This window comes from Massilia sp. TWP1-3-3, from assembly GCF_049897805.1.
Taxonomy (GTDB): domain Bacteria; phylum Pseudomonadota; class Gammaproteobacteria; order Burkholderiales; family Burkholderiaceae_D; genus Telluria_A.
The window spans coordinates 1-41,230 of sequence record NZ_JAFCWX010000040.1 but is presented as its reverse complement, the minus strand read 5'-3'; the positions used below and the strand labels follow the sequence as shown (position 1 = coordinate 41,230).

General features: G+C 61.2%; 19 protein-coding genes and 1 pseudogene. 9 read left to right on the top strand and 11 right to left on the bottom strand.

The window, feature by feature from the left end:
- Positions 1 to 122 precede the first annotated feature (122 nt).
- The 9 genes from ACP7D4_RS25315 to ACP7D4_RS25275 form a co-directional block, all read right to left on the bottom strand.
- Positions 123 to 896: a hypothetical protein gene (locus ACP7D4_RS25315; RefSeq protein WP_426212037.1), complete on the bottom strand. Its 774-nt coding sequence runs from the start codon at positions 894 to 896 to the stop codon at positions 123 to 125.
- 410 nt (positions 897 to 1,306) lie between these two features.
- The gene (locus tag ACP7D4_RS25310; RefSeq protein ID WP_426212034.1) at positions 1,307 to 1,762 is read right to left on the bottom strand and encodes a hypothetical protein; all 456 of its coding nucleotides are present in this window, start codon (positions 1,760 to 1,762) and stop codon (positions 1,307 to 1,309) included.
- Between the two features lie 8 nt (positions 1,763 to 1,770).
- Positions 1,771 to 2,112, bottom strand: a complete 342-nt coding sequence (locus ACP7D4_RS25305; RefSeq protein WP_426212038.1) for a hypothetical protein — start codon at positions 2,110 to 2,112, stop codon at positions 1,771 to 1,773.
- A gap of 74 nt (positions 2,113 to 2,186) precedes the next feature.
- The gene (locus ACP7D4_RS25300) at positions 2,187 to 2,702 is read right to left on the bottom strand and encodes a hypothetical protein (protein ID WP_426212033.1); all 516 of its coding nucleotides are present in this window, start codon (positions 2,700 to 2,702) and stop codon (positions 2,187 to 2,189) included.
- On the bottom strand, positions 2,690 to 13,135 hold the full coding sequence (locus ACP7D4_RS25295; RefSeq protein ID WP_426212032.1) for an RHS repeat-associated core domain-containing protein: 10,446 nt from the start codon (positions 13,133 to 13,135) through the stop codon (positions 2,690 to 2,692). Before ACP7D4_RS25295 ends, ACP7D4_RS25300 begins: the two co-directional genes overlap by 13 nt.
- A gap of 92 nt (positions 13,136 to 13,227) precedes the next feature.
- On the bottom strand, positions 13,228 to 14,091 hold the full coding sequence (locus ACP7D4_RS25290; RefSeq protein ID WP_426212031.1) for a choice-of-anchor A family protein: 864 nt from the start codon (positions 14,089 to 14,091) through the stop codon (positions 13,228 to 13,230).
- Positions 14,092 to 14,105: 14 nt separating this feature from the next.
- Positions 14,106 to 29,222 carry a CARDB domain-containing protein gene (locus ACP7D4_RS25285; protein WP_426212030.1) on the bottom strand — a complete coding sequence of 5,039 codons (15,117 nt, stop codon included), beginning with the start codon at positions 29,220 to 29,222 and terminating at the stop codon, positions 14,106 to 14,108.
- A 189-nt stretch (positions 29,223 to 29,411) separates the two neighbouring features.
- On the bottom strand, positions 29,412 to 33,326 hold the full coding sequence (locus ACP7D4_RS25280) for a CARDB domain-containing protein (RefSeq protein WP_426212029.1): 3,915 nt from the start codon (positions 33,324 to 33,326) through the stop codon (positions 29,412 to 29,414).
- A 66-nt stretch (positions 33,327 to 33,392) separates the two neighbouring features.
- Positions 33,393 to 33,896 carry a hypothetical protein gene (locus ACP7D4_RS25275; protein WP_426212027.1) on the bottom strand — a complete coding sequence of 168 codons (504 nt, stop codon included), beginning with the start codon at positions 33,894 to 33,896 and terminating at the stop codon, positions 33,393 to 33,395.
- A gap of 324 nt (positions 33,897 to 34,220) precedes the next feature.
- On the opposite strand from ACP7D4_RS25275, the pseudogene ACP7D4_RS25270 reads away from it, so the two are divergent.
- The 5 genes and pseudogenes from ACP7D4_RS25270 (at position 34,221) to ACP7D4_RS25250 (ending at position 37,688) form a co-directional block, all read left to right on the top strand.
- Positions 34,221 to 35,478: pseudogene (locus ACP7D4_RS25270) on the top strand (IS1380 family transposase).
- A 109-nt stretch (positions 35,479 to 35,587) separates the two neighbouring features.
- Positions 35,588 to 35,902 carry an IS66 family insertion sequence element accessory protein TnpA gene (gene tnpA / locus ACP7D4_RS25265; protein WP_426212025.1) on the top strand — a complete coding sequence of 105 codons (315 nt, stop codon included), beginning with the start codon at positions 35,588 to 35,590 and terminating at the stop codon, positions 35,900 to 35,902.
- Positions 35,902 to 36,279, top strand: coding sequence for an IS66 family insertion sequence element accessory protein TnpB (gene tnpB / locus ACP7D4_RS25260; RefSeq protein WP_426212023.1), 378 nt, complete (start codon positions 35,902 to 35,904; stop codon positions 36,277 to 36,279). Before tnpA ends, tnpB begins: the two co-directional genes overlap by 1 nt.
- Positions 36,276 to 36,743 (top strand): transposase domain-containing protein, encoded by a 468-nt coding sequence (locus ACP7D4_RS25255; RefSeq protein ID WP_426212021.1) that lies wholly within the window; start codon positions 36,276 to 36,278, stop codon positions 36,741 to 36,743. The genes tnpB and ACP7D4_RS25255 overlap by 4 nt, the downstream gene beginning before the upstream one ends.
- 15 nt (positions 36,744 to 36,758) lie before the next feature.
- The gene (locus ACP7D4_RS25250; RefSeq protein WP_426212020.1) at positions 36,759 to 37,688 is read left to right on the top strand and encodes an IS66 family transposase; all 930 of its coding nucleotides are present in this window, start codon (positions 36,759 to 36,761) and stop codon (positions 37,686 to 37,688) included.
- Positions 37,689 to 37,922: 234 nt separating this feature from the next.
- Here ACP7D4_RS25250 and ACP7D4_RS25245 read toward each other — a convergent pair whose 3' ends face one another.
- Positions 37,923 to 38,948 carry a hypothetical protein gene (locus ACP7D4_RS25245; RefSeq protein ID WP_426212018.1) on the bottom strand — a complete coding sequence of 342 codons (1,026 nt, stop codon included), beginning with the start codon at positions 38,946 to 38,948 and terminating at the stop codon, positions 37,923 to 37,925.
- Positions 38,949 to 39,249: 301 nt separating this feature from the next.
- On the opposite strand from ACP7D4_RS25245, the gene ACP7D4_RS25240 reads away from it, so the two are divergent.
- The 4 genes from ACP7D4_RS25240 (at position 39,250) to ACP7D4_RS25225 (ending at position 40,891) form a co-directional block, all read left to right on the top strand.
- Complete coding sequence (locus tag ACP7D4_RS25240; RefSeq protein ID WP_426212017.1) at positions 39,250 to 39,486, top strand: helix-turn-helix domain-containing protein; 237 nt, start codon at positions 39,250 to 39,252, stop codon at positions 39,484 to 39,486.
- Positions 39,487 to 39,789: 303 nt separating this feature from the next.
- Positions 39,790 to 40,053 carry a hypothetical protein gene (locus ACP7D4_RS25235; RefSeq protein ID WP_426212016.1) on the top strand — a complete coding sequence of 88 codons (264 nt, stop codon included), beginning with the start codon at positions 39,790 to 39,792 and terminating at the stop codon, positions 40,051 to 40,053.
- Positions 40,054 to 40,182, top strand: a complete 129-nt coding sequence (locus tag ACP7D4_RS25230) for a hypothetical protein (RefSeq protein ID WP_426212014.1) — start codon at positions 40,054 to 40,056, stop codon at positions 40,180 to 40,182. It begins immediately after the preceding gene.
- Positions 40,183 to 40,732: 550 nt separating this feature from the next.
- Positions 40,733 to 40,891: a DNA-binding protein gene (locus tag ACP7D4_RS25225; protein ID WP_426212012.1), complete on the top strand. Its 159-nt coding sequence runs from the start codon at positions 40,733 to 40,735 to the stop codon at positions 40,889 to 40,891.
- A gap of 57 nt (positions 40,892 to 40,948) precedes the next feature.
- Here ACP7D4_RS25225 and ACP7D4_RS25220 read toward each other — a convergent pair.
- The coding region (locus ACP7D4_RS25220; RefSeq protein ID WP_426212011.1) for a hypothetical protein at positions 40,949 to 41,230 on the bottom strand (282 nt) is incomplete at its 5' end.

The window sequence follows — 41,230 nt, the reverse complement described above, 5'->3', positions numbered from 1 at the left end:
GAGGGCGAGGCTAGATTATGAATCGCCGCTCGTCGTTTATACTCAGCACATAGCCTTGCTGCAACATCCGACTGACACTGTTAATTAACCCAGTGTTGCGCTTGGTATTTGAAACCGCCAAGCTACGTGATTAGAACATCGCCAGCTGCTAGCTTGTTTCGAAGATCATCCAATCCATCCGGCTCCACTTCCCACAACCAGAGTTGCCCGTCGTCAGCCAGGCGCAAAGAAGAGTGCTTATCTTCGCGAATCACATCTGTCAACGATTGAGAAACCGAAACTCGTGCATTCAATTGCGTATTATTAAGAACGTTTACAGGATATACATCTCGAATTTTTATAAGTCGCGCCTCCGGTAATGAAGCATACCACTTATTTAAACGAGTTTGATCTTCGACGGTGAGTTCACCCGCATCCAAACCCAAAACGTGAAATTCTGGCTTTTTTTGAACAGGTTGAGAAACAGCGTATCCGAAATCCCAGCGCTGTAGGGCAATGCATGACATCAGGATGCTATTAAAGTCATCTGAAGAAAACTCTAAGAAGCGCTCTTCGATGGCCAAGCAAAACAACGTTTCCCCGATCTCCTCCACATAGCTTAATGAGGCGGAAGCATAACTATCGTAACCAGGCTCTGCGCTCCCGGCTGGATTTGCAACCAACGACATCACATGAATATCGCTGAATCCGGATTTCAGCGCCTTAGCGTGCGTCCTGGCACCGAATTTCGTCAAATTGCCATTATACCCAGTGCCTTCCGCAGCAAAATAGGTTGGCGCGATACCGATGCGAATAAAGATGTTTGTGATCAAATCATAGAATGCTTTAAATCCATCGGCGCCAGGAGATGGTGCTGTGTAACAATAAAGCCCTATTGCGAATGCTTTGTCAGACATAAAATTTTCTTGTGGTTATTTCGGTGAACGCGTAGGGACGACTACTTTTGGCGGCAGCGGGATAAAACCTTTAGCCCTTAACTGCGCGTCCAAGGCCGCATTCCTACTCCTTAAAATTGCCGGATTATCCGTAGCAGATTGCACCTCGACGCGCGCTACACGACGATCATTATAAATCGCTGTTACGTCTGGTCTGCGATTGGGGGCGATAGTTTTTGGATTGAGCTCAAGGGCACGGTTATAGCCATGATCTAAATGGACGCTAGCTACGTTAGGGTCTTTGGCAAACGCAATGGCTTCGCGGTACGTGCGGACTTGATGAGCACCATTGTTCCCAGTCCGCTGCGCCTTACCGTCAATCTTGGATTTCCAGGACTTATCAACAGGATTAACTGCACTATTTGCCCCTACTATGGCATTGCAGAAAAGTGGCTTCGCCACTCATCAAGCAGTCCTTTAGACAGTGTTACATCAACAACGCCATCCTCGATCGTACCGACATACCGACCATCCAATTCAAACTCGAATTCCAATCCCTTATCTAGAGAAAGTCGCTTAACTGAGTCGACAATATGTTCGACTTCTTTCAAATGAAGTTCGTCTATATCTCGGGGTAAATCGTTTGGTGGCAATGCAGAATATATCTCATGCACGCCCCCCACAGTTTCGTCTGGGACATCGACTTCTCGTGTCCCAACGTCTTCCACAGTATCAATAAATTTTGGCGCCCCAATGACCCAACCTCTTGAGACGACCATATCCAAGAGCATCTTTTTAACTAGAGCGCGAATCTCATCGTCAACATCTTGGGCAACATAGAATATTAATTTTTGCTTAGGATGGTCGTCTGGAATCTGAATAGTCATAATAATCCTCAAGGTTTTGGTGGATAGAATGGCAATGCCGATCCAGGACCGCCAACGTTGTATCTAAAACCGCCGGGCATATGAGCGTTCAAATGGCGAGTGGCAGCGAGCGGCACCGTCAGCGGTGTGCTTCCGATATGATGCATTGAAATTTTTTCTCCCATTAACCCGGCATCCTCTGGGAAGATACTCACCCATGCATTATCAACCTTGGGCGTTCTGCCCTTGGCTATCGCGGACAAATTTGCATCACTTAGAATTTCGCCGTACCCCAGATCGCTCCAATGGTCCCTTAGTGAGCGCCAGTCGGCTGCATTCGTCCGCGTCACACCGGAACGTGTTGTATTCAGTGGCCTAGTAGCTGCGGCTTCTAATGCGAGTTCTCCGACACTCGCGTTAGAAATGTTATCTGCCCCATGTATTTCTAATATTTGTAAAGAATAGCGTACGGCGGTTCGTGATCATCATCGGTCGCGCCACGAAAATAAAACGTGTACCTTTCGGTTTCAATTGTGCGATGAACAAAAAGACCATCAGACGCAATTCTGTACGATGCCGACTCTTGGCAAACGTTGGGCCGCATGTCCTTTAACCAATTCAAAATAGGCCCATATTCCGGGAGCACTTCGTCAGGCAAAAACCCAGCTGGCGACGTCAATAATGAACCAGAATCCTCTTCAATATTCATGGCAGCCACCCTCATCATTGCGCAATCATCCGGCGCAAAAAATATGCCTGACAAAAATGGCCCCTCGGTATTGGCCCCTCCACCGCCAAATTTTGTTAAATAGAGATATATTCCACCACCGATACGATATAGTGACTTCCCCAAAAATGCAGCCGCGTCAATTTGTTCCACCACATTAGAAAGTGGTGTCAATTTCTTTAGTGACACCAAAGAATTAAATTCCATAAAATCACCCTTTTTTATTGTGGCCATTTAAACACTTTACCAACAACGCGACCGTTATTCAATGCATCAATCGCCATATCCTTAGCCGGCCCTGGTGGCATATTCCTTACTGAGTTTTCGACTTGCGGCATCCATTTATCCAATTTTTCCGCTGGAATAGATTTGGGGTACGACGAATTGTTTGGTGCCCGATATTTTGCATCCCAGACGTGGATGGTGCCATCTCCAGCCGTATCAAGCGTTACATAGTCCGCCCTACCGGGAACAGATGTTTTTCCAGGCGCTTGTATTCCAACATGCCCAAGACCATTCGTTGCTTTGTCGTAGCCTTGAAATTCTCCGATCGCCCCGTTTAACTCAGAATAAGGACTGCGTCCAGAATTTACCTTGGCGATCACCTGCGACCGAGACGTCGCGCCCTTAGGTGTTGTGGCTGTATTTGCCCCGCCCGGCAATTCAGCTGTTTCTACGCTTGGGCTCCTATTACCTTCAAGAACTAGCCGGCTACTAGTAGGCGGTGGTTCGACAAGCGGCGTCGGAGGAGCGAGATTAATTATGGGCCCTGTAGTGGCTCGTGGCTTCAGCCCACCAAAAATATTATCTTCAACTTCGGGCGAGTACTTCCCGATCTTGCCCTCGACGATTTCAGAAGCTTTGCGTGCCGCAGCTCCTGCTGCAGTGGCAATCTTATTCTTGATCGATTCAGGAACTTTCGAACTTAACCAGCGCGCACTTGGTGCCACTGCCTTAGACAAGAATACGCCGCCCGTAGCTCCAAATGCCGCTCCGGTAGCCTGATCAGATGCAAATTCACTTCCCGTCGACCCCTTGCCCCCAACAGTCAAAGCGTTGAATCCGGCACCTCCTAACGCGCCTGCAACTGCAACGCCACCCGTGCCGGGAACAGCCCGCCCAACATCGATCGACGCACCTATTTCAAGGCCACCAACAATATTCTGCCCCCATACGCCCATATGTTCGCTGAAACTATGAACTTCTCCGTCCTTCACATCGTTGATCATCCCACCGGCCATCTGGCCAAAACCCCAGAAAAAGCCAGCAATGCCACCTACCGCTGTGGCGCTGTGTCCGTCTGAATCCACATAGACCGCCGGGTTGCCATACGCATACAGATAGTGATGCAACGACAGCGGCGTCTGCCAATTCCCCTCAAACGGATCTTCAGTAATAAACCGCCCCAGCTCCGGATCGTAATACCGAGCCTTGAAATAGATCAGCCCGCTTTCCTTGTCCATCTGATGCCCGGTGTACCCGAACTTGTTCGCACTCTGGCCCGTCGATTCCTTCACGTTCCCGAACGCATCGAAGATCGTCTCGCTTTTGATCGCGCCATTGTTGTCCGTCGTGGCCACCACGGATCCCAGCGCGTCATGGTGCAGCGCCTGTATCCCGTCCTGCTGGCTCCACATGCTGACCGAACGCCGCCCGTCGGACTCGTAGCGCATCATCACGTCACCGCTGGTACTGCTGTCCTGGAAGGCATCCTTGCCATCCCACAGCGTACGCAAGCGCACGGGTGGCGCTCCCGGCTGCAAGGGATCCTTGGCTTCTTTCTCAACACGCAGACCGAGGTGGTCATTGCCGTAGCGCCCCAGCACCGTGCTGTTGCGCGCGAACATGATCAGGCCGTCGCGCGCGTCATACGTGTAGGTCGTCAGGTCATTGCCCTGGGTTTTCGATATCAGGTTGCCCTGCCCGTCATAAGCGAGCACAGTGTTGCCGGCAACAGCATCGGTAACGTCGGTCAGCTGGTTCCTGCCGCCATACATGTAGCCTTTGCTTGCCACCTTGGTCTGCCCGGCAACGGTGGTACTCACCGTTTCCTTGGTGCGGTTTGCCACTGCATCGAGTTCATAATCGGTGACCACGGTCTTGCCAGCTTCCACAACGCTGCTCTTCCTGAGGCGGTCGGCCGCATCGTAGATGTACGACGTCGCTTGCGCTCCGGCGGTACGGTTGATCGTTTCGCTGAGGCGATTGCCGTTGACGTCGTACGTATATTGCGTACTCGACAAATTTGTGCTCGCCTTCGCGTGCACCACCGTTTTTACGCGCATTGCCGCGTCGTAGGTAGTGGTGCTGGTAACGCCATTGCCGTAGGTGATACGCGTATTCAGGCTCGAGCGGTCATAGGAATAATTCACATTGCCCGACTGGCTCACGATGGCGATCAGGCGATTGAGCGTGTCGTAGGAATAGCGGCTGGCCTTGCCATCCTGCGTGATCAGCGCCTTCTTGTTGCCGTTCGCATCGTAAGTCGCGCTTGCCTTGGCGCCGAAAGGATCGGTGTGGCCTTGCTGGCGGTCGAAATTGTCGAAGCTGTAGCTGCTGACCTGTTCGGTCGCACCCGTCTGGGTCACCGACACCACATTGTTGTTCGCGTCGTACCCTGTGGCAATGCTGCGCAGGCTGTCAGCATTTCCAGCGTACACCTTGCTCGTTTCACGGTTGAGCACGTCAAAGGTCCGGGTGGCGGTCACGCCATTGCCGTCCGTATGCACCGTCAGGTTGCCGTTGGCATCGTAGTCGAACGTTTCTTTCGCCCCGCCCGGGTAATTCAACTCTTTGCGCCGGTTCAGTACATCGTATTCAAAGCCCGTGGAATTTCCCTTTGCATCCAGCACAGACGTGTGATTGCCGTTTCCGTCGTAGGCGTACACCGTAGTCCCAACCGGATCGATGATGTGTGTAGCCCGGTTGGCATCGTCGTAGGTGACCGACGTGGCGTCACCACCGGGTCTGGTGGTCGACTTGCGGTTGCCCGCCAGGTCATAAGCGAAACTGGTGCTTTCGCCGGCCGGATTGCGCTGCGCCGTCGCCCGCCGGCGTTTGTCGTAGGTATTGCGCGAAATGCGCGCTTCGGGGTCGGTCACCGTCGTCACGTCGCCCATGGTGTCAAGACCAAAGCGCGTGATGGCGCCGAGCAGGCGCGCCTCCTCAATGCGCAGGTCGCGTTTGTCAAACACAAAGCTCGTCTTGTTGCCGTTGGCGTCCGTGGTGCCAATGATATTGCCATTGCCATCATAGTCGTGGGCAACGAGCGTCACCCCATCCTTGGTGCTGCTCTTGAGGCGGTTCATCGTGTCGTATGCAAACCCGCTCGCCACGCCGCGCTTGTTCACTTCCGATGTTTTGTTCCCCGCCAGGTCGTACTTGTAGGTGATCGATTGATCGAGCGGATCGGTAACCGTGGTAGGACGATTGAGGGCATCGTACAGGGTGACTGTCGTGTTCTTGCGCGCATCCTGCAGCTCGGTCTTGTTGCCTACGCCATCGTATTTGATGACCTGGATGCCTTGCCGCGCATCGGTCACCGTGGTTTGGCGGTTGAGCTTATCGAACAGATACGACGTCGACACATGCCTGGCGTCAACAAAACTAGTCCGGTTGCCCATCAGGTCATACGCATAGCTCACATCGCGGCCGACGGGAAGATCGCTCCAGCTCACGCGGCTCAATGCGTCGTAGTGGTGCGTCGTGCCATGGCCGTTTCCGTCAGCTTCCGTCAGCTTGTTCCCATCGGCATCGTAAGTCCACGAGCCGACGCTGCCGATGCTGTCCGTGCTCGACGTGCGCATGCCGATGCCGTTGTAGGCATGCTTGACCGCGTTGCCGTTCGGGTGATCTTCGCCAACCAGGTTGCCCACGCCGTCATACGTGTAACGGGTCAGGTTGCCCTCGCCGTCCCTCGTCTCGGTCTTGCGATTGAGCTTGTCGTAGCTGAACAAGGTCGTGTTCAGGTTGCCGTCAATCGACTTGGTCAGGTTGTCATCCAGGTCGTACGCATTGTTAATTGCCGTGCCGTCCGGGTTCGAAATCTTGATCAAACGGTTGGCGCCATCGTAGTCATAGACGGTGTCGTGCCGGTTGGGGTCGCTGGACAAGATTTTGTTGCCGTTCTTGTCGTAGTCGAACTTGGTCAGCGCGCCCAGCGGCGCCAGCTTCTGTTTCAGGCGGTCGAGTCCGTCGTATTTGAACGTCGTGGTGTTGTGGCGCGGGTCTTCGCTCGACGTCAAGTTGCCGTTGCCGTCCCGTTGCATGACCCATTTGCCTTGCTCGGCATCGATGGTCGATGTGCGAAAGTTCAGCGCGTTGTACTTGTGGGTCGTAATGCCGCCGTTCGCGTCGGTTTCCGATTCCACATTGCCCACGCTATCGTAGCCAAAGCTTGTGATCTTGCCCATCGGCTCAGTGCGCGTCTTGAGGCGATTGCCGCGGTCGTAAGCGAAAGTCGTTTCGTTGCCGCGGTAATCGGTCTCCAGTACCTTGTTGCCCACGCCATCATAATTAAAGCCCTTGGCGCCGCCGGGGCGGGCATGCGTCATCGGCAAGTCATGCGCCTTGTAAGTCCAGGACTGCTGTTCGCCGTTCTCGTCAACTTCGCTCAGCTTGTTACCTACCGCGTCGTAAGTGAACAAGCGGGTGCCGCCTTCGGGTCCAAGCTGCGACTTGATTCGCCCCTGCTCGTCCAAAACAAAAGTGATCGTGTTTCCGCGCGGTCCAAGCACACCCGTCACCAGGCCGCGCCCATCGCGCGTCAGGGTCGTGGCGGCGCCGACCGGGTCGGTGCTCTTGACACGGTTGCCCCAGCCGTCCACGCCGAAGAAGGTCACGCCGCCTTTGCCGTCCGTGGTGTTGAGCAAGTCCCCATTGTCGGCATACTGGTGAACGATCGTCACGTCTTCCGGCAAGTTTTCGTTGGTGGTGTTGCCGCGGGAAGTAACGATGTAGCTGCGCAAGTTACCGTTGCGGTCGGTCTGGCTCAGCAGCCTGTCCTTGATGAACGGCGCGCCCGACTGGATCAGGAAGCTGCGCACCAGGGCCAAACCACCCACGTCTTCGCTGGTGACGTTGCCGGCGCTGTCGTAGCCATACAGGGTTGTCACGCCACGCGGGTCGGTCTTCGACAGCATGCCGATGTCGTCGTCGCGCCAGGTCATGATCGTCGTGCCGATCGGGTCAGTGATGGTCAGCGGACTGCCGTACTTGTTGAAGGTATAGGTCGTCGCGTTGCTGTTCTGGTCCGTCACCTTGGCGGTCTTAAACTCCGGCAAGTCAAGGTCGTACTTGATGGTCCCGGTCGGCTTGTCGATCGACGTGATATAGCTGTGCCCCAGCGTGAGCGACACGCCGTCCTTGGTCAACAACGGCAAATCTTGCTTGGCATAGTGGTAGGTGGTGAGGCGATCGTTCGGATCGCGCGAGGTGCGAATCAGCGCGCGCAAGTCAGGTTCAGGCACGTCAGTCTTGTAGCTGAAGCGCTCGCTGCGTCCATTGCGCTTGACTGTCGTCAGGTTGCCGAACGCATCGTGTTCGAAAGTCATTTGCAGTTTCGGCCCCGACACGGACTTCAGCAGCGGCTGGTCACGCACTGCGAAGCTCCCAGGCATGGTCAGCTTTTCATACGTGAACGTCAAGGCGCGGCCGTCGGCACTCTTTACGGACTTGACCAATGGAAACGGCAAGGCCTCCATATCGTACTCGAGCGTGACCTTGTTGCCATTCGTATCGGTCACCGTATCGAGCCGCCAACGGGCGCGCTGGCTCGTGAACTTGTAATGGTGCTTGCTGCCGTTCTTGGTGTACAGGTCAAACGACTTATCGGCCTCGTTCGCCACCAAGGTCGAGTGGTAGCCCAAGGCCGCCTTGAGCACGCCGTTTGCTTCCGGGAAAAAGCGCACGCCGCCGCCGTCGCCGCCGGAAACGGAGATATCGCCGCAACCGTTAATCTGCAAAGTGGAATCGTAACTGTGGGTCCAGTTCGCGCCCATCACGCCGATGCGTCCGTTGCCAGCGGAGGCATGGCTGACCTGGAAGCGCAAGTCGGGGCCGCGTCCCGGCAGCTCCATCGCCTGCGACTGCACCAGCATGCTGCCGTCGCGCACCAGCACGCCATTGACCACCACGTGCCCGACCGGCAACTGGTCAGCCGTCGTCAGGATCGTGTGCAGACCACTGGTGGCCTCGTCAGTAACGCCTGGATCGGCTGCCGAGACGGCAGTGAGGATCAGCGCGAATTCGCCCCCACCCAGCTCGCCGGCCTTGACCGGGTCCACGTAGGCGCCGGCCTCGAAGGCCTTGTTGGCGAAAATTTCCTTGCCAACAGCATCGTCGACAACACCGGACTTGATCCGCTTGGCCACCAGCGTGGCGCGTACCGGCTGGGTGAAGCGAAAGCTAACGTTGCCGGGAATGTCGCACGCCTTCTTGTTGAGCAGGTCAACTTCGAGCGACGCTTGTCCGCCCTGGAAGGTGTCAATCAGGCGCTGGCGCGTGGGCAGCATTATCTTTTCAGACAGTACTTGCACGCCCACGCCGCGGTTGAGCACGAGCTGGGCTTGATACGATTTGAACGGATTGAACTCCTGCCCGCGAGAGACGTAGGCGAAGCCTTCACCGCCCCGTTGCGAACCGGAGATGGTGGCAACATTGACGCCGTTTTCGAACAGGTCGACTTCCGCGCTCGCTGCCACATAGGTGTCGGGTTCGATCCGGAAGGCGATCTTCACCGCCGAGACCGCCCGACGCTGTGTATCGAGCAAGATGCGCGTGCCCTCGGGGCCGATACCTTTTACGGTCGGCAAAACGCCGAAGATATCCAGGCGCGGGCCGGCGCCTGAATACATCTTGGGCATTTGCTTGAGCGCACCATTGACCATGGTCGGGACCAGCACCTTGATCTCGCCGGCGGCAATGACCACGTTGAGCGCCGGCGCCGCGCCAGTCTTGAATGTGCTGCTGTACTGGCCGGTGCCGGTCTTGCTGGTGCCGACAATGCTGCCGCCGCCCTGGACTCCAAACTGGAGGTCGCCATCGGTCCTGATTTGCTTGGCGAACGGATGCCAGTAAATATAGTCACCCGACGGACCCGGCCTGACCTCGTAGGGATATTCGGTTTTCCACAGCGATGCTTTCAATGGCTGGAAATACTCGGTGCCGGCCATGGCCGCGCTGACGTTCGTGCCGGTCGCATCAAAGACCTGGCCTTCGAAGGCGACCATGACATCAGTGCGCGCCGCCGAATCGCCCGGACCCGCCTGCCGGCAATAGCCACCTGCCTGGTAAAAATAGGTTTGCGAAAACGACTGCGCATGCGCAGTGACCGTATTCATCCCCATGACGTCGTTGCCAAGCACCACACCGGCCGCCACATTACCTAACGCGCCAGACTTCAAAGTGATCGACTTGGCCCCGCAGGTACCGATCTGCGGCGCCGCGGTCCCGCAGCCGACCGTGCCGCCGCCCGGGCCCGTGGCGGCGTCGAACACGACACCTTGAAGGAAATACTCGGCCGAGCGGTCCGACTGGCACACCTGCTTGGTGGCAATGTCGATGACGACGTCAATGTTGGACAGCGGGTTGTCGTACTGATCATGCAACAGCAGGCCGAGCGAATCGGCCCACATGGCGGCAGCGGGAGCGCCTCGATCTGCCGTGGTGCGTGTAATACCTGAGAGCACGTCCGGGCGCGCGACTGCGGAAAATGGCTCCGACGTGGCCAATGTCCCCTTTTCCGAGGCTACGCTGACATCGATCAGGTTCAGGCTGACCCGGGTGGTATTCGGCGCGCTGCCATCGATCATCATGTAATACGAATTGACATCGGTCTTTTGGCCCAGCGTCGCCGTGACGCTGGCGATGCCCTGGGCATTGGTCTGCGCTACGAACGTCGAGGCGCCTTCGATCTTGCCGTCGCCGATGGCGAACTTGAATGTCACGCTCGCGCCAAGCACCGGGTTGCCGTCAATGTCGACCACGGCCACCGACAGCGGGTGCGCCAGCTTGCGCCCCACAATACCGGTCTGGCTGTCGCCCACCCCGACCTTGTAGACCTGATTTCCGGACATTGGATTGCCGTTGTAGGCATCCGTATCGGGCGAAGCGAGCGCCGCCGCCAGAAAGTCGAGCGTCCAGGCTTGTGCCGGGGTGGCGGTCGCGCCGCCGGCCAGGCCGCCGGAAATAAAGTACCCGCTCGCGCCGCTGGCCGGATCGGTGGCGCGCCAGACGGAGCCGTTCCAGCCCACATGGGTCAGCCGGCTGGCCGGCACGTCAACCCGGTAGCCCAGGCGGGCCAGGTTGCGGATGTGCTCCTTGACCGCCGGCGCGTGGTCGCTCGCCTCGATCGCATCGACGTCGCCTGCGGTCAGGCTGCGCAGTGCAATCGCCTGCCCTTTGGCGATGGCCAGGCCTTTGTCGGCCGAGACGGCGTCAACCTGGAACTGCTTTTCAAAGGTTTGCGACTCGAGCGACGATCCATGCAGGCCCGACAGTGCTAGGAAGCGCCTGGCATTGGCGCCGATCGCCTCGACCGGGTGGCTGGCGGCGTCCAGCGTGACGCCTTTCCACACCAGCGTATAGGGCGTGTCGCCCACGTACTCGGTTTCCATCAGGTTGGTGACGATGGCCACCGGCGGCACCGGCCGCACCAGCTGCACGCCACTGAGCGCGGCCAGCTGCGTTTCGCCTTCCGACCAGGCCCGGCTGTACGAAAGCGCCACGCCGTCGAGCAGCTTCGCGCCCAGCTTTTCACCGTCGGACGGCGCGCTCTCGGCCGGACGCGTAGCGCCCGCCCCGCCAAGATGGATGGCGTGATAGGCGCCGGCCATCACCGATTGCGACACGCGCTGGGTGCCAAACGGTCCGCTGAGCACGATGTCCAGCGCCAGCGGATTGCCGGGTGTAACGGCGGCGCTGCCGGCCAGGCGCACTTTTCCGGCAACGTTGATCTGCGCCCGCAACTCGATCAGGTAGAGCGGCACGGCGTTCAGGCCGCCGAACAGCAGCGCGAGCCGATGATCGGCCAGCGTGGCCGGCTGGAACGAGAGCGTCATGCGGTCGTTGCCCGCTTCGTGCAGCGGCACCGTCAGGTCCAGCACGTTGGCACTGCCGCTGGTCAAGGTCAGGTGCGCGGTGACGATATCCGATGGGGCCAGCGTTGCGCTCTCGGCGGTAACGGCGATGACGGGGTATGGCAACGAGTTTGGCAACAGCGACAGGTTTAACGCCGTGACCGACTGCTTGCCCAGCGCATCGGCATAACTGCTCGCGCTGCCGCGCTTTTGCAGCACCTCGATGGCGCGCCGTTCGACAAACTGGCCCAGCGTCTCGGCGCGAACCTGCGACAGGTATTCGCTCTCCAGTGCGGAGGCGCCGCCCAGGTCGTCGAGCGTGATGGCTGGAGCGGACCAGTTGCTGTCCTTGAACGATGGGTCGAGCGGAATCCAGGTCTTGCCTGAGGCATCGACGGTCGCGCCACGGTAATTGGTGTATGGCACCAGCGCGGCGACCCACACGTGCTCCAGCTGCACCGCCGCGATCCGCCCGCCACGGGTTATGCTCTGAAATGCCACGCCGGCCTTGGCCAGCGCGGCCGGCACCTGGGCCGGGTCCTTCAGGCCCATGTCGTTGGCAACCTTGTCCAGTCCCAGTTCCACCACGCCATGAACATAGCGGCTCGGCACGCTTGATGCGCGCAGCAAGGCGACCAGCAGGCTGGCCTGGTCGGTATCGTTGCCGCCGCCGCTGCGCAAGGTGCCAACGGCGCCCTTGACCGAACCGGCATACCACTCGGTGCGGTGGGTATTGCGCACGAATTCATAGATGCGCACGTAGTCGCCCTGCAGCGCACTGGCCTGCTTGACGATTTCATCGGACAAGGGCGCTTCCGGCGACGCGGCGCCGTCCGACGCTGCGCTGGCAGTTTCAGTGTTGCTGGCATAGCTGGGCACGACGACTGGCGTGAACCGCGGCGCGCGCGCCGGCAAGTTCAGGCCGCCGACCGGCAGCGACAAGGCATTCAGGATCGGCTCATGAACGGCGGCCTTGCGCGGGGGAGCAAGCAGCGCCGCGGCGCCCTTGATGGCGGCGCTCGCGGGCGCGGCCACCTGAACATTGGGCGCGCTGTCGGGGGGAGCTAAGGCCGGCTCGAGCATGTCGATGATTTGCTGGTCGCGCGCATGGCGTTGGCGCAGCATGTCCTGGTGCTTGCCGAGATAAGCTTTGCCCGCTTCGCTGCCGGCCAGTTTTGCTTCGACGTGCGCCTGGTGGCCGGCGTGAATACGCAGCGCGCCTTTCCAGGTCTGGTAGGCGTCGAGCGCGCGCGCCGCGTCGGCACGCGACGCGGCGCGCTTGTCCTGCAACGGCAGCAAGGCGGCCAGCAGACTAGCTTCCGCTTCGCGCAACTGGCCGATTTCGGCCGCGCGCTCGACGCTGGCGCTTTCGCCAATGCCGTGCGCCCTGCGATAAGCGTTGATGGCGGGGACGGCATCGCGACCGCGGGCAATACGGTCGAGAACGTCGTCCTGCTCGGTGGTCCTGGCGGACACTTGCCTGACCTTCGCAGGGGCCGCCGTCGCTGGCGCGGCAGGCTGCGCCTGTGCCTGCGCCGTGAATATCAAGCTGGCCATCAACACTGCAAAATAGGTCGCGTTACATTTCATACCATCATCCAGACATCGTTACTGTTACTAGTTATTCGTGCTTGCGGTGGTGCTTGCGGTGGTGCTTGCTGCGGTGCGTGCGCCGGCAATGCCTAAGGTGACTGTGCCGGGACGAATGGCGTGTTCCCGATCGTCGTCTGACCCGTCCAGCTGGCGCCGATCACGCTGCCGAACAGGTGCCCGCCTGAGCTGCTGATGCAGGCGAACGGGGCCAGCAGCGTTCCCCAGACGCCGGCGCCGTTGAAGGTCAGCGTGTCGGTATCGGGGAAATTGAACAGTAATCGCCCCGCAAAACCGCGCAAGGCATTCTGGTTCCAGCTGAACTTGACCTGGCGCTGTGCATTGGCGCGCACATTGACTATCAGGGTCGCCCCCGGTTTGACGTTGAGCAGCTGCACCGTGAAGCTCGGCCCCACTTGCGCGGCCGTCAGTTCGAACACTTCCTGGCTCGCATTCGTTCCTTGCAGCGTCAGGATGTTGGCCAGCGTCTTGGCGCTGCCAGTGACCGGTTTTGCGGCCAGTCTGGCCGTTAGCATGGACAGCCAACTGGCTTCGGCCACGAAATCGACGGCCAGCTCTTCCTTGCGCAGGTCGAGCTGCGAACTGGTGTTGGCCGCACTGGTGCCGAACACGCCGTACCCCTTGCGCCCGCTGTCGGCCCGGATATCGCCATGCTTGAACGTCTTGATCGTGCGCCCGACGACCAGCGAAGGCTGCGCCGCTGCGCTCGACGGCAAGTCGGCGCCGATATCAAGATTATTGCTGTCCAGGTCGCGCCCCACCGCCATGCGCCCTTCCACCCGGGCCAGGCCGGAAGCGTCGCCCAGGATGAAGGCTGCGTACTGGCCGGCGGCGCCCAGGTCAATTTTCTGGGCCGCCGCGCCCTGCAGGCACAGCATGGCCAGCGCGGCGCATGCCAGCCGGCGCAGCTTGCGCGCTTGAATTGCTTGCATCATGTTGTCTGCCTCATTCATTGTTGACGACGTTCCACGGCCCGCACCACGCGCGCCAGCGCCTGGCGTGCACCGGCGGTTTCACCGTCGATGCGGTCCAGCCGCTGCTGCGCCATGACCAGTTCGCGCAGCGCCTGCGCATCGTCGCCGGCCGCGCTCGACTGCAGCGCCCTGCCGATCCAGCGCAGCGCATCGGCGCGCGCAGTGGCGTCGGTGCCCGTGGCATGCAAGGCGCCCACGGCGGTTTGCGCCGCGCTGCCCAGCTCTGCCAGGCCGCTCACTTGCAAGGCGAGCGTGTCGCTGCCGGCCGCGCTGGCGCTGCTGCCGGTCACGCTGCTGACGGTCGTGCGCAACTGGTAGGCGCCGCCGGCCAGCGGCAACTTCATCTGCAGCGTGAATTCACGCTCCTGATTCGCCCCAAAGGCAAGCTGCCACGTCGCGCGCGCCACACCAGCACCGTTCTCGATCGTCGCACCCGGCTCGGCCAACAAGGCCCTGGCGCCTTCCGGCAGCTCAACTACCACCTTCAGCGTCAGCGCCGGACCGGCGTTGCGGACCACGATCTTGCGCGAGATGACCTCGCCCGCGATCAGCGGCGCTTCCCCGTCTACAACCGGCTTGAGCCACTCGAAGCTGGTGCGCCCCACATCCAGCCAGCGATCATCCTTGGCACCGGAATTGATCGTGGCGGCCCAGTCGAATGCAAAGAACAAGGTGTGGCCGCTGCCGAAGCTGCCGTTGACAATGGCCGCCGTGGCCAAGGAGGTGGTTGGCGCGCACGGACCGTGGCCGTGGTCGTCGATGCCGTCCCCGTCCTTGTCGTGCCCGTTGCCGCGGCCGATGCAATGGCCGTAACCATTGCCGTTGCCGTTGCCGTTGCCGGAGGTGTTGCCGGAATTTTGGCCCCCACTTGCGGCGCTGCGGAACTCGCCTTGAACTTGATAACCGTCGAAAGTGTTGACCGAGAGCAAATTACCCAGCACATCGAAGGCGTTGACCGGATACAGCTCGCCAAGCATGTACAGCTTTGGCAGCGCCAGTCCTGCGTTTCCGTTCGAATACACACCGAGCAGATTTTGCAGTGCCACATCGCCGTCACGCAGATCATGCAAGCCATCGGCAAGGAGCGCTTCGCCCAGGCGCAGTCCGGCGTTCAGTTCCGTCTGCAGTGGTTCCCTGAGCTTGGTGCCGCCGCCGCTGACCCAGTAACCACTGTAGCCGCCGATTTTCATTTCCCGCGCAAAGGCGTCTTCCGATGTCACCAGCTTGTGGCTCACACCCAGCAGGCGCAGGTAGTTACCCACCGCCACAGCGCGCTCGCTGTCGCACTTGCCCAGCAATACTGGATCATCTGCCACAACCGGCGTCACGCCACAGCTACCAATGCCGGCACTGACGGCGCGTTTGCACTGCGACAGGATCAGGATGCGCTGCGGATGGAACGGGCCGGTACTCACAAGCACCGGCACGGACAGTGCCATGACGACGAACCGGTCTTGGCCGATGGCAAACTGCTTGCCGGCGGCGCTGGCCGTGAGCTTGATCAGGTAGGCCGTGCCCGCGTCGCCGCTGACCGTCCATCCCAGATCGGTGCTCCAGCTCGCTTTCGCAGCGAGGGCAACGGTGTCGCTGTGCCTGAACACGACCGCATTGGTCTGCGCATTTACGATGGTCAGTTCGACCGCGACGCCAGCAAGCGCCGCCCCGCCGTTGACCAGCTTTTGCGTGATTGCAACGATCGCGCCCGCCGCCACTTCCTTTGGCGTAGCGATGACTTCACCGGACAGCATGGGCGCGGCCGCCAGGGTGACGGTGTCGACGCCAATCTCGAGCAGTTGGCCGGCCACCGTCGCCGTGAGGCTCGCCTTGAGCACGGTGCCCGGCGCGCCCGAAGCGACCCAGCTGTAGGCGCGTGAATAGGTTGCCCCGGCAGCCATGTCGCCCACGTCGTCGGCCTGAAAGACTACCTTGGCAAGCAACGGATCGGTGATCGTCACGCGGTACTGGACGCCCTGCAGGGCATTTGCGCCAAGGTTGTTCACGAGCGCGGCCAAGGTCAGCTTGTCGCCGATGGTCACCGGCTTCGGTGCTGCGGCCAGGCTGCCGCTCACAGCCAGTTTCAGTGTGAAGCGGATAGTCAGTTCCGACTTGTTGCCCAGCTTGTCGCTTGCACTTGCCACGAGCGTATGTGCGCCCATTGCCGCCACCGGCTGACCCGACACGTACGGCACGCCGTCGAGCAGCAGCGCCGAAATGTTCGGGTTGGCATCGGCCACCACCATCACTGGCGTTACCGCAGCGTTGTAGCTGGCGCCGTCCGTGACGCCGGTGACCGTAATGACCGGCGCCGTATTGTCCACCACGACCGCTACCGCCTGCGACAGCGCCAGTTGCGCGGCGGCGTCGGTCGCGCGGGCGACCAACGTGTGCGGGCCGTCGGTCAGCGCTGCCAGGGCGGTGCTGTACTGGCCACCTACCAGCGCTGCCGTCGTCCAACCTGCGCCGTCGACCTGCAGCTCGACCAGGCTGGTCGTGGAAGCGCTGCTCGACGCCGTTGCCAGCACGTTGAAGGGCGTACGCAGCAATGCGCCTTGCGCGGGCGAGGTGATCGCAACAATCGGCGCCGACAGCGCGACCTGGAACTTGAGCGTGACAACGCTCTTGTTGCCGGCCTTGTCATCAGCTTCAAGCTGCAGCGTATGGGCGCCGGGTTTGGTGATGGCCGTGCCCGAGACATACGCCACGCCGTCGAGTGTGGCCTTGCTCGACAACAGATTAGCGTCGGTAACCGAAATATGGGCAACTGCGCTGTCACTGTACGAACCGCCGTCGAGCACGCCCGTCACGGTGATGACCGGCGCGCTGTTGTCGATCGCGACCGCGACCGCCTGCGACAGCGCCACTTGCGCGGCGCCGTCAGTCGCGCGGGCGACCAACGTGTGCGGGCCGTCGGCCAGCGCTGCCATGGCGGCGCTGTACTGGCCACCTACCAGCGACGCCGGCGTCCAGCTTGCGCCATCGATCTGCAACTCCACCAGGCTGATCGTGGAAGCACTGCTCGACGCCGTTGCCAGCACGTTCAACGGCGTGCGCAGCAATGCGCCTTGCGCGGGCGAGGTGATCGCGACCATCGGCGCCGACAGCGCGACCTGGAACTTGAACGTGACAACACTCTTGTTGCCGGCCTTGTCATCAGCTTCAAGCTGCAGCGTATGCGCGCCAGGTTTGGTGATGGCCGTGCCCGAGACATATGCCACGCCGTCGAGCAAGGCCTTGCTCGACAACAAATTGGCGTCGGTAACCGAAATATGGGCAACTGCGCTGTCACTGTACGAACCGCCGTCAAGCACGCCCGTCACGGTGATGACCGGGATTGCGTTGTCGATTGTAAAGTCGATCTGCGCGATGGCCGAAACGCCGGCATTGCCGTCCACGGCGCGCATGGCCGCCATGTGTGGTCCGTCGGCCAGCGAGGTGATCGCCGCGCCGTAGGTACCCCGGCCGTCGGTCGCAGCCTGGCTCCAGGCACCGGCGTCCAGCTGGTACTCGACTTTCACGACTGGAACATCTCCCGTCGCGCTGGCCGTCAGGTTTAACGGTGTGCGCAGGATGCTGCCCTGCCCCGGTGCGGTAATTGCCAGCACGGGTACCGTGCTGGCAATCTGGAACCGGACCGTCTGCGCCGACTTGTTGCCCGCGCGGTCTTGCGCATCGACTTGCAAAGTGTGCGCGCCGTCTGCCGCGACGACCGTTCCGGCTACGAACCCGGCGCCGTCGAGCGTGATGGTGCTCGCCAGCAGATGGGCATCGCTGAGCGTTACCTGCGGCGTGACCGGGGCGCTATAGCGGGCGCCGTCGAGAACGCCGGCAACCACGATCAGTGGCGGCGTATTGTCAACGATCAGGTCGAGATTGGCGACGTCCGACACGTTGCCTGCCGAATCCGTCGCGCGCGCCTGGACCAGGCGCGCACCGTCCGCCAACCCGGCCAGGCTCATGCTGAACAAGCCGTCGCTGCGGCTTTGCAGCGCGAACGGCAACCAGTTGGAGGTGCCGCCGATTGCGTATTCAACGCTGGCGACGAGCGACTCGCTGTCGTCGGCCTTGACGCTGATTGGCAAGGCCGCGCCGGCGATCAGCTTGCCGCTCTGGGCGGCGAGCAGGAATGCCAGGCGCGGACCGACCCGGTCGACCACGCGCAGCGCGCTGCGCTGGAGCACGACAGATTTGCCATTGAGCTCGGCCGAAAGCACCAGTTGCAGCGTCTTCAGCGGCCAGGCAGTGACATCGAAGCCCGCTTCGCCCTGCAGCGACGCGCCCGGCGCCAGCGTGGCGCTGGCAGCGACGAGGGCGATCACCGACTGGCTGTCGGCGTCGACCACCGTCACGCTCAGCGGCACTGCCGCCAGGTCGACGGTGCCGCTATTGGTCACGTTGTACGCCGCCTTCAGACGGTCGCCATTTGCCACCGACGCGCTGTCCGGCGCGACGCTGCCGGCCATCTGCACCACCGCTTCGCGCGCCACAATGGTGGTGGAAGCCTGCGCACTTGCCACGCTCGCGGCTCCCGAGAGCACGTCCAGCTTGAGCTGGTAAGTGCCGGGCGCTGCGTTGCCGGTATTCCAGAGCGCGCTGAAGGCGCTTGAAGCGCCAGGCAGCAGGCTGCCCAGCGCTTGCGTGGTCTCGAACACTTGCTGGCCGGCGCTGCCGAACACCTGGATGTGAGCGCTGGCGTCCGGCAAGCTGGCATTGCCCGCCGCTACCTGGACGCTGGCGCCGATCGTGGCTGCTTGTCCAGTGCGATACGCCGCCTGCTCGAACGACACGCTGGCGCTGACGCTGCGCGCGGCGCCGATCTGGAATGGCGCGCTGCCCGACGCGATGACGACGTCGCCCGCGCCGCGCAGTTGGGCGGCCAGGCGATACTCGCCGGCCAGGATGTCGCCCGTATGCCAGGTGACCGGATAGTCGGCGCTGCGGCCATACGGCAGCGACACCGCAGCCGGCGCCAGGATCTCGACCAGGTAGCCGTCCATGTCTTCGATGCGCATGGTCAGGTTGCCGTCCACTTGGGCACCGGTATTGGTGAGCGTGACCTTGCCGCCGAACGGCGCATTGGCGCCGTACAGTTTGGCGTCGGTGCTCACCTTGACGGTGGCCGACGGCGCGCCGGCGATCACCAGCGTGCGCACGGCAACGTTGTTCGCCTCATTCGATTCAGTCACGCCGGCGAGCGGATCGAGCGAGAGCACGAAGCTGTACTCGCCCTCTTGCGCCGGACGCCAGTCGAGCGTGACGGCGCGCGTTTCGTTCGCGGCCAGGGTGGCGAAGGTGTTGGCCGCGAGGGTGCTGGTGGCGCCTTGCGGGTCGCGCACGGTGAGCGCGAAGCCGGCGTTGGCAGCCGGTCCAGTGCCGCCGTTGCGAATCGTGACGGTCAGGCGCGCTGCCTCGCCGCGCGCGGGCGCTGCCGGCAGCACGACGATGTCGCCGGCTGAGGCAACCATGTCGGGCACGGCGCCTGCCAGCGTGATGCTGACCGGTGCCGAGCGCACGCCGGCATTGCCGCTGCTGTCGGTGGCGAACGCGGAAAATACATTCTCCCCGGCCTTCAGGTGCTGCCGGACCGAGCGGAAGGTACCGGCCAGCGTGACCTTGACGAACTTGCCGTCGGTGCTGACATAGCTCAGGCGGCGCTGGGGTGACGCGATCGCGTCCGCGCCCGCGTAATTGCCCTGCACCAGAATCTGCTTTTGCACGCCATCTTCGGTGCGCAAGACGGCGTTGCCGTCTTCTTCATGCACAAACTCGCGCTCCGCCCCGAACCAGCGCGGGAAAGCGCGCTCGCGCGAGCCGTCGGTCAGCGCGCGCGCGATGCCCGTGGCCAGCGCGTATTCACCGATCTGGCGGTGCTCGGCACCGGCGAAGTCGAAGATCAGCCGGGAACCGTCGGCCGACCAGGATGGCGAGGCGCTGTCGCTGTCGTGCGTGTACACGACCGCGCCGTCGGCGGTGCTCACTACCGTGACCTTGCCATTCTTGACGAATGCAAGATGGCGCGCGTCCGGGGTCCAGCGCGGGACACTCTGGATCAAGTGGCCCGGATCGCTATCGAGCAGGCGGCTGGCATGCGTCGCCACGTCGTACAGGAACAGGCCATAGCGACGGCTGGCGTCGATACCGACGAGCGCGAGCTGGCGGTCGTCCGGCGACCAGGCGAACCACTTGCTCACGTAAGTAAACGCATCGACCTGCACGCTGGACTTGTCGACCATGCTGTAGAGATTAAGGATGTCGTTGTAACGCCGGCTGTCGTACGTACTCACGGCCAGCGTGCGATTGTCGCCCGACCAGCGCATCGCCACGGCTTCAGGTAGCCCAGGCACCGCCGTCATCGAGCCGGTGTCAAGATTGCGCAGCTCAAGGCGCGATTCATTGACCAGGCTGGCGAGCTGACGCCCATCGGCACTCAAGTCGAACGCGCCCGGGGACGGCAGCGCCAGTTCGGTGCGCACCAGTTCGGCATTGGCAGCGACGGTGTCAAGCACCAGGGCGCCGCGCAACAGCGATACGGTGGCGCCAGGTTCTGCGGCACCGGTGATATCGATGACAGGGTCGTTCAGCGTCAGCGGATTGCCGGCCGTAGCGGGGGTCAGGATGACCGGCGCGCCAGGTGCGAGCCGGTCGCGCGCAATACCCGCCACCGGGGCCGAGCGGCCGAGCTTGCTGCCGCTGGCGTCGTGAGCGCTGACAACATAGAAGCGCTGCTCGCCGTTGCGGGCCGTGCTGTCCAGGTAGGTACTGGACGTGCCCGCGTCGCCGAGCGCGGCGAAGGGGCCGATGACCGCGCCACCGGCCGCGATGCGGTAGGTGGTGGACGCATCGAGCCCCGGCGCGCTCCAGCCGAGCAGCAGCGCCGAGCCGGATGCCGGGGCGCTGATCGACAGGGTCAATGGAACATCGGCGCTCGCCGGCTCGACGTGCAAGCGCTTGACTGCGCTGTTGTTGTTGCGGTCGCGCTCACCGACGAGCGCGCCGGTGTCGGCCGCGACCGTCACGTCATAGTCGCCCGCGATGGCCGTCCATTCGGCCGACAGCGGTGCGGCGGCACCCGCCGCGAGCAGGTCGACCTTGTCGCTGGCAAGCAGCACAGCTGCCCCGCCGACTGCGCTCACCGCGATGCTGGTGGCAAAGGCAGGCGCTGGGGCAACGCCGACGTTGGCGACCACTGCGGCGATCTTGACGGCATCGCCGGCGTGCAAGATGGCCGGGCTCACCAGAATCCGGGCGGCATCGACCATCAGGTCGGGCAAGGACGCTTCGGCATTGAAGGTGAGCACAGCAGGTTCGCTCAGCACGCCGCTATCGTTGACCGCGAACACACGGAAGCGCTCGAGCGGCTTGCTGGCCTGGAACGTGCTGGAAGTAGTCGATTGCGTCTCGAAACCGTATAGTTCCACCTCCGCCAGGCGCGGTTCGACCGCGCCCCGGGACGGCAGGTTGAGGTTCAAGCCCGCTTGCACGGCCGTTGGGAACAGCGTTTCCACGCGATTTCCCGTATTGCCTCTCACTTCGGCAAGGGTTGCCCCGCTTTGGTTGAGGAAGGCGTAATCGCCCACCACGCCGCCGGCCCAGGACAGGCGCGCGCTGGTGACGAAATTGCGGCTACGCAGGCCCAGCATCAGCTGCTGGTCGACAAACCTGTAACTGTCCAGGTCCGGCGTCCACCAACTGGCGGGGTCGCCGTCGCTGGCATTCGCGGCGCCGTTTGTGCGGTACTGGCTGCTTGCGCTCACAGAGGCAACGCCGATGCGCCTGGTGTCGGCCTCGCCGTCGCGCATGACGCGGTAGCCAACGACGTCCGGTTCGGCATTCTGGTTCCAGTGCAGCGTGATGGCGCCATCGCTGGCGAGCGCCGCCAGGCCCGTGGGCATGGCAGGGGCCCCGACACGCTTGACGATGAAGGTGACGGCCTTGCTGGTATTGCCTGCGCTGTCCTGATGGACAACGCGATAGCTGTTGTAGCCAATTTCCAATGCCATGCCGGGCTGGTCAAGCGCGCCGCTGGCGTCGGAATCGAAGGCATCGTTTGGCGCCGGCTGGTCATTATGCGACACTTCCAACAGGAACTTGCCCGCTGTGCCTGCGTTGGCGCGCAGGCCGAATGCCGCCAGTCCCGTCGGCGAAGGCGGAAAGGCGATCTTCGGCGTGTACACCGTTGCTGTCACGGTGTCGCTCGGCACACCGGCCTGAGCGCCGCTGCCAAGCGCGGCAATGCGGTAGCGATAGGCAAAGTCGGGCAGATCGGCGTCCACATGGACAGGGCTGGCGGCGCCTGCCGCGCTGATGCGCACCACGTCGCCCATAGGCCCGAAGCGCTCCAGCAAGTAGCTGGGTTGGCCCGACGATGGATTGTTCCAGGTCAGCGTGACGGCGGCGCCGTCGACCACGGCCTTCAGCCCGGTAACGACTTCCGGATCGATGCTGTAGGTCACGCTGATCGGCGCAGGCGCCAGGTCAGTCCGACCACCCTTGTCCGTGGCGACGGCGCGGATCTGGTAAACACCTTCGATCAGGCCTTGCGCGTCCCAGCTCAGTGTGAACGGCGCCTTGAGCAGCGCGGCGCCGATGGCGATCCAGCCGGCTGCGCCTTGCGCGCGGTACTGGAACTGCAAGCTTGCAATGTCGGTATCGGAGGTGGTCGCCAGCAGCAGGCTGTTCTTGCTGATCAGCGAGTTGGCCAGCGGCTGCGCCATCAGGGCGTGCGGCGCGCGTGTGTCGATGCTGACGCTGGCCGTGTTGGACGGCGCGCTCATGTTCTCGGCCTTGTCCATCGCCTGCACCACGTAGCGGCGCACGCCGTCTCCCACGTCCAGGTCGATATGGCTGGCACTGGTGATCAGGTACGGCTTCCAGCTGCCGATGACGGCTCCCTGGGCGTTGGCCACGCGTTCGTCGCGCAGCACGATGTAGCCGGCCAGGTCCGGTGCTGTGCTCGGCGTCCATGACAGCGTCACGTTGTTGCCGTTGGCGACAGCCGACAGCTGAGACGGTGCCGCAGGCGCGACATTATCGACCGTGACGCTGATCTGGGCGGTCGCTACCTGGCCGGACAAGTCTTCCGCTTCCAGCTTCAGGCTGTGCGGTGAATTGTCGGCCAGCCCAAAGGTATCGAGACTGGCCAAGACGCCGTCCTGCACGGCTGCGGGCGAGCGGCGCAGCAGGCGCCAGGCGGCGGGCGCCGCACCGGTGCCCACGTAAAGGCGGTATTCCTTGAAGTCGGCCGAGGCCGTGGCCATGCCCTTGATGTCGAGCAGGGAACCGACCATGCTGCCCGAACCCGGACTGCTGATTCTGGCGGTCGGGCCACCCAGCGTCACGGTCAGGGTAACCGGATTGGACAGATCGCCTTCGCTGCCGGCGGCGTCGATCGCCCTGACGGTGTAGGTATGGTTGCCCATGGCCAAGCCCGGGTCGACAAAGCTCGTCGGCGTCAACAGAACACTGTTAATGCGAACGCCGTCCCGGTAAAGCGCGTAGCCGGCCAAGTCGCCGGCAGGGCTTGCGGCCCAGCTCAGGCGGGCCTGGTTGCGGTTTTCGAGCGCGCCGGCCAGGATCAGCGCCGGCGGCGCCACCGTGTCGACCACGACTTCGCGCAGGACGACCGTTGTATTGCCGGCTTTGTCGAGCGCGCTCAGGCGCAGCGTGTGCACGCCATCGACAGGCACGGCTTGCCAGTTGAATAGCTGGCCGCCATCGACTGCGGCGGTGCCGGTATGCAGCAGCGACCAGTGACTGGCGCTTTCCTTGGGACCGGCGGCAATCTCGATGGTGTACTGCAGCAAGTTGGCGTCGGCAGCCACGCCTTCGATCTTGCTTGAACGTCCCACCACGCCGTGCTCGGCCGGCGTTACCAGGCTGGCGCGTGGCGCCGTGTTGTCGATGGTAACGTTGAGCTTGGCCTCGCCGTGCTGGCCCGCGCGGTCGGTGGCGCTGAGCCAGAGGGTGTAGGCGCCGTCTGGCACCTGCGCGATATTCCAGGCGTGCACGAGCGGCCCGGAGAGCATGTCGGCACCGGCCAGCAGCGTGAAGCCGTTGCCGGGCGCGCCTTGGCCAAAGCGCAGCTCGTAGCTGTCCAGATTTTTTTCCTCGATCGTCGCGCCAATCGCGACCACGCCCCTGCGCGCAGAGAGGAAGCTGTCGACCAGTGGCTGCGCCAGCGTCACCTTCGGCGCCAGGCTGTCGATTTCGAACAGCTTGACCACTTCCGTGGCATTGTCGCCCTGGTCGAGCGCGACCACCTTGACGCCGTATTTGCCGTCTTCGAGCGCGTCGAGCGACAGCACTTCGGTGTTGCCGTCGGCACTCTCCCCTTCGGCGATCAGTTTCCACTTCGAGCCAACCGGTGCAGCGGAAACGTAAGCCTTGTAGCCTTGCATGTGCAAGTCGGTCGTGCCCACGCTGATGGTGCCGCGCGGCGCGAGGAAATCGGCGACCGGCTTTAGCGTGACCAGCGGCGCCTTGGTATCGACGATCAACTGGACGGATTCCTCCTGTCGTTGCCGACTCGGTCCGCTGGTCGTGGCAACCAGTTTGGCCACCAGCACGCCATCGGCGACCAATTTGCCATCGGCGTCCATCCCATCCCATGAGCGGGACGCGGCGCCGGCTTCCATCGCCTCCTCGCTGGCCAGGGTGCGCACCAGTGGTCCGTCCACGCCGCCAAGACGCATTTCGAGCGTCACTTTGGACGCGAGCGCAAGGCCGAAGCGGATCGCGCTCGTGTCGCGCTTGCCGTCCGCGTTCGGCGACAAAACGGCAGGCACCGGTTCCAGTGAAGTAATCAGGGAAACGTTCGCTACCAGTTGCAGTGGCACGCTGACGGAGGTAGCGTTGCCGGCGCGGTCAAGCGCGCGCACGCGCAGCGTCAGGGCGCCCGTTTGGCCCAGCGAATTGAGAGTGCCGAGGTCTTCTTCGGCCGCTTCAGGCGCAGTGGCGCGGTTGCCGGCGCTGACCCGCACCCAGCTGTCGGGGCTGTCGAGCGAGGCATATTCCACAATGTACGACGCGAAATGCGCGTCGCGAATGGCTCCCGACAAGGTCGTGACCAGCCCGACCGCCGCGTTCGCCAGCGGCCAGTTGAGTTGCACTGCGGGCCCGGTGGTATCGAGTTCGACTGCGCGCTCTTCGATCGCCTTGACGCCGCAGCTGTCGGTAAAGGTGATGCGCAGCACGTACAGGCCGTCCGGGGCCAGCGCCTGCAGGTCGGTCATGCCGTCCCACTCGAAGCGCGCTTCGCCGGACAGTTGCACCAGGTTCTTGACCAGCCTGCGCGCGACCACGCTGCCGGCGATGACGATGTCGTCCCTGCCTCGGGTGGCGGGCAGCACGTCGATATCGACGTTGACGTTTTCGTCCGGACGGATCACAACGCTCACTGCGGTTGGGCCGTCGGCAGCCTTGGGCGAGAACAGCGCCGCACTGACGCTGGCCGGCTGGAAGCGCACGTTGTTGTCGAACTCGAAGCTCACCGGGGCCGTGCAGGACTGGTAGCCCGCGCCGTTGAATACGCGCAGGCGAACGCTGACTTCGCCTTCCAGCTTGTCGACCAGGCCAAGGTGGCCCAGCGTGCCGCTGCGAGCCGGCTCGCCGACCTGGTCGTCCACCTTGCTTGCCCACTGAACTGGATGGAAATCACCGCACAGGGCGCTGTCCCGATAAGTGCACAGGATGTCGGCCGGTTCGCGTGCCGGCGGTTTGCGGCGCAGATTGGTGAATCCGTCGAGCCAGGCCTCTTTGGCAAACGGGCTGAAAGCACGCCACTCGGGCTGGCCCGCAGTTGCATATTCGAGACCGAAGGTCACCGGGCTCTGGCTCGTCACGCTCGCCTCAATGGCGACGGCACTGACGAAGTGGTTCAGGTCGTACGGATTGGGCATTTGCACGCCGCACACCTTCTGACCACTTTTTGGCGACGTGATACGGATTTCTGGCGCCTCATGAGAAATTTGTATCAGAATCGTCTTGGTGTCCGATTTGCCGTCTTCGTTAATCACCCGCACGAAATAACTGGCGGGCCCGTCGGACAGGCCAGCCGTATCGAGGTCGAACGCGTGGACGCCGCCGGTCTTGACGTCGTTCCAGTTATTGATCACGTCATAGCTGCCGTCGGCAAGGATGCGGCCGAACAGCAGCTGGGTGAGCCGGCGTCCGTCGGCGGCGTACGGCATCAGGCGCACGTTCAGCTTGCCAGATGGCACAGCATTGCAAGCGAGCGCCGTATCGGGCGTCACGATCCAGTCAGCGCCCAGGCACTTTGGTCCGAGCATCATGGCTGGCGAGAGCAGCACCACGCCGGACAGCGTGGTCGCTTTCAAGCGCACCGAATAGGGCTCGCACATGCGCAAGTCAAGGTCGCGCAACGCCTCTTCGCTCACGGTTTGTACAAAAGTACTGGTCACGGGCAAGCCCGTACTGATCACGCGTTCGGTGGCGAAACGCGGATCGGTGCTGCTCTTGAGTAGCACCTCGACCGACCTCAGGCCGTCTCCTGTCTCAAGCTCGAGCTTGAGCTCTCCCTTGACCGCGACGCTGCCAGGACGTTTGTCCTCCAGGTCCAGGATCGTCAGCAGGGAAGGCGAATCACCGTGGATGATTGCATAGGGCGCGACGGCGAAAAATGCGTCACCAGCGGCGTCGATTACCTTCACGCGCACCATGTAAGTTTCGTTTTCCTGCAAAACTTTGACCGGCCACAGGAACTTGAAGACGTCCGCCACCTTGCCGTCCACAGGAAGGTAAGCGCTACCCTTCGGATCGCGCTCGATGAATTGCGAGATCAGCATTTCTTCCCACTGCATCGTCGCGATGGCCGCCAGCGGCAGGTTCTTCTCCGCAGGAAGGATTTTGCGGTATTGCAGGATTACTTTGGCAATCGGGTTGGCCAGTGTCTGGGTGTACTCGAACCGTACCGGAAACTTCCCCGAGAAGACGCCCAGCAGGGGAATGGTGCCGATTGTCGCGTTTACCGGATAAGGCGGATACAGGGATGCGGGGGCCGCGACGCCGACCGGAATCTGCCCATGGTCGTCGTAGCCGGTAAGGAATAGCTGTTGCGGCATCGGCTGCGCGGGGCTGACGGCAACGTTGCCCGCTTTGTCTTCAGCGACAATGCGGAACTTGGAACCCTTGACTTCGCCAACGAGCATGTTCCGCCCGAGCTTGCGATCAGTGACCGGAAGTGGTTCAAACAGCGACCATTGGTCGCTACCGAGCGCGCTGCGCTCAATGTGCAGCGACGACAGGTAACTATCCCTAATATCCCACGACAATATCGCATTGAACTTGACGCGCTTGGTGCCGATCTTGTCAACGACGAAACTCATCGGATTGCTCAGCGCCGCTTGGATCGTTGGCAGCGTGTTGTCGAGCGTGACGAAAAACTCATGGTCGAGGACCGTAATACGGTATTCGCCGTCGGCCGACACGCGGCCATTGGCATCCCGGCCGTCCCACTTGAATACCGCATCGACGCCCTGCTGGACATGGTCGACCGCGAGCGTGCGGATCAGCACGTTTCGATTATCGAAGACGTTAAATACCAGATGCACAGGTTCGACCACGCGGTAGTGCAGTTGCACGCCGTCGCGCTTGGCGTCGCCATTCGGGGAGATGAACTCATTGTCCTTGTACAGGTCGGCAATCGGCGGCGTATCGCTCCAGCTGACCTTGCGGATTTGGCGCTGCGTGTTGCCCGCCTTGTCTTCCACCGACAGGCGCACCAGATAGTTGCCATAGGCTGGCGGCATCCAGATCATGAACTGCTTGTCCATCACCGCTTCGGTCGATGCAGGACCGACCGGCTTCCACACGGTGGGGGCTGCAGCGCGCGCGTATTCGATCGCGTAGCGGGCAAAGTTGGCGTCCGCGGCGCTGCCGCGCAGGATCAGGCCGCCGCCGGCCGCACTGCGCATGGCGCGCAAGTCGGCCGTCAGGTTCAGCAGCGAGCTCATGACCAGCACATCCGGACCACTCCCGCTGCAGGCCAACGCAGGGTCGACAGGTGCGCCGGTAGATAGTTCGAGGAGAGTGCCGCCGGGCGAAAACCGCACGGGCGAAACCGATGGTTGGTCGATGGTCTGAACGAAGCCGATCTTGCGCTTGCCCGCGTTATCCAGATCAATCGTTTCGACGCAGTTGACCGACCCGCCCGCTTGCACGCATGTATTGTCGGGGACGGCGCGGACCAGCGTCCTGCTGGCAGGCTCCCAGACCACGAGGTCTGCCCAATCTTCGCCCACCTTGTAGCGGGTTGATTCGACAACCACCAATTGCCCCGTCAAGACATTGGCAACCAGTACTGCGGACTGCTCGCCGCGCATGACGCTGACATCCTTCGCCTCGGCCTCGGTACCGGTGTCGATCTGGCATTCGGTCCTGCCCAGGCAAAACTCCTGATCAAAAGCAAATTCGGTGCTGTCGCTGCTCCAGGATGGGAGATAGGTCGAACGCAAAATGCTATCAGATCGGCCACGGAAGTCGTGCCGGAAGGTTTTGACAACATTAAATTCAGCGTCGACAACATACAATTTGCCCGGTTCCGGATCCGGCCGATCATCTTTCCAACTCATCACCAGCAACTTGGAGTTGGGCGCCCACGTAATGCGCCGCTGGGTGTGGGCCGGTATGCTCAATTCCTTGGCAATCATGTCGGCAGGTTGTGCAATACGGCCAGACACGAAATCAAGCAGCCAATAGGCCACTGTCCCGAGATCGGTATGCGATTCCACCAATGCTAAATTTCCGTCCGGAGACACGGTCATTTTCTCATTGCTGTGGTTGAGGGGATGGGTATCGAGCAACAAGGTCGGTGCCGTGCCGTCAAGCGGATACTTGCTGATAAAGTGACCCTGGCGAACCACCACGGCACGGCTGTCACCGGTGACAAACAGCTGATCGGGCAAAGGTCCCCATTGTGATCCTTCTTTCGGCAAATGGGCCAGCAGCACCTTGTTTTGGGCTTCGCCATCCATGATCCATAATTCGGTGTCAGCGCTGCCGACGATCAGGCGCGCAACGACCGTGCCATCACGCGATACGGCGTTATTGTTCCGGCTCGTACCTGTAGAAAATAACAATTTTCGCTCACTGCCGTCGGTCCTGAGCGAGTACAAGCCCTGCTCGCTGTCGTTCTGCGTAAAGCCGGTGTTAGCGAAGAAGTGTTGGTCGTCGCTGGAATAGCGTGTTGTGTCTCCCGTCCATGCCGCGTTCCCCGACAATTCGCATGTCAGGTTGGAGACCCGTGCAAACGGCGTGTCGAGCGCCTGCTAAATCGACGCGCGGTTGGTATCGAGCGTCACGGCGGCGCCCCCCAGCTGAGTGCCCGCCAGGTCCAGCACGCGCATCTGATACTCGCCATCGGGTACCAGGCTGCCACGCTGTCCCAGGCCATCCCAGCGCACGGCGCCGTTGAGCTGGTTCTTGAGCGCGTCGCCGCTGAAGGACCGCACCACTTTGGCGCTCTTGTCGAGCACATTGACGGTCACGTCGGCGGCCGTTTTAAGACGGAATCCGAGCGTCGTATCATCCTTGACGCCATCGCCATTGGGCGAAAAATAGCGGTTGGTGACGGAAAAATCGCCGTCTTGCGCGAGCATGTCGCGCTTGGCAGTATTGTTGGCCTTGGTTTTTTCAAGCACGGCATTCTCGGGATCGACGACGATCGTGATCGACCGGGTTTCTGCGGCCGTGCTGCCCGGCGCCTGGAACGTGAGCGTCTGCGCGCTCAGCCCGGCAAACACGGGGATCAGCTGGTCGGCGCCCAGCTGGCTGGCGCCTTCAAAGGCGCGCACCACGACATTGGTGGCGCCCTGCTTGCCCAGGTTGGCGAGGGTGGCTGAAATCGTGAGCGCGTCGCCCGGACGCGGCAACTCCGGCGTGACCAACAGGTCGCCGCCTGCAATGGCCAGGTCCGGCAAGCTATTGGCGCTGACGACGATGAACGCTTCGTTATCGTCGCGCGAAATATCGCTCAGTTTCGCGGCCGGATCGGCGACGAAAAACACCAGGTGATCATGCGCATCCGGATAACGCGTCCAGGTGGTGGTTACTGGCACGGACTGGCCGGGCGCGATCGAGGCGATGCTCTGCAGCGCGCCGATCAGTTTTCCCGCGGCGGGGTCGCCGTCGTAGAACGCGACTTCCACATTGGCCGCGGCGGCGGTGCCGCTGTTGCGCACCACTTGCGTCAGCGTGACCGCCGCGCCTTCGAGCACCTCGGCCGGGTTGACGGTGAAGTCCTTGAAATTGACGGTCAGATTGATGCCAGTGGTCTTGAGCACCTGGAACGGCAGTTGTGCCAGGTTATTACCCTCGTCCGTCTCGGCAAGCAGGTTATCCGGGTCGAGCTCCACCTTGAAACTGAGCTTGCCTTCCATGTCGGGCAACCAGGCCACGTCTTGCACGGCGCTGGCGCCGGCGGCCAGCTGCAGCGTGCGGCTGGCGACTTCCACGCTCTTGTCCGGGCCGACAACCGAATAGCGCACCCTGAACGGGGGCGAATCCTGGGTGCCGGCATTGCGAATAGTGGTCTTGAAATTGGCGTCCGCCCCAAAAAAAACGGGATCGTGGGCGATGCTGGTCTTGGTGGAATCGGCTTCCACGTCGAGCCCCGCGGCCGTTTCGACCAGCACGGTAACGCTGTTGTTGGTCTTGTCGGCTTCGCTGACGGCGTTGTCCGGGTCGATGACGATCAGGTAGCTGGTGACGCCGGGCCGGGTCACGCTGGCCGCAAAATTGACGACCTGCTGGGTGCGTCCGAGCAGGTTGATGATTTTTTCGCCGACAATCGGCGCACCTGGCAAGCCGCTGTCGCGCAAGACGATGCGCACGCTGGCGGCGTCGGTGCGGCCGATGTTGGCCACCGTGGCCGAAATCGACATCACCGTCGGCAGCCGGGTCGGATGCAGCGGCGTGGCGCTCACGTCCGACAAATTGATCGACAGTTCGGTCGCGGCAGGCGCGGCGCGCACCGACAAATTGAGCTGGGCGCGATTGTCGGCCTTGGTCGCTTCCGTGAGCAAGCCGTCAGGATCGACCTTGGCGACGATGGTGTGAACGCCGACCTTGTCCAGCGTATTCCACAAGACCTTCAATTCCACGCTGTCACCCACGAGCAGGGCCGGCACATTCAGGTCGGCGCCGATCTGCTGGCCGCCACTGGCGGGGTCGCCATCGTACACGCGCGCCGAGCCGGGCGGGGCCGACGCGGTGCCACTGTTGCCAACCTTAAACGAGAGCACGACCTGCTGGCCGTCGAGCGGCGCGACAGGGTTCGCCTTGAGCTCGCCCGCGGTCCAGTTGAACAGGCCCGAGCTTTTCATCAGGCGCACCGCCAGCGCAGTGGAATAGACGCTGCCATCCCAGCTGCCGTCGCTCTGTTGCGAGGAGGTGATAAAGGCAATCGCCGCTTCGGCGCGGATCTGGCCGAGCGCGTTTTGGGTCAGCAGCGCGGCCAGCACATTGGCCGTGTCGTGCACCGTACTTGCCGCTTCGCCGAAGCCGCCGTCGCTTTGCTGGCGCGTGGCCAGGAAAGCGATGGCTTTTGTATACAGCGCAGGCGCGGACGCGCGCCCTTTGAGCGCCAGCAGCACGGCCGACGACACGGCGGTGCGCGACGCGCCACCCACGTTGTTGCCCCAGCCGCCATCGGGATTCTGGTGCGCGACGAGGAACGCGGCAGCGCCGTCGAGCTTGCCGCTGGCCGTACTGCCTTCAAACGGCAGCAGCGCTTGCAAGGCAAGCGCCGTGTCGAGCGCATTGCTCTGATAGCGCGGGGCCACGCCCCAGCCGCCATCGGCGTTTTGCATGGCCACCAAACGCGCCGCCCTGTCGCCCGGCGCCACACCTACCGCCGTCAGCGTGCGCAACTGGCGCGCCAGGTAATCGGTATTGGCCGGCGTCTCGGCGGCGATCCAGTCGAGCGCGCGCCGGCGGCCTTCAAAGGCCCCGGCGCCAGGTTCGGACAGCGTCTCGATGACCACTGCACTGTCGCGCATGGCGGTAAATGGATTGTCTTTCCAGAAACCTTCGGGCGCCTGGCGCGCGCGCAGCCAGTTCAAGCCCTCGCTGGCATTGGCGGCGCTCTCGCGCGCCGTGGCGGGCGTACCGGGCATTACCACGGTGTCGCCTTTTGGCTCCAAATACGAGCTCACCAGCGCGCGCCCGCCGGTGAGCACCGCCAGGCGCGCGGCCACGGCCTTGCGTACATTGTTGACGGCCGCGACGTCGGCATCGGTCGCCTCTTTTCCATCGCGCGACAAGAGCACGAAGGCGAAGCGGAATTCTTTCTGCGAAGTGGCGGCATCCGGTTCGCGCGCGCCTTCGGCGGCGATCACGTCATCGATCGCGATCATGCGCTTGCTGCCGCTGACCGTAACATCGTTTTGCGGATATCGGGTTTTGTCGATTTCGGAATTGGTGATCAGCATGAAGGGAGGAACTTCCTCCTTGCGGTACATGCCCATCAAATACAGGTCCAGCGCACTGAAAAACTGGCGCCCGGCCACCGAGGTAAAGGTACCATTGCCGTTGTCGCGCCACTGATTGCCATACTCGACCGACGCGCCGGAATCGAGCAGAAAGCTCCAGTGCGACTTGTCCTTGCCCAGCAACTCTTCGCTCAGCTCGCCGTTGGGCAAGCGAATGCGCGTGTTGACGCCCCATTGGTGCATAAATTCGTGGGCGAAGGTCTGCAATACCTTGTCGAAACGCGCATCGTAGGGATTGGTCACGTAGCGGCTGAGCGCAGCCATGTCGATGAAACCCTGCAGCTTGCCCTTGCTGCCGAACATGGCGCTATTGTCGTACAGCGGCATGCCCAGGCCCTTGACCTTGTTCTGGGCGCTGGAGTGGAAGGCGATTGCCTCGCCGGTGTTGAATTCGAAGTTGGTAAACACCACGATGAAGTCGTAGCGATCCTGGTGGGTGCGGAAAAATTCCTTGGCGATGACGGTGCGCGGCTCATAGTTCGGGTTGCCGTCGGGCAGGTTTTCGTCGTAGCTGCCGGACAAGGTCATCAGCGAAATATCAGTCTTGTCGCGCTGAAAGCGCGCCTGGAAGTTGCCGGTGTTGGGGACCGCTGTCGGTGGCGGAAGCTCCGCGCGCGCCACCAGCGGCGCGAGCATACAGAGCAACAGCAAAGAAAGGGTAAAACCTAGCCTGGCAAGCGATCGATCGACCATGGATATTTCTCGAAGAGATGACCACGCTGGCCCGGGCGGCTGGCGTGTCCTGCAATGCAAGGTGGATTAGGGCTTGCGTACGGGGGTGGGCGGCGCGACTGCATTCGCGCCCTGCGCCGTCAGCGTGACCTGGACCGGGGGCTTGACCGCAGGGGCCGCTCCGGCGCTGGTGCCGAAGCGCTCGATCCGGGCAGGAGCACTACCCTGCCCTTTGTGCATCCAGACCATCTGGCTGCCGGCGCCGGCCAGGCCGGCCTCTTCGAGGATCAGCTTGCCCGGCAAGATTTGCCTGAGCAGCGCGCGGGTGCGCGGCACGGTGTCGCCAACGCGCACGGTAACGAGCTGCTGGTCGGGCATGGCAAAGACGGCGCGGCCGTCGGCCTGGCTCAGGGCGAGCAGCTTGATTTGTTCCAGCGCAACCACCGTGACGGCGCCGTGCAAGGAAACAGGAGTTGCGGGCGCATTCGCCGGGCGGGCGCTTGCCGTTACCGGGCGAGAGGTTTGCGCGGCAGCGAGGCCGGACAGGCAGACAAGAGTGGCAAACAGAGTCACGATACAGGTGCTTGGCATGGTTCCAATCGTTCGAACAAGCCAATCAGAGCGCGTTGACATGTTGCTATTTATTTATGATCGGAGACTTTAACCGCAATTACATTTTGTAACAGCAAGTATCTGTTTTTTGTGCAAAAAAGATGACTAGTTCGTTGCGAAATGGAATGTGCAAGGGGATTGTTAGAACTTTGCAACTGTTTTCAGCCTGGCGCATGGCGTATAAATTTTTTTTCAGAAATGCAACGGATGGGGCTTGCCCAGCCGTTAGCCTAAATTTTGCATAAAAAAGGGCAAGAATGCCGTAAGTGCTTGACAAAATGTGAGTATCTCGAAACACAGTTCATCAAAACGAACGCCACCTTGCCCGACATAAATTCTACTTCAGAACAGCTACGTTTTCCATCCATTCCCGGTCATACCATTCGTGCCAATTTTGACGGCGGCGGTTGGTCGTCCGACCTCGGGCCGTTGCTGCTTCGTGGTTTCGATCGTCAGATCGACCTGACCGAGCGATTGACGCAAGCTTCGGCCGACACTCGGCACGCCAGTTACGTCACGCATTCGCACTGCACGTTGCTGGCCCAACGCATCGACCAAATCGGCTGCGGCTACGCAGATGGCAATGACGCTAACAGCCTGCGCCACGATCCGATGTTCAAGCTTGGCGCCGGTCGTATGCCGTTCGGTGCGCACGCCGCGCTGGCGTCGGCATCGACATCGACATCGACATCGACATCGACATCGACATCGACATCGACATCGACATCGACATCGACAGTATCGCGCTTTGAGCACGCCACCAGCAGCAAGGATATTTATCGCCTCTGCAAAGCGCTTGTCGAACAATTCATCGCCGGCTTCGCCTATCCACCGAGCAGTCTCATTCTCGATCTGGATCAATCGGAAGATGCGGCGCATGGGCAACGGCCGCTGGCGTTTTACAACCTTCATTGCCGCAGTACCTGTTACTTGCCTCTCATGATATTCGATGGTCAGTCGGGGGCGTTGGCGGCCTCTGTTCTACGTCCAGGGAAAAGCCCGACCTGCGCCGAAAATGCCATGATCATGCGCCGTGTTCTCCCCTTGATTCGCAGGCACTTTCCGGAAACCCACATCCTGGTGGGCGGCGATGGCCATTTCGGCAAGCCGGAATTGATGCAAATGATCGCTGCCATGCCCAACATCGACTTCTTCTTCGGCCTTCCTGGCAACGTCAAACTGCAAGCGTTAGCAGAAAAAACAAAACAACGCGCTTGCGACCTTTGGGCATCGCTGCAAACCCAGGACGTGGGGCCGGAGGCTGTGCGCCTGTGCGATGAATACCAGTTCCCAGGCCAATTTCATGCGCCTGCTATTGCACGCCGCTGCCTACATCCTGCATCAATAATTGCGCACACAGGCACTGCGGCACACCTTGCTATCGCAAGCACAGCCATCGACCGTCATCAACAAACTGTTCAAAATCGCCGTCCAGGTCCGCCAAACAAAACAGCGCATCGTCTTGCATTTGCCAAGCGCCTGCGCGGTTAAGAGCCTACTCCACACCCTCGCCGAACCACTGTTCATCTGCGTGCCGACGAACATCGTCAACTCCTCCTGACAACGATTCGTCCGGTCAGTCGTGGTAAGCGGTAAGCCAGCGGCGTTATATCCGAGCAGCTTCCGCGTCGGCACAATCTCATCCATGTTCAACGCGATGGAGATTGGTCATGAATGGGATAGCCGCAAAACAATCACGTAAAGAAGTGGAATGGCGCCAACGGCTCGCACGTTTTGCCGCGAGCGGTCAGCAGATTAAGTCATTTTGTCAGGCAGAGTCGGTGTCGGAAGCGGTGTTTTATCGCTGGCGTAAGCAGTTGGCGGCAGTGGCCGGGGTGGCGCCGGCTGCCGGCTTCATCGACGCCTGCGTGATGCCACCGGCACCGGCAGTGCCGTCGATGACGCAGTGCGAATCGGCCGGTACAACGCTGCAAGTTCGCCTCGACCTGGGCTATGGTCTGGTGCTGCAGATCGTGAGGCGCTGATGTTCTTCCCCGAAGGTCAAATCCGTGTGTTCGAATACGGTCGGCCGGTCAGCATGCGTCTGTCCTACGATGGCTTGTACGCACTGGCGAAACACACCATGCAGCAGGCCCTGCTGTCAGGCAATCTATTCGCCTTCATCAACCGGCGCGCCAACCAGATCAAGGTGCTGTACTTCGATCGCAGCGGCTGGTGCGTGTGGGCCAAACGACTCGAAAAAGGCCGCCTCCTAAACAATTGGAACACGGTAAGCACGCGTGAAATGGACTGGACCGGTCTGAAGCTTCTGCTCGAAGGCATCGAGCCGAAACGCGTGCGCCGTCGCTACAAAAATTCTGCGCTGACAGCGCAAAATATGAGCCCAAACGCGGGCGCATGAAATACAATTTCTATATGCGAGCCGATCTCGATTCCGCCCAGTCCACGCCTGCAGATGCGCCCGCGCTGACGCCTGCGCAGTTGGTCGATTTGGTCGGCAAACTGGAACGCGACAACATCAATTTGCGCCGTCAAGTCGCATGGTTCCAGCGCCAGATATTTGGTCAAAAAAGCGAGAAGCGCCATCCTGAGCCAGAAGGTGTTCAGGGCGTTCTTGGTGTGGGCTTTAACGCCATTCCCGATACGCCGTTACCGGGCAAGAAAACGACGGTGACCACCCATGAGCGCAAGGCCAAGCCGGTCGACGCTGGCGCCGACGAATCGAGCTTGTTCTTCGATGAGAAGCGGGTGCCGGTGGAGGTGATTGCCGTGCAGAACCCGGACATGGAGCAGCTCTCGCCAGACCAGTACGAGGTGATCGGCGAGAAGGTCACGCACCGCCTGGCGCAGCGTCCCGGCAGCTAAGTTGTACTCAAATACGTGCAGCCCCTGATCAAGCGGAAAGACACGCAGGCCCTCTCGTGCCCGCCCGCTCCGGTCGGCGTGATTGACGGCAGCCGCGCCGACGTCAGCTTCGTCGTTGGCATGGTGATGGACAAATTCGACTACCACCTGCCGCTATACCGCCAACACCGGCGGCTCGACGATGCCGGTATCCGCGTCAGCCGGCCATGGCTGACGCAATTGATGCAATCGACCGTGGCGCTGCTCGAACCCATCTACGATGCGCAGCTCGAGTCGATACGGGCCAGTCGTGTCAAGGCGATGGACGAGGTGCCGATCAAGGCCGGCCGGGCGAGCCCCGGCAAGATGAAGCAAACCTATTTCTGGCCGATCTACGGCGAGCGCGACGAGATTTGTTTCACGCATTCGCCAGGCCGCTCTGGTCAGCATGTAAGCGACATGCCTGGCCTGTCGCCGCCCGACGATGGCGTGTTGCTCAGCGACGGCTATGCCGCCTACTCGAGTTACGCGAAGCAGGTGGGCCTGACGCATGCGCAGTTCTGGGCACACGCGCGCAGGGAAGTATTCGAAGCGAAGGACATCGAGCCTGCGCACGCCGAGAAGGCGCTTGAGCATATCGCCGCGCTGTACGCGGCGGAGGAGCATATCCGAAACAACGACTTGAAAGGCGCCGCCAAGCATGCGTGGCGCCTGGCGCATGCCAAGCCGGTGGCAGAACGCTTCTTCATGAAAATCTACATGGTTGGTAGACCGCGCCACTGCCACTCGTCCCTGTTTTGCCCATCTATCCATGTGCCGACTTTAGCTTGGTCGTTCTCGGTGCGCCATACCAGCCGTGTCTTCAGGGGCAGCCAGCCAGTGCGCAGCCTCGAACGCTGCCAGGGGTTAGCCGCGTGCCCAGCACCGCGCGTGCCGTCAGCGATTGGCCGAGCCTTCAGTATCTGAACGTCTTTTCCGACTAATCAGTAGACGTGGCAAAACGCCTGGTCAGGCCGCTGCGTCTTATGGTAGATCAAATAGATAGCAAGCCGTAAAAAAATGACACCGCTCGTGCTAAGCGACCTCCCAGAGGGGTTGCGCAACCTATAGATTAATAAACTATATGAATGATTTATATAGTTAATATTATTAATCAATCCAATGACTGTGTCGCGATAGGAACGTCGCTTAGATAGACGACTAGATATTCTCAGCATTTGACCGGTTGGACTCCGCCAACATCGTTGCTTGATCGTGCCGCGCTAAGATCGCTCGGCCGGTGGCATGCGCCATAAGCGTCTGCCACAACCCCGACTCAGCATCGGGCTGCTTCCGATTCCGTGACTGCCGCCATAGCAAGGACGGCGGCTTCCCAAACGCCACCATAGCAACGCAAACTCGGAGTTCGTTCGAGCCACCTCCCGAAAACGCAAGCGCCTTTGATGTCTCGTCACACTTAACATTCGGGAATACGTCGGTTACCAGCGCATCAAGCTCGGCCAAACCTCCTGCAATTGCAATTTCCTTTATCGCTGCCGTGGTCTGGCGATTCTCAACGCGGGTCACCGTTCTGACTCGTGCCTTCTCGGCTATTTCCTCACGCTGGGCGAGCACCCGGGCATTATGCGCAGCCTGAGTTGCGGCCTGCTCCAGCCTTTGTTTTTCTATATACGGTGCCGTCCATAATCCAAATGCTGACCCGATATAGTGCGTCGGATGGACAAACACGCCGCACCGATGACCAATCTGGGAAATGGCGGTTACCTGTTTGCTTGAGAGCCAACCTTGGGCGAGCCAGTGCTTAAAAATTTTCTCAATGAAGACATGACCGTGCGCATCCTTTTCCGCGCTCGCGCGCAGCAACGCCTCGAAAACGGGTCCCGCGTTGCCGTGAGCTTCACGGCCTCTCTCCTCCTGCTGCTGCCCGCGCCGCTCGAAAATGTCGTGGGGCAGTTCAATCTCCGCAGTCTCGTCCACGCCCTGCTCAGTCACCTCAAAATTGACGCCGCCAGTGCTGCTAGGACATTCACGAATTAGCCCGTGATATAAGGCCATGCTGTTCAAGTCTTCAACAGCCTTGACGTGTCCTACAGTGAAGGACTCCGTTAGGAATGATGAAAGAAAGTAGGTCTGGCTAGCAAGGGTAAAACTGCGGTGGCCGAAGTGCGTGAACGTTAGGGCCACGAACTCGAAGACGGTTAGATCTCTAATTTTGTTGTAGGACATAGTTTCCGTGATTCATTGCATGGAGAGGTTGAAAACCTTATCGCGGCTGTTCGGCCACTGCGGACTGCTGTTTGCGGGGGGCAGGGTTTGTGAGCGAAGACTGCCCGCCGGGTAAATTGCCGCCAAGGTACGCCACGCGCTGCCCGGCAGCATTTCCACGTCCTGCCACCAACCGCCACCTCCGCGCACGTGATCAGCTTTAGACGACATGATCGCCGCCGGCGATCGTTCTTCGATTCTGAGTATACTCTGAAGACTTAATCATACCGCAGGGACATGCTTTCTCCAAATTAATAGGAGGATGTCCTTGGATCCAGGGTTAGCGTTTGGAAAAGTCTTGCGGGCCGTTCGAACCGAGTCGGGCCTCACCCAGGAGCAACTGGCGCACGCTGCCGGCGTTGACCGCACGTACGTAAGCCTTGTGGAGCGCGGAATTAATCAGCCATCTATCAGGGTGATTTTTCGATTTGCCGCAGCGCTCGGACGCTCACCAACCGAGCTGGTAGGCTTGACCGAGGCACAGGCGAAACTGGATTAAAGTCTCGCTCGCAGCAAGGAAGCGCCCGGCGTTCGCCGGCCATACCGCTCTTGACCACTCCCTGGTCATCGAGCTCTCAAGCGGCGCCGCCGTCGATAGCCGCATATAAAAAGCAACCAAGTCATCTCCTGCATTGAGCGGCCTGATGCACCGCGCGCACCTGTTCGAGTTCGAGGGTAAGAGCTACCGGCTGAAGGAAGCCGCCAGCCGGCCAACTGGGCAGGTCGAGCAAGACGCAAAAACCAACCTGGCCGCGGCAGATCGACATACAATCGGCCTGTCCTGCCACCTACCGCTGGGGCCTTGGCGGTGATCAAGGAAAGAACGAAGGGTGCCAAGAGCATACGGTCCATCGGGCTTTGGAACGGCGAGGACGAGGACGAGGACGACGATGCAGCAAGTATGCTGTCGAGGAATGACGTGCTCGGCCGCACCGATGCGATATCGTTTCGGCTTGAGGTCGAGCCCCGCAAAGACTGGACGCAAGGCTCGGATCTGCTTCGATCTGCCAACCCGTTGTCGTACGTCGAGAAGAAAGTCTTCAAGGACCGACCAGGAGTGGGCTGAATGATCTACCTTCCCAAGATCTTTACGACCCAGCAGGTACCAGAAGCGCGCATGCTGGTGCCGGTGACGGGTACCGGGAAGAAGCAGCTCGGCACCATCATCGTTAGTGTCACCGACAAACCATTCTAGATCGGAAACGCAGCGCATGTAAAGATCGCGAACAATATCGACGTGCGCCTAGTCGACCAGGATTTATTGCCGATGTATGTAGACCTTTAAGACTTCATTCCTCGATGGCACGGCACCTGACCTGTAAGCCATGCCACCTCTCCTGCACTGCGGGACCAGTGCACTGAGCCCCCGCGCGTCACCGTCCAAAACCAATTCGCTGTGCCCTTCCCATCGAGATGATCAGGCGCCCGGGCGAACGCGCATAGCGATTGCGGCCAGACAGGTTGAGAGAAGCGGCGTCTGGGCGGTGGTGGGCAATGACTCGGGTATTCCGGCCGTTTACGTTGGCGCCCAACCCCGGCAGCTTTGCTCCAAGCCGAAAGTCTTTTCTTCGAAGCCACGACTTCGTGCAAATCCTGCCCCATCAACTGGCGGTGACTCACGCACGGGCCGGGCCCGTGGCAGTTCTACAAAGCCCTTCAAGGGCGCTGCAGCTTGCCGTCGATCAAACCACCGCTGCGCCCGAAAAGATAACGTAACGAAAAACATAACGTAAAACGTAACTCAAATGGAGATAGAAATGGGCCGGCATGCGGCAGTGACTTTTGAGCAGGTCTGCGCCGCGGCTGCAGCACTACGGGCCGACGGAACAACGCCTGGCGCTAAAGCGATCCGCCAGATGCTTGGTGACATCGGCAGCTTAGGAACCATCCAGAAACTCTTGTAGCGCATGCTGGCAGAAAAAGCGGGGCAGCCCGTTGCCACGCGCATGCTGCCGCCGGAACTACAAAGGACAATCTTCAATTTTGCCGATGAGGAAGTAACCCGTATTAACAGCGAGCTTGCAGTTGAGCTTGGCAATTCCAAGCGCGATATCGCAGATCTTGCCAAAGATAACGAACAGCTGGGAGAGCGCCCCCTGTGTCAAACTGTTGTGAGACAACTTCATCAGTCTAATTAAGGAAGTTGGCACACATATGGAATTGAACATGACACCAGCAGCAGAACACCCATCAGGCATTACGGAACCGGCATCAAGTGCAGAGGTGGTCGCTGTAGCGAGGCG

Coding starts and splice junctions, on each gene's coding strand:
- ACP7D4_RS25315 (WP_426212037.1), bottom strand. CDS start 896: ATGTCTGACAAAGCATTCGCAATAGGGCTTTATTGTTACACAGCACCA.
- ACP7D4_RS25310 (WP_426212034.1), bottom strand. CDS start 1,762: ATGACTATTCAGATTCCAGACGACCATCCTAAGCAAAAATTAATATTC.
- ACP7D4_RS25300 (WP_426212033.1), bottom strand. CDS start 2,702: ATGGCCACAATAAAAAAGGGTGATTTTATGGAATTTAATTCTTTGGTG.
- ACP7D4_RS25295 (WP_426212032.1), bottom strand. CDS start 13,135: ATGAAATGTAACGCGACCTATTTTGCAGTGTTGATGGCCAGCTTGATA.
- ACP7D4_RS25290 (WP_426212031.1), bottom strand. CDS start 14,091: ATGATGCAAGCAATTCAAGCGCGCAAGCTGCGCCGGCTGGCATGCGCC.
- ACP7D4_RS25280 (WP_426212029.1), bottom strand. CDS start 33,326: ATGGTCGATCGATCGCTTGCCAGGCTAGGTTTTACCCTTTCTTTGCTG.
- ACP7D4_RS25275 (WP_426212027.1), bottom strand. CDS start 33,896: ATGCCAAGCACCTGTATCGTGACTCTGTTTGCCACTCTTGTCTGCCTG.
- tnpA (WP_426212025.1), top strand. CDS start 35,588: ATGAATGGGATAGCCGCAAAACAATCACGTAAAGAAGTGGAATGGCGC.
- tnpB (WP_426212023.1), top strand. CDS start 35,902: ATGTTCTTCCCCGAAGGTCAAATCCGTGTGTTCGAATACGGTCGGCCG.
- ACP7D4_RS25255 (WP_426212021.1), top strand. CDS start 36,276: ATGAAATACAATTTCTATATGCGAGCCGATCTCGATTCCGCCCAGTCC.
- ACP7D4_RS25245 (WP_426212018.1), bottom strand. CDS start 38,948: ATGTCCTACAACAAAATTAGAGATCTAACCGTCTTCGAGTTCGTGGCC.
- ACP7D4_RS25240 (WP_426212017.1), top strand. CDS start 39,250: ATGTCCTTGGATCCAGGGTTAGCGTTTGGAAAAGTCTTGCGGGCCGTT.
- ACP7D4_RS25230 (WP_426212014.1), top strand. CDS start 40,054: ATGATCTACCTTCCCAAGATCTTTACGACCCAGCAGGTACCAGAAGCG.
- ACP7D4_RS25225 (WP_426212012.1), top strand. CDS start 40,733: ATGGAGATAGAAATGGGCCGGCATGCGGCAGTGACTTTTGAGCAGGTC.